Here is a 57,007-nt window from a genome sequence, read left to right as displayed (position 1 = left end):
GGCGGTCGGCGACCAGTCCTTCGGGGCGCAGCCGCATCAGGAGGATGAGTGCGATGCCGAAGAGGAAGAGCTGGTAGTCCTGCATGAACTGGAGCTTGGCCGGGATGAGGTAGAGGAGTGCGGCGCCGACGAGGGGTCCGCTGAGGGTGCCCATGCCGCCGAGGATGACGGCGGCGAGCAGGAATGCGGAGTTCGGGGGCACGGAGCCGGCGAACTGGTACTGCTCGGGCGTCACGGTGTAGTTGACGTGGGCCTGGACGGTTCCGGCGAGTCCGGCGAGGGTGGCGCCGAGGGCGAAGGCGAGCAGCTTGAGCCGGAAGGCGTTGATGCCCATGGCGGTGGCCGCGGTCTCGTCCTCGCGGATGGCGACCCAGGCGCGGCCGATGCGGGATTCTCCGGAGCGGCGGAAGACGAGCACGACGACGGCGGTGAAGACGAGCATCAGCAGGTAGTAGTTGGCGGACCTGCCGAGGTCGAAGCCGAGGATGTTGTGCTTGAGGCCGAAGTCGAAGCCGAAGAAGTTGAGGTCGGGGATGCTGGGGATGCCCTGGGAGCCGTTGGTGAGGTCGGGTCCGCTGTTGCCGTTGAGGTTGTTGACGGTGAGGCGGAAGATCTCTCCGAAGCCGAGTGTCACGATGGCGAGGTAGTCGCCGCGCAGTCGCAGGGTGGGTGCGCCGATGAGTACGCCGAAGACGAGCGAGGCTCCGGCGCCGGTGAGGACGGCGGCCCAGAAGGGGAACTCGACGCCGATGGCCGACATGGTGGAGCCGGAGACCAGGGCGGCGGCGTAGGCGCCGACGCCGAGGAAGGCGACGTATCCGAGGTCGAGGAGGCCGGCGAGGCCTACGACGACGTTGAGGCCGAGTGCGACGGTGCCGAAGATGAGGATGTTGGCGCCGATGAGCGCGTATTCCTCTTTCTGCTGGGTGAAGGGGAAGCAGACGGCTGCGACGAGGGCGGCGGCGAGGGTGATGTTGCGGTGCTTCGCGGTCAGTGCGGTGAGGCGGGAGACGAGTCCGGCTCGGTGGAGTGCGGTGAAGGCGAAGCCGACGGTGATGAGGAAGCCGATGAAGAGTTCGGTGTAGTCGGTGTCGATGCCGTAGGCGAAGACGTAGAGGCCGATGCCGAACGCGGCGACGATGACGAGGATCTCGGCCCAGTCGGGGAGGGCCTTGGGGCGGGGGGCCTGGGGGGCGCCGAGGCTGTTGCGGAAGCGTTGCCAGGCGCCTGCTCCGGTGTCGGCGAGGGGTTGGTCGCCGGGGAGGCCGAGTGCGGCGACGGTGGCGATGAGTGCGCCGATGCCGCTGACCCAGGCGCCGGGTTCGAGGTTGACGGCGCCGCCGAGTTCGTAGGAGATGGCGCCGAGGGCGTACCCGGTGGTGCCGAGGGTGCCGAGTGCGAGGAGGCGTACGGGGCTGTTGGTGCCGCCGGGGGTGAGCCAGCGCAGGCCGCGGATGCCGTATCCGGAGAGGGCGAGGAGCAGGGTGAGCGCGGCGCCGATGAGGGTGAGGACCTGGAGGCCGCCGGGGTAGCCGGTGACGGTGAGGTCGCCGGGGAATTCGCTGGTCCAGGTCCAGGCGAGGAAGGTGCCTGCGAGTGCGGCGGTGGCGCCGGCCACGGTGCCGATGCGGGCCGCGGAGGCGGGGATCGGCAGGAAGGGGGCGGGTGCGGTGGTGTGGTTGGTGGTCATCCGTATCACGCCCGATCCGCGACGCGTTCGCCGAGCAGTCCCTGGGGGCGCAGCAGCAGGACGATGATGAGGAGGACGAAGGCCCATACGTCCTTCCAGCCTCCGCCGCCGAAGAGTTCCATGCCGGGTACGTCGCTCATGTAGCCGGTGGCGAGGGATTCGGCGATGCCGAGGACGACGCCGCCGAGCATGGCGCCGTAGATGTTGCCGATTCCGCCGAGGACGGCTGCGGTGAAGGCTTTGAGGCCCATGATGAAGCCCATTTTGAAGCCGACCTGGCCGTTCTTGAGCCCGTAGGCGACGGCGGCGACGGCGGCGAACGCGGCACCGATGGCGAAGGCCATGACGATGATGCGGTCGGTGTTGATGCCCATGAGCTTGGCGGTGTCGGGGTCCTGGCTGGTTGCCTGCATGCCGCGGCCGGTGCGGGTCTTGGAGACGAAGAGTCCGAGGGCGAGCATGCAGACGGGGGCGGTGATGAGGACGAAGAGGTCGCCGCGCTGGATGTGGGTGCCGAAGATGTCGAGGGCGTCGCCCTTGAACTGGGGGAAGGGGTGGTCCTTCTTGGCGTCGGGGTACCACTTCCAGATGGCCTGCTGGAGTGCGAGGGAGAGTCCGATCGCGGTGATCAGCGGGGCCAGTCGGGGTGCGTTGCGCAGGGGCCGGTAGGCGAAGCGCTCGGCGGCGGTGCTGACGGCGACGGAGCATATGACGCCGCCGATGATCATGAGGGGGATGATTGCGAGGAGGGAGACACCGGCCGGCATCCAGAGGTACACGGTGAGAGCTCCGAAGCCTCCGATCATGAAGATCTCGCCGTGGGCGAAGTTGATGAGCTGGATGATTCCGTAGACCATCGTGTAGCCGATCGCGATGAGTCCGTACATCGCGCCGAGGATGAGTCCATTGGCCAGCTGTTGCGGCAGTTCGTGCACCGCAGGGCCTCCGTGGAGTGGTTCGGATATGGCACCGCGCGGGAGGCTGGTGGCGCTCCCGCGCGGTCTGGTGTGGGTGTCAGGCGTGGGCCCGGGAGCGGGTTACGGCTTGTAGGCCTCGCTGAGCTTGGAGGTCCACTTGCCGCCGTCGACCTGGTAGGCGGTCATCATGGTGTTGGTGGTGTCGCCGAACTCGTCGAAGGAGACGGGGCCGGTGACGCCGTCGAACTTGACCTTGGCCATGGCGGCGAGGACCTTGGCGCGGGTGTCGTCGCCGCTGGGGAGCTTGCCGCCGTTGTCGGCGACGGCGATCTTGACGGCTTCGATGATCGACCAGGTGGCGTCGTAGGTGCCGCCGCCGTAGGCCTCGTAGGCGTCCTTGTATCCGGCGGTCTTGTAGTCGGCGATGAACTTCTTGGCCGAGTCGAGTTCCTCGACGGGCTTGCCGACGGAGGTGGCGATGTCGCCCTGGGCCTTCTTGTTCAGCTTGATGAAGTCGGCGCTGTACATGCCGTCGCCGCCCATGAGCGGGATCTGGACGCTGTCCTTGAGCTGCTGGCTCAGGGGGGCGCCGGCGGGGTATTCGCCGCCGTAGTAGACGGCCTTGGCGCCGGACTTCTTGACCTTGGTGACGACGGCGTTGAAGTCGCGGTCGTCGGGGTTGACGTGGTCGGTGCCGACGATTTTTCCGCCGAGGGTGGTGAAGGTGTTCTTGAAGGACGCGGCGAGACCGGCGCCGTAGGGCTTCTGGTCGTCGATGAGGTAGACCTGCTTGACCTTCGCGTCGTTGAAGAGGTACTTCGCGGCGAAGGCGCCCTGGATCTGGTCCGTGGTGGCGGTGCGGAAGTAGGTCTTGAAGGGGCGCTTCTTGTCGCCGGTCTTCCAGTTTTCGCCCTGGGTCAGTTCGGTGCCCGTGTTGGCGGGGGAGACCTGGGTGAGGCTGGCGTCGTTGAGCGGCTTCTGCATCGACTGCGAGACGCCGGAGTTCAGGGGGCCGACCACGCCGACGACGCTGTCGTCGTCGATGAACTTCTGGGCGTTCTGCTGGCCGACGGAGGGCTGTGCCTGGTCGTCGAGGGGCTTGAGTTCGAACTTGATGCCCGGGACGGTGTTGTTCTTGTTGGCCGTGTTGACGGCGAGGTCGGCGGAGTTCTTGATGCCGAGGCCGAGGGCGGAGAGGTCGCCCGTGATGGGTGCGTCGAGGCCGATGACGACGGTCTGGGTGTCGCCGCTGCCGCTGCCGCCGTTCTTGCTGTCGTCGCGCGACCCGCAGGCGGTGAGTGTCAGTGCTCCGGTGGTGAGCACTGCGGTGAGTATGAACAACGAACGGTGTCGCACGAAAGGTCCTTTCCCTGGCGCGGCCTCCTCTGCGTGAGGTGCCGTGATGTTCGCCGGGCCGTACTGGGTGGTACAGGGCCGTGCTTGCAGACGCGCCCGGCGGCGCGGTGACTGGCCGTGACTCTAGGCGCAGGGGTGGGCGTGGGGGGTGGGTCCGCCGCAGGATGTGACTGTCTTGTTATGCCGTTGAGCAAGGCTTGAGGTGGCTGTGCGGACATGTACGTCTTTTTACTGGACGGCGAAGTGACCGCATTCTGAGAACACGCAGCTCTGCTAAGGGGCTTGAGCCGATCATGCTGCTGTCGCGCGAGGTGGTGCGGGGTGCGGGGTGCGCGGGCGTGACGAGGTGCCCGGCGGCTGCGGGGCCGGGTGCGAGGGGGTGTGCGCGGTCCGGGAGCGGTCCGGGCGGTGACTACGCAGCGTCACATTCGGGGTGTGGTGGTCGACGGGGTGTGGCATGTGCGGTGCCGAGTTGGCCATACAACGGGGCTGTTGGTCAAGGGAGTTGACGTGCTCGATGGTCAACGGTGCTGTGTGTACGGGCTGTTGTGAGTGGAAATGGCGCCGCCCGGCCGGATTGCGTTCCGGCCGGGCGGGGGCGTCGCGAGGTGTGGTGGGTTGTGGTGAGTCGTGGTGCGTTGTGTTGTGTTTCCGGTCCGTCAGTCGGAGTCGGGGCGCGGGGCGTCGCGGAGCATGCAGGTGAGGCGCGCCGTGCAGACCCGCTTGCCCGCCTCGTCGGTGATGGCGATCTCGTACGTGGCGGTGGAGCGGCCACGGTGTACGGGGGTGGCGATGCCGGTCACGAGTCCGCTGCGCACCCCGCGGTGGTGGGTGCAGTTCAGGTCGACGCCGACGGCGAGCTTGGCCGCACCGCCGTGGAGCATGGCGCCGACGGAGCCGAGGGTCTCGGCGAGGACGGCGGAGGCGCCGCCGTGGAGCAGGCCGTAGGGCTGGGTGTTGCCCTCGACGGGCATGGTGCCCACGACGCGTTCCGCGGAGGCCTCGACGACGGTGACGCCCATGCGTTCGCCGAGGTGCCCGGCGGAGAAGAGCGCGGGCAGGTCGACGCCGAGGGCGGCGTACTCGTCGATGATCTCCTGGGGGAACGTGGGTGTGGTGTGCTCGCCCATGGGCCTGCTCCGATCGTCTGCGTGGTTCACGACATCACTGCTGTGTGCGTCGTTCCTATCAGACGGCTGAGCGGACGCTTAGGGCGTGTCCCGCGGCTCCGCGGCGGTGTTCTCGAAGCGGACGACGACCGACTTGCTGGCCGGGGTGTTGCTGGTGTCCGCGGTGGAGTCGAGCGGGACCAGCACATTGGTCTCCGGGTAGTAGGCGGCGGCGCAGCCCCGGGCGGTCGGGTAGTGCACCACGCGGAATCCGGGGGCCCGGCGCTCCACGCCGTCCTTCCATTCGCCGACGAGATCGGTGTACGCGCCGTCGGGCAGGCCGAGGGCGCGGGCGTCCTCGGGGTTCACCAGGACGACGCGGCGGCCGCCCCGGATGCCGCGGTAGCGGTCGTCGAGACCGTAGATGGTGGTGTTGTACTGGTCGTGGGAGCGCAGGGTCTGCAGCAGCAGCCTGCCTTCGGGGATCTCGGGGTACTCGACGGGGGCGGCGGTGAAGTTGGCCCGGCCGGTGGCGGTGGGGAAGCGGCGTTCGTCGCGCGGGGCGTGCGGGAGGGTGAAGCCGCCGGGGCGGGCGACCCGGGCGTTGAAGTCCTCGAAGCCGGGGACGACGCGGGAGATGCGGTCGCGGATCGTGGCGTAGTCCCGCTCGAAGTCCTCCCAGGGGGTGGCTGATCCGGGGCCGAGCACGGCGCGGGCGAGCCGGGCGACGATGGCGGGCTCGGAGAGCAGGTGGGGGCCGGCCGGCGGCAGGTTGCCGCGCGAGGCGTGGACCATGCTCATGGAGTCCTCGACGGTCACGAACTGCCTTCCGCTCGCCTGGACGTCCTTGTCGGTCCGTCCCAGTGTGGGCAGGATCAGTGCGCGGGTGCCGGTCACGGCGTGCGAGCGGTTCAGTTTCGTGGAGACGTGGACGGTGAGGCGGGCGCGGCGCATGGCGGCCTCGGTGACGTCCGTGTCGGGGGTGGCCGCGACGAAGTTGCCGCCCATGGCGAAGAAGACCTTGGCGTCGCCGTCGCGCAGGGCCCGGATGGACCGGACGACGTCGTAGCCGTGGTGGCGCGGCGAGGTGATCCCGAATTCCTTGTCGAGCGCGTCGAGGAAGGCGGTGGAGGGGCGCTCGAAGATGCCCATGGTGCGGTCGCCCTGCACGTTGGAGTGGCCGCGGACGGGGCAGACCCCGGCGCCGGGGCGGCCGATGTTGCCCCGCAGCAGCAGGAAGTTGACCACTTCGCGGATGGTCTGCACGGAGTGCTTGTGCTGGGTGAGGCCCATGGCCCAGCAGACGATCGTGCGCTTCGAGGCGAGGATCATGGCCAGGGCCTGCTCGATGGTCTCGCGGTCGAGGCCGGTGGCGGTGAGGGTCTCGTCCCAGTCGGCCGCGCGGGCGGCGGCCGCGAACTCCTCGAACCCGTGGGTGTGCTCCCGTACGAAGGTCTCGTCGACCGCGCCCCCGGTCTGGAGGATCATTTTGTTGAGCAGGCGGAAGAGGGCCTGGTCGCCGCCGATCCGGATCTGGAGGAAGAGGTCGTTGAGCGCGGCGCCCCGGATCAGGCCGAGCGGGGTCTGCGGGTTCTTGAAGCGCTCCATGCCGGCCTCGGGGAGCGGGTTCACCGAGATGATCCTCGCTCCGGCGGCCTTGGCCTTCTCCAGGGCGGAGAGCATCCGGGGGTGGTTCGTGCCGGGGTTCTGCCCGGCGACGATGATCAGGTCGGCCTGGTGGAGGTCCTCCAGGGAGACGCTGCCCTTGCCGATGCCGATGGTCTCCGTCAGTGCCGAGCCGGAGGACTCGTGGCACATGTTGGAGCAGTCGGGGAGGTTGTTCGTGCCGAACTCGCGGGCGAACAGCTGGAGCAGGAACGCGGCCTCGTTGCTGGTGCGGCCCGAGGTGTAGAAGAGGGCCTCGTCAGGGGAGGCGAGCCCGGTCAGCTCCTCGGCGATGATCGCGAAGGCGCGCTCCCAGCTCACCGTCTCGTACCGGTCGGCGCCCTCGGGGAGGTACATCGGGTGGGTGATCCGGCCCTGCTGGCCCAGCCAGTACCCGCTGCGCGCGGCGAGGTCGGAGACCGGGTGCGCGGCGAAGAAGTCCGGGGTGACCCGGCGCAGTGTGGCCTCCTCGGCGACGGCCTTGGCGCCGTTCTCGCAGAACTCCGCCGTGTGCCGCTTGTCCCCCTCGGGCCAGGCGCAGCCGGGGCAGTCGAAGCCGTTCTTCTGATTGACCTTGAGCAGGGTTTGCGCGGTGCGGCGCACCCCCATCTGCTGCTCGGCGATGAGCAGGCTGTGGGCGACCGCGGGCAGTCCGGCGGCGGAGTGCTGGGCCGGTCCGACCCGCGGGGCGTCCTGGACCGGGTCACCGGTGGGCGGCTTGGTGGCCATGGCGTGTTCCCCTTCGATCCGGCTGCGGTGCGGCGCGGTGCGCGGTCCGCACCGGGGCCGTCCGTATGTCTGCTCGTTCTTCGTTCCTCCCTGCGATCCTGTCACGCGCCACCGACAGGGGCAGCGGCCCGGACGGGACAGGGCGGGACGGGCCGGGGCCGGCCGCGACGGCCCCCGGGGCCCGCCGGAGCCCGGTCGGTCGGGAATGTCAGTGGTCCGTGGCAGGATCGGGGGCGTGGCTGAGACGGCATCGAAGAACACGGCAGACAACCGACCGCGCCTGCTCCTGATGGACGGGCACTCCCTGGCGTACCGGGCGTTCTTTGCGCTGCCTGCGGAGAATTTCACGACAGGGTCGGGGCAGCCGACGAACGCGGTGTACGGCTTCGCGTCGATGCTCGCGAACACGTTGCGTGACGAGGCGCCGACGCATTTCGCGGTGGCGTTCGACGTCTCCCGCAAGACCTGGCGCTCCGAGGAGTTCCCGGAGTACAAGGCGAACCGCTCCAAGACCCCCGACGAGTTCCGGGGGCAGGTCGAGCTGATCGGTGAGCTGCTGGACGCGATGCACGTGGACCGTTTCGCGGTCGACGGCTTCGAGGCGGACGACGTCATCGCCACGCTGGCCACGCAGGCCGAGGCGGCCGGTTTCGAGGTGCTGATCGTCACCGGCGACCGGGACTCCTTCCAGCTGATCACGGACAACGTCACCGTGCTGTACCCGACCAAGGGTGTCTCGGAGCTGACCCGCTTCACCCCCGCGAAGGTCGAGGAGAAGTACGGACTGTCCCCGCGGCAGTACCCCGACTTCGCGGCGCTGCGCGGTGACCCGTCGGACAACCTGCCGGGCATCCCCGGCGTCGGTGAGAAGACGGCCGCGAAATGGATCAACCAGTTCGGTTCCTTCGACGAGCTCGTCGAGCGGGCCGAGGAGGTCAAGGGCAAGGCCGGACAGAATTTCCGGGACCACCTGGACGCGGTGCGGCTCAACCGCCGGCTGACCGAGATGGTCCGGGACGTGGAGCTGCCGAAGGCCCCGCGGGACCTGGAGCGCGCGCCCTACGACCGCACGGCCGTGGCGGGCGTCCTGGAGGTCCTGGAGATCCGCAACCCGAGCCTGCGCGAGCGGCTGCTGGCCGTCGATCCGGGCGCGGCCGAGGACGAGGCCCCGGCGCCCGCCGCGGGCGTCGAGCTGGACGGCGCGGTGCTGGGCGCGGGCGAGCTCGCCGGCTGGCTCGCCGAGCACGGCGGGCAGCCGCTGGGCGTCGCCACGGTCGACACCTGGGCCCTGGGCAGCGGCGCGGTCACCGAGATCGCGCTGGCCGCGGCGGACGGCCCGGCCGCCTGGTTCGACCCGGCCCGGCTCGACGAGGCCGACGAGCGGGCGTTCGCCGCCTGGATCGCCGACGCGGACCGGCCCAAGGTCATGCACAACGCCAAGAGCGCCATGCGGGTCTTCCCCGAGCACGGCTGGTCGGTCGACGGCGTCACGATGGACACCGCGCTCGCCGCCTATCTGGTCAAGCCCGGCCGCCGCTCCTTCGCGCTGGACGCGCTGACGGTGGAGTACCTGGGCCGTGAGCTGGCCCCCGCCGCGGCCGCCGACGGGCAGCTCGCCTTCGGCGCCGACGACCAGGCGGAGGCCGAGTCGCTGATGGCCCAGGCCCGCGCGGTGCTGGATCTGGGCGAGGCGTTCGCCACCCGGCTGGTGGAGGTCGGCGCGGACAAGCTGCTGCACGAGATGGAGCTGCCCACCTCCGCGCTGCTGGCCCGCCTGGAGCGGCACGGCATCGCCGCCGACCGGGCCCACCTGGAAGGCATGGAGCAGCAGTTCGCCGGTGCGGTGCAGCAGGCGGTGAAGGAGGCGCACGCGGCGGTCGGCCGCGAGTTCAACCTCGGCTCGCCCAAGCAGCTCCAGGAAGTCCTCTTCGGTGAGCTGGGCCTGCCCAAGACGAAGAAGACGAAGACCGGCTACACCACCGACGCCGACGCGCTGGCCTGGCTCGCCGCGCAGACCGAGCACGAGCTGCCGGTGATCATGCTGCGTCACCGTGAGCAGGCCAAGCTGCGGGTCACCGTCGAGGGCCTGATCAAGACGGTCGCGGCGGACGGCCGCATCCACACCACGTTCAACCAGACCGTGGCGGCGACGGGCCGGCTCTCCTCCACCGACCCCAACCTGCAGAACATCCCGGTCCGTACGGACGAGGGCCGGGCCATCCGCCGCGGCTTTGTCGTCGGCGACGGCTTCGAGACGCTGATGACGGCCGACTACAGCCAGATCGAGCTGCGGGTGATGGCCCACCTCTCCGAGGACGCCGGTCTGATCGAGGCGTTCACCTCCGGCGAGGACCTGCACACCACGGTCGCCTCGCAGGTCTTCGGCGTCGACAAGTCGGCCGTCGACCCGGAGATGCGCCGCAAGATCAAGGCCATGAGCTACGGGCTGGCGTACGGGCTCTCCGCGTTCGGCCTCTCCCAGCAGCTGAACATCGAGCCGGCCGAGGCGCGGGGTCTGATGGACACGTACTTCGAGCGCTTCGGCGGGGTGCGCGACTATCTGCACCGGGTGGTGGAGGAGGCCCGGGCCACGGGCTACACGGAGACGGTCTTCGGCCGCCGCCGCTACCTCCCCGACCTCAACAGCGACAACCGCCAGCGCCGCGAGATGGCCGAGCGGATGGCGCTCAACGCCCCGATCCAGGGCACGGCCGCCGACATCGTCAAGGTCGCCATGCTCCAGGTCGACCGGGCGCTGACCGAGGCGGGGCTGAAGTCCCGGATGCTGCTCCAGGTCCATGACGAAATCGTCCTGGAGATCGCCGGGGGCGAGCGGGAGCGGGTCGAGGAGATCCTCCGTCACGAGATGTCCACGGCCGTGCGGCTGCGCGCCCCGCTGGACGTGTCCGTCGGCGTCGGCGCGGACTGGGAGTCCGCGGCCCACTGACCCGTCGGCTCCACCGGACGGGCCGGGGCGTCACCCCGTGACCCGTCCGGTGGTCGCCGCGGCGGTCGTGGACGGCCGCCGCAGCCGGGCCCACGCCCCGTACGGCACCAGGCCCGCCGCCAGCCCCGCCCCGGCGCCGAAGCAGATGGTCGGGATGATGTCCAGCGGGGTGTCGACGTGCCCGAAGTACGCGTACCAGCGCGCGCAGCGGTGGACGATGCCGAGCAGCACGCAGCCGCCCAGCAGGGCCCCCGCCGCCCACCGCCCCCGACGGCCCAGCACCGGCACGGACGGCGGCACCGGAGCCGCCCCGGCCCGCCGCAGCCCCGAGGCGGTGAACCATCCCAGTACCGCCAGCGCCACCGCCGAACTGCCGTACTGCACCAGCTGGAAGACCGGGAACCCGCCGGCGCTCCCGCCGAGCACCGGCACCAGGCGCACCCCCCAGCGGCCGTGATGGGTGAAGGCGTCCCACACCACATGGGTGGCCGACCCCACGACGGCCGACAGCACGAACCATCCAACCGCCCGCACGTCCCGGGCCCCGGGCCGGCCCCGTACGAAGGCGTGCACCCGCCCCTGCCAGGACTCCGGCAGCAGCGCCACCAGGGGTTCGCGCAGCAGCAGCCAGAGCGCCACCGCGGCCGCCGTGATCAGCACGTCGACCGTGAGCACGCCCCACACCGCGTGGGTGACCTCCCCGAACTCCATGGCGCCGGGGACCGCCGTGTCCGCGAAGTACGTCAGATCGGGGGCGAAGGACCCCGCCACGAGCGCGGAGGCGTACAGCGGTCCGCGCGCCGTCCCGTCCCGTCGCATCCCCGGGAGCACGGCGGCGGCATGGCTGAGTGTGAACGGCATGGCGGCAAGTATGGGCGAGCTGTGCGGATGGCCCGGTCACCGCCGTACAACTTGCTGTCCGGAACGTGAAAAACAGGTAAGAACCGGTCGGTGCGCGGTGTCTTGACGGTACGAGTTGCCGTAGGGTCGCCTGAGTCCTGCGCTGGGGAGCGCGGACAGCCGTCGAAGGGGAGGGGCCAGAGGTTATGGCAGCGCAATTCGGTCGCCGACTTCGCAGGGGGGCGACCACCGCGGCCGTGGCCGCACTCGCCGTGGCGGCGCTCTCCGCCTCGGGCGCCCCGGGAACCACGCTGGTCACAGGGAGCGGTGATCCGCAGGCCAGTGGGTCCACCCCCGAGCCCGACGAGGGCGCGGCCACCGGCAACTCGCCGTACTACACGGACCTTCCTCCGCTGAACACCCCGAACAAGCCCGGCACGTCCACGAATCTGCCGGTCACCGGCACCGCGGAATCCGGCATCCCGGCCTCGGTCCTGGCCGCGTACAAGAAGGCCGAGCAGGCCCTTCGTACCGGTGACGCCGCCTGCCGACTGCCCTGGCAGCTGCTGGCCGCGATCGGCAAGGTCGAGTCCGGCCACGCCCGCGGCGGCCGGGTCGACGCGAGCGGCACCACGTTCTCGCCGATCCTCGGTCCGGTCCTCGACGGACGCGGCTTCGCCATGATCAAGGACACCGACAACGGGGCGTACGACGGGGACAGCACCCACGACCGCGCCGTCGGCCCGATGCAGTTCATCCCGTCCACCTGGGCCACCTGGGGCCAGGACGGCAACGGTGACGGCCGCAAGGACCCCAACAACGTCTACGACGCCGCGCTCGCCGCCGGGCACTACCTCTGCGCCGGTTCCCGTGACCTGTCGACGGCCGCCGACCTCGACCGGGCGGTCCTGAGCTACAACCACTCGGACGCCTACCTGCGTACCGTCCGCTCCTGGTTCGACTACTACAAGCGCGGCACCCACGAGGTGCCCGACGGGACCGGCGCCGTGCCGCCCGGCCTCGGCGGCGGCACGGACCCGTCCCCCTCGCCGTCCGGGACGACCCGCCCCGGCTCCAAGCCCCCGAAGCCGGGCGGCGGGTCGAAGGACCCCGGGCCGAAGCCGAAGCCGAAGCCCACGCCGCCCGGGAAGCCGGCCGGCCTTGAGAACGCCGGAACGGGCAAGCTGACCGCCACCGCGGGCGACGCCTTCGCCCAGCGGATCACCGTGCGGGCCGAGGACAAGAGCGGCGAACCGCTCGCCAAGGTGTCGGTGACCTTCACCATCACCAGCGACACCGACGCCGCTTTCGAGGGCGGGAGGAAGACCGCCGTCGTGCGCACCGCGGCCGACGGCAGGGCCACCGCCCCGGCCCTGAAGGCGGGCGAGAAGACCGGCATGTTCACCGTGCGGGCCGCGGTCACCGGCAGCTCGCTGCCGCCCGTCTCGTACACCGCGACCGTCACCGCCCGCCGGGCCGACGCGATCGCCCGCACCGGGAACAAGGCGCTGACCGCCGCCCCCGGGGCCGGCTTCGCCGACCCCGTCGAGGTCAGGGCCACCTACAAGGGCGTGGTCGCGGCCGGTGTCACCGTCACCGCCACCATGATCACCGACGCCGAGGAACCCGCCGAGAACGACAAGGGCCCCTACTTCAAGGACGCCGACGGCAAGCCCGTCCGCACCCTGACGGCGCTGCGGACCGGCGCGGACGGCACCCTGGAACTGCCGAAGATCTACGCCGACGACACCGAGGGCACCTTCAGGCTGCGCCTCACGACCGAGGGCGGCGCCACGCTCGTCGTCGAGCTGAAGGTCGAGGCCTCCGCGCCGACCACGAGCCCCTCGCCCGGCGGGAGCCCGGACGCCGGTGCCACGCCCGCGCCCACCACGAGCCCCTCGGCCACCGGAACCCCGTCCGCCACCGCGAGCACCAGGGCGTCCACCGCCTGACCCCGCCCGCCCGGCCGCACCACCCCAGCAGCCCCTTTGCCACCACCCGGCAGAGGGGCTGTTCCACGTGTTCTCATCTCGCGTCCGCGTTGCTACGGTGCCCCAACCCTGACGGCCCATCAGATCGATGTTCTCCGGGAGGACCCGCATGCGTGCTCTCGTCGCCGCCGCCATCGGACTGGCCGCGGCCCTCGCGCTCGTCCTCACCGTCAGCGCGATCGGTGCCCCGCCCGGAAAGACCTCGCCCAAACCGCTGCTGACCACCGTCCCCGGCCCCAAGAACTAGGGGGTGGCACCACCATGCGCCGCCGAGCCAGCCTCGTACTCCTGGCCTTCGCCGTCTTCTTCGCCGCCCTGTCACCGCTGCTGCGCTGGTACGCCTTCCCCCGACTGGCGAAGATCCCGCCCAGCCAGTACCAGGAGGTGGTGATGGAGGCCAAGCCCGCCACCCTCCTCGACTACAACGACGGCATGAAGGTGAAGAAGGTCCCCAAGGTCACCATCGTGCAGACCCTCAAGGGCAACGTCGAGGAGTCCGAGCGCATCGAACGCAGCGCGGGCCGCGACGTCGTCGTCTGGGACGCCCTGAGCTACGTGGTCGGGCCGGACGGCAAGATGGTCTCCGAGATCCCCGAGCGCTACATCTTCGACGCCCACAGCCAGGCCCCCGTCCACGCCACCGGGGAAATGGTCGACGGCGACCCGGTCCGGCGCGAGGGCATCGAGTTCAAATGGCCCTTCCTCACCGAGAAGCGCGACTACGAGTACTTCGACGCCCAGGCCCGCACCAGCTCGCCCATCCACTACAAGGGCATCCGCACCTTCCACGGCCTGGAGGTCTACTACTTCGAGCAGACCATCCCGTGGACCAGGGTCCCGATGCCGAAGAAGATGCCGATCCAGGGCGTCAGCCCGGAACAGATCGCCAGCACCGGCATGACCCGCTGGTACAGCACCAAGCGCATGTTCTGGGTGGACCCGGTCACCGGAGCCCCGGTCAACGGCGAGGAGATCCACAAGGAGGAGCTGCGCAACGCCAGGAAGATGGGGATGCCCGAGGACACCATGACCGTGTTCGCCGGACACGTGAAGATGCGCCCCGACTACGTCGAATCGACCGTCGACCTGGTCAGGTCCCAGCGCCTGCTAGTCCTGCTGCTCACCTCGTACCTGCCCTGGGGCTTCCTGGTCACCGGCGCCGGGCTGCTCGCCCTCGCCCTGTGGCTGGAGGCCCGCTCCCGCCGCCCGGCCGCGCCCCCGGACCCGGTACCCGCCCCCGTGCCTACTCCCGCCTGAGCCGGGCCGTGGTGAACCGGGTCGCCTCCGCCGCCGTCGGGTCCTTCGGCCACGGATGCTTCGGGTAGCGGCCGCGCAGCTCCGCCCGTACGGCCTGGTAGCCGTCCTTCCAGAACGACGCCAGGTCCGCCGTGACGGCCGCGGGGCGTCCGGCCGGCGACAGCAGGTGCACCAGCACCGGCACCCCCGCCACCCGCGGCGTCTCGCGCAGCCCGAACAGCTCCTGGAGCTTCACCGCCAGCACCGGCTGCGCCCCGCCGTACTCCACCCGCACCCGGGAACCGCTCGGCACCTCGATCCGCTCCGGCGCCAGCTCGTCCAGCCGCACCGCCTCGCCCGTCGCCCACGGAAGCAGCCGCCGCAACGCCTGCCCCGCGTCGATCCGGGCCAGGTCGGAGCGGCGCCGGGCCCGTGACAGCTCCGGCTCCAGCCACTCACCGGTACGCTCCAGCAGCGCCTGCGCCGACACCTCGGGCCACGGCTCGCCCAGCTCGCGGTGGAGGAAGGCGAGCCGCTCGCGCAACTGCTCGCTCTCCCGCGACCAGCGCAGCAGCCCGAGCCCCTCCCGCCGCAGGCCCTCGACCAGTGCCTCCCGCACCGCACCGGGCACCGGCTGTTTCAACGGGCGCACCGCCAGCTCGACGGCGCCCAGCCGCTCCACCCGGCGCGCCACCACATCACCGTCCGCCCAGCGAACCTCCTCGCCGTCCCGCAGCAGGTGCCCGGCCGCCGCCCGCGCCGTGTCCTCGTCGATCATCGCGGCCAGCCGCACCCGCGCGGACGGAGCGTGCGCCGGGCGGTCGGCCACCGCCACCGCGAGCCAGGGCGCACCACGCAGCCCCGACCCCTCCCCGGTCTGCGCCCCCGTCCCCGACGCCATCAGGAACGCCCCCTCGCCCCGGGCCCGCGCCACCCGCTCCGGGAAGGCCAGCGCGGCCACCAGCCCCACGGCCGCGTCCTCCGTCCCCGGGCGCGTGTCCGCCGCGCCGAGCGAGGCGGACAGCCGCCGCACCTCCTGCCGCCACCGCGCCGCGTAGCCGTCCCCGCCCCGTCGCGCGGTACGCAGCGCCGCCGCCAGGTCGTCGCCGTACCCCCGGGGCGGTTCCTCGCTCAGCAGTGCCACCACCTCGGCCGCCCGCCGTCCGCCCACCTCGGCCGCACCGTCCAGCAGCGCCCGGGCCAGCCGGGGGTGCAGCCCGAGCCGGGACATCCGTACGCCCCGCCCGGTCACCCGCCCGTCCGCGTCCACCGCGCCGATCACCGCGAGCACCTCGCGCGCCGCGGCCATCGCACCGGCGGGCGGCGGGTCGAGCAGCGCGAGCCCCGAGGCGTCCGGATCGCCCCAGCACGCCGCCTGGAGCGCGAACGCCGCCAGGTCCGCGACCCGGATCTCCGGCGACGGGAACCGGGCGAGCCGCCCGTCCTCCGCCTGAGCCCAGCACCGGTACACCGTCCCGGGCGCCTCCCGGCCGGCCCGGCCCGCCCGCTGCCGTCCCGCCGCCTGCGAGGCCCGCACCGTCGTCAGCGCGCCCAGCCCCCTGGCGTGGTCGGTGCGCGGCTCGCGGGCCAGCCCCGAATCGACCACGACCCGCACCCCGGGCACCGTCAGCGACGACTCCGCCACCGAGGTCGCCAGCACCACCCGCCGCCCGCCGGACGAACCGGCCAGCACCGCGTCCTGCACCGCCGCCGGAGCCCGCCCGTGCACCTGGAGCACCTCGGCGTCCACCCCGGCCAGCTGCCCGGCCACCCGTCCGATCTCGCCCACGCCCGGCAGGAAGCACAGCACGTCGCCGTCCCGCTCGGCCAGTGCCCGGCGCACCGTCGCGGCCACATGCGTCAGCAGCGCCGGATCGACCCGCATCCCGTGCGGCGGCCGGACCGGGGCCGCGGGCGGCGCCCAGACCACCTCCACCGGATGCGCGACACCCTCGGCCTCGACCACCGGGGCACCGCCCAGCAGCCGCGCCCAGCCCTCCGCGTCCGTCGTCGCGGAAGCGGCGACCAGCCGCAGCCCGGGCCGCAGGTTCTCCCGCACGTCGAGCAGGAACGCGGCGACCGTGTCCGCGTCCAGATGCCGCTCGTGGCACTCGTCGATGATCACCGTGTCGACCCCGGCCAGCTCCTGGTCGCGCTGGAGCCGCTGGAGCAGCACCCCGGTGGTCACCACCTCCACCACCGTGCCCGGCCCCACCACGCGCTCCCCGCGCACCGTGAAGCCCACCCGTTCCCCGGCCGCCTCCCCGAGGAGCCATGCCATCCGCCGCGCCGCCGCCCGCGCGGCGATCCGCCGGGGCTCGGCGACCACCACCCGGCGCACCGGGCCGCCCCCGGTCAGACCGGCCAGCACCAGCGGGACGAGCGTCGTCTTGCCGGTGCCGGGCGGCGCGCACAGCACCGCCGTCCCGCGGTCGTCGAGCGCCCGTTCCAGGGCGGGCACCGCGGTGCGTACGGGCAACTGGTCCAGGGCGTCGGTACGGATCACGCCCCCAGTCTCGTACGCCGACGGGCCCGTCCCGTACGCGGGCGGGGCGGGCGGGGGCTCAGTCCCGTACGCAGACGAAGATCGCCGTGCCCGGGATGAGGTTCCCGCGCAGCGGGGACCAGCCGCCCCACTCCTGGTGGTTCCAGGCCGGCCACTCCGGCTCGACCAGGTCCACCAGCCGGAAGCCGCCGGCCACCACGTCCCGCACCCGGTCGCCCAGCGTCCGGTGGTGCTCGACGTACACGGCCTCGCCCCGCTCGTCCTGCTCGACGTAGGGGGTGCGGTCGAAGTAGGAGGCGGCGACCGACAGGCCCTCCGGGCCCGGCTCGTCCGGGAATGCCCAGCGGACCGGGTGCGTCACCGAGAAGACCCAGCGGCCGCCCGGCCGCAGCACCCGGCGCACCTCGCGGAAGACCCGCACCGGGTCGGCGACGAACGGGACCGCGCCGTAGGCGGAGCACGCCAGGTCGAAGGAGCCGTCCCGGAACGGCAGCACCCCGGCGTCCGCCTCCACCAGCCGGACCGCCGGCGCATCGCCGCCGATCCGCAGCGCGTGCTGCAGCTGCCGGTGCGAGAGGTCCACCGCCACCGGGCGGGCCCCCTGGGCGGCGAGCCAGCGCGAGCACTGCGCGGCGCCCGCGCCGATCTCCAGGACGTCCAGCCCGCGCAGCGAGGCGGCCGGGCCCAGCAGCCCGGCCTCCGCCTCGTCGAGGCCCTCCGGCCCCCAGACGAAGCGGTCGTCGCCGAGGAAGTGGCCGTGGTCGCTCTGGTACTCGTCGGCGTTCCGGTCCCACCAGCCCCGGCTCGCCCTGCTGCTCTCGGTCTCCGACGCCGCGCGGCGGGTCGCCTCGGGTTCGGCCGCGTAGATCTCTTGGCTCATCGTGTCCGTCGTTGTAGTTTGCCTTCACCCCGCCGCATGCGGCACGCACCAGGGGGTACTTGTGGGTACAGCCCTCGTGCGAAGGAATTTCCCGGGGCGGATCCGGCCACAGGGCGCACGAGTTGTGCCTGATATGCGCCGGAGCGCCCCCGGTGTGCGCCTTCGCGCATTGACCGTGCCCGGCTGCCCCCGTATGCTACAAGTTGCGCTGCGAGCCTGCGCGCCTCAGACCTAGCAGGCCGCGCTCGCATCTGTTGTATGCCCCTCGGTTCACGAGGCGCCTCCCGCCGAGCGGGGCGGGCGCCTCCCGAGCTGTCCGGAATTCGGCAGAAGTGATACGGGCTCCCGGCGTAGCAGTACCTACGACTCACTGTCCGTACCGGAGCCCTTTCCCACATGACGAGCAGCACCGAGACCACCGCCACCACCCCGCAGGTAGCGGTCAACGACATCGGTAACGAGGAAGCCTTCCTCGCCGCGATCGACGAGACGATCAAGTACTTCAACGACGGCGACATCGTCGACGGCGTCATCGTGAAGGTCGACCGGGACGAGGTCCTGCTCGACATCGGTTACAAGACCGAAGGCGTCATCCCCTCCCGCGAGCTCTCGATCAAGCACGACGTCGACCCGAACGAGGTCGTCAAGGTCGGCGACGAGATCGAGGCCCTGGTTCTCCAGAAGGAGGACAAGGAAGGCCGCCTCATCCTGTCCAAGAAGCGCGCTCAGTACGAGCGTGCCTGGGGCACGATCGAGAAGATCAAGGAAGAGGACGGCATCGTCACCGGTACCGTCATCGAGGTCGTCAAGGGTGGTCTCATCCTCGACATCGGCCTCCGTGGCTTCCTGCCGGCCTCCCTCGTCGAGATGCGCCGTGTCCGCGACCTCCAGCCCTACGTGGGCAAGGAGCTCGAGGCCAAGATCATCGAGCTGGACAAGAACCGCAACAACGTGGTCCTGTCCCGCCGTGCCTGGCTGGAGCAGACCCAGAGCGAGGTCCGCCAGACGTTCCTCACGACCCTGCAGAAGGGCCAGGTCCGCTCCGGCGTCGTCTCCTCGATCGTCAACTTCGGTGCGTTCGTGGACCTCGGCGGCGTCGACGGTCTCGTGCACGTCTCCGAGCTGTCCTGGAAGCACATCGACCACCCCTCCGAGGTTGTCGAGGTCGGCCAGGAGGTCACCGTCGAGGTCCTCGACGTCGACATGGACCGCGAGCGCGTCTCGCTGTCGCTCAAGGCGACGCAGGAAGACCCGTGGCAGCAGTTCGCCCGCACGCACCAGATCGGGCAGGTCGTTCCCGGTAAGGTCACCAAGCTCGTTCCGTTCGGTGCGTTCGTGCGCGTCGACGAGGGCATCGAGGGTCTGGTCCACATCTCCGAGCTGGCCGAGCGCCACGTGGAGATCCCGGAGCAGGTCGTCCAGGTCAACGACGAGATCTTCGTCAAGGTCATCGACATCGACCTCGAGCGCCGTCGCATCAGCCTCTCGCTGAAGCAGGCCAACGAGTCCTTCGGTGCCGACCCGGCCTCGGTCGAGTTCGACCCGACCCTGTACGGCATGGCCGCGTCCTACGACGACCAGGGCAACTACATCTACCCCGAGGGCTTCGACCCCGAGACCAACGACTGGCTCGAGGGCTACGAGACCCAGCGCGAGGCGTGGGAGACGCAGTACGCCGAGGCGCAGCAGCGCTTCGAGCAGCACCAGGCCCAGGTCATCAAGTCCCGCGAGGCCGACGAGGCCGCTGCTGCCGAGGGCGCTGCCGCCCCGGCCGGTGGCGCCCCGGCTGCCTCCGGCGGCAACGGTGGCGGTTCGTACTCCTCGGAGTCCGCGGACAACTCCGGCGCCCTGGCGTCGGACGAGGCCCTGGCTGCCCTGCGCGAGAAGCTGGCGGGCGGCCAGAGCTGACGCTCCGTGCCCCCTCCGGTCGATGATCGACCGCAGTAGCTGAAAGTGAGGCCCGCTCCCTTCGGGGAGCGGGCCTCATGCGTGTCCGCGACCGCCCGTAGCGCTACGGGGTGACGGTGATGTTGGTCAGCCCCTTGCCGCCGGTCACCGTGTTGCTGCTGTAGACGGTGGTCGGGCAGCCGGAGCCGTAGTTGGTGACGTTGATCGCGAGGCGCTTGTCGCCGGTGGCGCCGCTCAGGTCGGAGGTGTTGCCCCGGAAGACGGTGCCGCAGCCCCAGCCGCTCTGCTGGGTGTGGGTCTCGTAGCCGGTGTTGGTGGTGCGGGTGCCCCTGTTGTTCTCGACCAGGACGTCGTTGCCCTTCACGTCGACCCAGGAGTCGTCGAAGTGGGCGCCGGTCAGCCCGCTGCCGTCGAAGGTGTTCCCGGCGATCCGGACCCCGGTGGTGCCCTCCTTGACGTCGACGTTCTCGCCGCCGACCCCGGGGCCGATCGTGTTGTCCAGGATCTGCACCCGGTCGCTGCGGTCGGAGAGGTCGTTGGCCGTGCCGACGTACACGCCCTCGCCCATGCCGCGTCCGTCGCGTCCGGTGTCGTAGATCCGGGAGTTCTTGATGACGCCGTCCTTGCTGGACGTGCGGAAGTGGACGCCCTCCATGTCGAGGCCGTGCACGGTCACCGAGTCGATGACGACGCCCGTGGCGGCGTCGGCCATGATGCCCTTCTGGCCGCCGGTGACCGTGATGCCCTTGACGGTCCAGTAGGAGGCGCCGTTGAGATGCAGCCCGTAGCCCCCGCTCGCGGTCAGGACCGCCTTGGCCGAGCCGGTGAGGGTGATCCGGGCGGCGGCCGTGGCGGGGACCGTCGCCTTGAAGTTGCCGGTGTACGTGCCGTCGGCCAGCCGGATCGTGTCGCCGGGGGAGGCGGCGGCGAGGGCGGACTTGAGCTGCGCGGCGGTGCCGACGTCGACGACCGTGGCCGTGCCGGCCGTGGCGGCGGAGGCGAGCACGAGGCAGCCGGTGGTGAGGGTGGCGGCCAGCAGGGCCGGGAGCAGCGTGCGGGTGCGCATGTGGGGTGCCTTCCCGTCGAAGGAGTCCGAGGTTCTCGTACATGAACGTGGGGCGAGTCTCTGAACTTGCTGCCCAGTGACGCTAGGGACGCGGTGCGGCCGTGTCAATGTCCGGACCAATGTGCCGCGAGGACGTCGGCTCGACGGTCCGGGCGAACGGGGGAACGCATGTGTGGTGCGGGTGGGGCGGAAGAGACGCGGAACGGCCCGCTGTCGGTGATGGTGCGCCCGTACGGCCGTCAACTCGCCCGGAACGGGGCGCTGTTCGGGTGCACGAGGCTCAACGCGGGGGCTTCCGGGCGCCGGTGCGGAACGGCTCGGGCAAGAGGCGTGCGCGTACCGTCGCCCTCGCTCCGGCGCTTCCGCCTGTCGTACGGCATGAACCGGCGGCTGAAAGGGCACAGTCCGGGAATGCATGCGCGCTGCCGGACGTTCTTCCCGACGAATACGAGGAGGAGCGGTAACCGTGCCTGATCCGCAGAGTTTGTACGAATGGGAGCCGAAGGGCCTGGCCGTCGTCGACATGGCGCTCGCCCAGGAATCGGCCGGCCTGGTCATGCTCTACCACTTCGACGGATACATCGACGCGGGCGAGACCGGCGAGCAGATCGTGGACAACCTGCTCGACTCGCTGCCGCACCAGGTCGTGGCCCGGTTCGACCACGACCGCCTCGTCGACTACCGCGCACGGCGCCCGCTGCTGACCTTCCGGCGCGACCGCTGGACGGCCTACGAGACCCCGACGCTCGACGTCCGGGTCGTGCAGGACGCCACCGGTGCGCCCTTCCTGCTGCTGTCCGGTCCCGAGCCAGACGTGGAGTGGGAGCGCTTCGCCGCCGCCGTCGAGCAGATCGTCGAGCGCCTCGGCGTCCGCCTCGCGGTGAACTTCCACGGGATCCCGATGGGCGTCCCGCACACCCGCCCCGTGGGCCTCACCCCGCACGGCAACCGCACCGACCTCATGCCCGGTCACCGCAGCCCCTTCGACGAGGCGCAGGTGCCCGGCTCCGCGGAGGCCCTGGTGGAGTACCGGCTGATGGAGGCCGGGCACGACGTCCTCGGGGTCGCCGCCCACGTCCCGCACTACGTCGCCCGCTCCGCGTACCCGGACGCCGCGCTCACCGCGCTGGAGGCGATCACGGCCGCGACCGGCCTGGTGCTGCCCGCCGTCGCCCACACCCTGCGCACGGAGGCGCACCGCACCCAGACCGAGATCGAGCGGCAGATCGGCCAGGGCGACGAGGAGCTGGTCTCGCTCGTCGAGGGTCTGGAGCACCAGTACGACGCGGTCGCCGGGTCCGAGACCCGTGGCAATCTGGTCGCCGAGCCGGTGGACCTGCCGTCCGCCGACGAGATCGGCCTCGAGTTCGAGCGTTTCCTGGCGGAGCGCGAGGGCGACGTCTGACCGCTCCCGGCGGCCGTGGGCGGGGGTACCAGGACCTTTCGTCGGGATCGGGTCGGGGAGCGGGGTCCGGTGCCGCGCCTCGCCGCGTTGTCGTCACTCGCCATGGCTCCCTCCTCCGCCTTGCGATCCACAGCACCGGACCCCGCTCCCCGACCCGGCCTGATCCGAACGAAAGGCCCTATGCTGCGGGGCATGCTGAAGGTGGGCCTGACCGGCGGGATCGGCGCCGGCAAGAGTGAAGTGTCACGGCTGCTCGTCGGATACGGGGCCGTGCTGGTCGACGCGGACCGGATCGCCCGCGAGGTCGTCGAGCCGGGGACCCCCGGGCTCGCCGCCGTGGTCGCGGAGTTCGGCGAGGACGTCCGCGCCGACGACGGCACCCTGGACCGGCCGAAGCTCGGCTCGATCGTCTTCGCCGACGCCGACCGGCTCGCCGCGCTCAACGCCCTCGTCCATCCGCTGGTCGGCGCCCGCTCCGCCGAACTGGAACGGGCCGCGGGCCCCGACGCGATCGTCGTGCACGACGTCCCCCTGCTCACCGAGAACGGCCTGGCCCCGCTCTACGACCTGGTCGTCGTCGTGGACGCGCGCCCCGAGACCCAGCTCGACCGGCTGGTGCGGCTGCGCGGCATGACCGAGCCCGAGGCCCGCGCCCGGATGGCCGCCCAGGCCACCCGCGAGCAGCGGCGCGCCGTGGCCGACCTGATCATCGACAACGACGGATCGACCGCGGAGCTGGAGTCGCAGGTCCGCGAGGTCTGGGCGGAGCTGACCCGCCGGGCCGCGGCCGGCTGACGACAGGCCCGCGGCATCGGAATACCGTTCCCTCGGCGGCTGTTGGCACACCTGGTAGGAAGTGGGCCTTGCGAGCGCGCCGGGCCGGTACGACGCGGACACGAGGCCCGCGAGGAAGGACGGGACCGTGTCCGAGAGGACCCCGGAGACCGATGTCATCGACTTCCGCGCGGCCGAACAGCTGCTGGCCGCGCGCGACCCGCGGGGCGCGGTGAAGCTGCTGGACTCGGTGATCGCGGCACATCCGGAGAACACCGCGGCCCGGCTGCTGCGCGCCCGGGCCTTCTTCGCGGCCGCCCAGCTGCGCCCCGCCGAGCTCGAATTCGAGCTGGTCCTGGAGCGCGAGCCGGACAACGCCTTCGCGCACTTCGCGCTGGCCCGCACCTTCGAGCGCGCCGGCCGCGGCGAACGGGCCGCCCGCCACTTCCGGCTGGCGGCCGCGCTGGACCCGAATCCGGAGTACCTGAGAGCGGCTCGCTTCCCGGCCCGGGACTGAACCCCCGGGCCCCGGCGCCCCGCTCAGTGGCCGTACCTCCGGTGTCCGCCGTGGTCGGGCTCGTACGGCGGGATTCCGCGGCCGGGCTGGTAGTGCGGGCCCTGATGGATGTGGTGGACGATCACCGTCAGATCCACCAGGACCAGCAGGAGCAGCAGGCCGCAGGCGACGGCCCAGCCGTCCCGGCCGGCCAGAGTGAAGGCGACCAGGCCGAAGAGTGCCCAGGCCAGGCCCCATAGACTCAGGCAGAGCCGCAGCCGCAACGGACTGCGGGCCGTCATCGGTTCATTGCCGGTACGCATGGCGATCGCCTCTCCTACCAGCATGGACCCGCGACGGCGTTCCGGCGCAGGGCAACGTCTGATCGAGGGGAACGTGCGTGAACGGCACATCGTGGGAGGACCGTGCGGGCCGCAGGGCGAGGGTCCGGGGCTGCCTGCTGGGCGGGGCGATCGGGGACGCGCTGGGCAACCCGGTGGAGTTCCTCTCCCTGGCCGGTATCCGGCGCGCGCACGGTGCATCGGGGGTGACGGGGCTCCTTCCGGACGACGAGGGCGTCGTCGGACGGGTCACGGACGATACGCAGATGACCCTGTTCACCGTCGAAGGCCTGATCAGGGCCCATGTCCTGGCGATGGCGAAGGGCGGGGGAAGCGGCGCCGGGGGCGCCACTGCCCGGACCGTGCGGAACGCCTACCTGCGCTGGCTGGACACCCAGAACCACCCCGCGCCGCCGGCCCGGGAGGGCGGCAACCCCGTACGTACCGGCCGGCTCAGGCAGCAGCCCTGGCTCTACGCGCGCCGTGCCCCCGGGAACGCCTGCCTGACCGGGCTCGCCACCGGCCACGTCCCCGAACCGGCCGACCGCCTCGGCGACCCCGGCCCCGTCAACACCGGTTCCAAGGGGTGCGGCACGGTGATGCGCTCCGCCCCCTTCGGGCTGGTGGGACAGGACCCCGAGGCGGCCTTCCGGCTCGCGTACTGGTGCGCCCAGATCACCCACGGTCACCCGACGGGGGCGTACGCGGCCGGGGCACTCGCCGCGACCGTCGCGTACCTCCTGGAGGGCGAATCGACCGAGGGTGCCGTGCTGCGGGCCATGGAGCTGCTGCGCCGCCACCCGGGCCACGAGGAGACCTCCGCGGCGCTGCGGGCCGCCCTCGACCTGGCCGCGCAGGGTGCGCCGACCGGCGAGAAGGTGGAGACGCTGGGTGCGGGCTGGGTCGCCGAGGAGGCCCTGGCCATCGCCGTGTACGCGGCGCTGGTGCTGCCCGGCGCCGGGCAGGTCGCCGAGGCCCTGCTGCTCTCGGTCAACCACTCGGGCGACAGCGACTCCACGGGGGCGATCTGCGGCAATCTGCTCGGTGCCCGCCACGGTGACGTGCACCTTCCGGCGTCCTGGCTGGTGGCCACCGAGGGCCGGGCCGTGATCGCCGAGATGGCCGACGACCTGTGCCTGGAGTTCGAGCACACGGTGGCCTGGCCGGACGACCGCTACCCGGCGTACTGACGGGCGGGGACACGGCCCGCCGGTACGCCGGACGCCGGCACCGGGTCAGTCGGTGAGGAGCTTGGCGCGCAGCTTGGCCACCGTCGCGTCGTCGATCCTCAGTCCCTTGCGCACGTAGCTGTCGAAGTCGCCGTAGATCTTGTCCACCTGGCTGAACGCGGCCCGCAGCCAGCTCAGCTCGACGGCCTTGGGGCTGCCCAGGTAGTCGTTGCTGGCGAGGAAGTCGGCCTCGACGGTCTCGCGCGGGACGCCGAGCAGGGTGAGCAGGACGGCGGTGCTCCAGCCGGTGCGGTCCTTGCCGGAGCTGCAGTGGTAGACCGTCGCGCCGGAGTCGTTGCCGGCGACGGCGGTGACCAGGTCGCGGAAGGCGTAGTCGGCGCCCACGAAGTTGACCATGAACGGGTAGCCGATGGACTGGCCGAGGTCGGACGAGCCGGAGAACAGTCCGGCCGCGATGGCCTCGGCCAGTGTCATCAGCGCGGAGTCGTGGAAGCGGATGCCGTGGTCGAGCGAGACCACGTCGGCGACCTGGTACTTCACCCCGGCGGGCAGCCGGTCCGGGTCCTGGTACCGCTCGACCGCGTTGCGCAGGTCGATGTCGAGGGTGAGGCGCTGGGAGAGCAGCAGCTGCTGCTCGGCGTCACTGAGCTTGTTGATCTTGTTGGAGCGGTAGACCAGGCCGGGGCGCACCCAGCGGCCGTCGGTGGTGCGGTAGCCGCCGATGTCCCGGAAGTTGCGGGCGGAGTCGATGCCGGCCGAGCGCTCGGCGACGACGAGCGGTGAGCCGCTGTCCGGCGCCAGGCGGAAGTACCAGCGCCCGGCCCCGGTGAGGGCCCCGGCGGGGACGGTCAGCGAGCCGGTGCCGGGGGCGGTGCCCACCGGGGTGCCGGTGGCGGCGTCGGGCGAGGTGAGGGCGGTGACCGTGACCGATCCGGCGCCGGAGGCCCAGGAGAGCGTGTATCCGCCGTCGGCGGCGCGCCTGGCGGTGGCCGCGGTGAACGGCACGGCGGCGGCGCGCGTGGTGGCCGCGGCGGTTGCCGCGGGGGCGCCGGTGGGGGCGGCGGCGGCGAGCGCGGGCGGGGCGAGGAGGGTGCCGGTGAGCAGGGTTGCCGCGACTGCTGCCCGGGTGATGCGGCGGGTGCGCATGGTGCTCCTTGTCTGCGTCCCTGTCGGGGCGCGGCGGGGGGTCAGGAGGTGGGTGCGGCGGTGCACGGTGCGGTGCCGCAGACATTGATGACACGGCCGGTGGTCAGGAAGGTGGCCTTCTGCTGACGCGCGGCCGACGAGTTGCGGGGGTCGGAGTGCGGGTCGTGGCCGTACTGCGGTCCGGCGGGCGGGGTGTTGGTGACCGGCGGGGAGGGCGTGCCGCTGTCCCACACCGTCATCGCCGAGCCGCGGTAGGGCAGTTGGTCCCGGCCGAGGGGCCTGATGCCCCAGTACGGGACGGTGTCCGGGCTGCGGCCGGGCGCGAGTGCCGGGGTGATCAGCCGGGCTCCGATGGTGCGCGCCTCCACCTCGGCCGCCGCGTTGGCGACCTGGTGGTCCCCGTACGCGATGTGCATCAGCACCTGGTGGCGGTCGGTGAGGTGGGCCGCGTACCCGTTGGTCTCGCCGCGGTCCCACACCATCTGGAACAGCTGGAGGACGATCTGCTGGCGCAGCTTGTCCGGGTAGGAGGCGTCCAGGACCTGCTGGAACGGTGCGAAGTCGACGCTGCGATCGAGGAGCAGGCCGTAGTTCATGCCGGTGACGCCGAGGACCCCGCGCCGGATGTCGGGCGAGGCGGCCAGCAGGGCGCCGCCGAGGATGCCGCCCTGGCTGTTGCCGTCGTAGCCGATGCCGTGCCGGATGTCGACGAGCGGGCGGCCGTTCCCGTCGCGGAAGGCCGGGTCGGCGGTCAGTCCGGCGGGGTGGATCAGGGCGCGGGCGAGGAAGAGGGCGTTCAGCAGGCCCTGTTCGGTGCGTTCGGGAACGGCGGGGAAGAGATTCGGGTCGGCCAGCGCGCCGGCCACCACGGGGATGTCCTCCTCGGCCATCCCGATCCAGTCCGTCGCGCAGAACGCGAAGCCGTGCTCCGCCGCCATCGCCTTGACGTTGCCCGCGCCGACCTCCGAGCGGCGGCCGAGGAGACCGTGCCCGTACAGCGCGGGGTGGGCGGGGGTCCGGAACGCGGAGCGCGGTATCTCGCAGCGGAACTCGGCGGCCCGGGTACTGCCCGGGAGCCGTCGGGGCAGCCCGTCCGGGCCGCGGTGCAGTACGGATCCGGGCGGGCCGCCGGGCTCGTCCAGATAGCCGGGCACCTCGATCCGGCCGGTCACCTCGCGGGCGATCCGGGCGTCCTGCCCGGCGGTGAAGTCGGTGACACCGGTGACGGTGAACGCGGGCGACCGGCCACCGAGCCGGCGGAACGCGTCGTCCCGTACGGCGAAGAGGTCACCGCTGAGGCTTCGGGCGCTCGCCACGGTGAAGTCCCAGGCGAGGAAGAGCCCCTCACCGCGCACCCCGGCCCGGCGCAGCGCCTTCAGCGCGGGCCGGAGCCGGTCCTGCCGGGCACGCAGCGGATGCCCGGCGGGCAGCGGCTTCCCGGCGACGGCGGTGAACGGCGCGGCCGCCGGGATCGCGCGGCCTGCCTCGTCCTTGAGGTTTCTGAGGGCGACGGCGTAGTGGTGGCCCTCGCCGAGGTTGCGGGCGGGGTGGATGAGCAGCGCGCGGCGGGCGGGGTCGGTGGCGTTGGCGTCGGCCTCGGCCCAGTACGGCCACCGCTCGCCGGTCGTGGTGTCCAGCAGGACGACGGGGGCGTCCGGGGCGAGGGAGCGGCCGATGTCGGTGAGCGGGGCCGTGCCGGTCGCCGCCGGGTCGAGGCCGGGGACGTGCGCGATCAGCGTCGAGCCGGGGGAGAAGCCGTCGGAGCGGTTCCAGGCCGTCGGGTCGACGGGCCGGCCGGAGGCGGGGGGTGGCAGCGCGGCGGTGTCGAAGGAGACCCGGCGGCCGGTGTCGGTGGCCGGATCGGGCCGGGTGTACCAGTCGTTCGGGAACGGCAGCAGGCACTCGGCGGGGGCCAGCGGGTCGCAGCCCGGCCCGGACTCCCCGGCGGCGCGGGCCGCGGGAGCGTCCGGGACGAGCAGGGCGGAGGCGCCGAGCGCCACCGCCAGCAGCCCGCGCAGCAGGAGGTGGCGCAAGGCCGGTCAGCTCCCCTGGATGTGTGCGCCGATGACGGCGGCGTAGGCGGCCTCGCCCCTCTTGTTGGGGTGCAGCGGGGCGGCGACCGCGGTCGGCACGTACCCCTCGACCCACTTGTCCGACGGGGACTGGCAGGAGTCGTGGCCCTTGCTGGGCGTGGCGAGATCGATGTACTCGGCGCCGTGCGCGGCGCTCTGCTCGGCGATCACCGCGTTCATCCGGTCGACGCTGCCCTGGAGGAAGTCGGCGTCCACCGGGAGCACCGGCTGGAGCGGCCAGCAGCCGCCGGGCTTGATGTACAGCCCGTATCCCGTGACGACCACCCGGGCGTGCGGCGAGCGCTGGTGGATCGAGTCCAGTACGACGCCGAGCTTCGGCGCGAACGCGGCGATGCGCTGCCCCACCTGGTCCACCCCGCCCTCGTTGTACTTCTCCTTGCACGGGGTGGCGTTCGGGTCGAGGGTGGAGCACTTCTGCGCGATGCCCACCAGGCCGGTGTCGTTGCCGCCGATGGTCAGCGTGACCAGGTCGGTGTCGGCGCGCAGCGCGTCGAACTGGGGCGGTGCCGAACCCATCGGGATGTCCAGCACCGACAGCGACTGCGCCTCGGTCATGTGCTTGGACGCGGCACCGCTGCAGGTGACGTCGGTCAGCGAGGCGCCGAGGCGCGAGGCCAGTTCGTGCGGGTAGTTGTGCGTGGAGCGGCCGCAGGCCAGCGGTCCCGTGAAGTCCGGGATGAGCGGACCGGAGGCCATCGAGTCGCCGAGCGCTACGTAGGAGAGGGCGTCGGCCTCGGCGGCGAAGGCCGGGACCGCACCCGCTCCCACGGCCAGACCGGCCAGGGCGAGAGCGCCCACGGCAGTGTTGACGGTCCGACAGAAACCCTTGTGCTGCGGCAGGTTCACAACATCCTCCGACGGTGGGGGCGTGGCGTGGCATGGCGTGTGACGCCGGTCATCATGCAGACTCGAGTGCCGTCGTTTAACTGGTGGGTAACGCAGACTTCCGCGGGGGAACTTGTGACGCGTGACAACCGGCCGCCCGTCGTCACGGGGGAGTCCGGCGCCGCGAAAGGGCCGAAGGAACGGCCGCTGGCCATCGCCGGGCGTCCGGTGGCCGCGCAGCTGCGGGCCCGGGTCCCCGCCCTGACCGGCCGGGTCGTGGCCCGGCTGCTGGCCGATCTGCCGGTCTACGCGGATCTGCCGCACGAGGAGATCTCCGGTGACATCGCCGACATCGTCCAGCACAATCTGCGGCTCTTCGCCGACGTCGTCGAGCACCGCCGCCCCGCCACCGACGCCGAACTCGCCCAGCAGCGCGACTCGGCGGCCCAGCGCGCCGAGGAGGGCGTTCCGCTGGACGCGATCCTCACCGCCTACCAGGTCGGCACCGCGATGTGCTGGCAGGAGGCCGCGAAGGGGGCGCTCCCCGGCGACCTGCCCACGGTGCTGGAGATCATGGACCGCATCATGGTCCTCCAGCAGCAGCTGACCTCCGCCGTCAGCGGCGCGTACCTGGAGGCCCGGCAGATCCTCGACAGTCAGGAGCACGGCGGCCGCCACGCCCTGATGGCCGCCCTGCTGACCGGCGAACCCCTGGACCGCTTCACCCACCGCACCGGACTGCGCCCGGCCGCCCGCTACCTCACGATGACGCTCGCGCTGGCCCCGCACCCCGACGAGCTGAACCAGCCGCCGGGGCCGGGCGCGCGCGTCGCCGCCCGGCGCAAGATCCGCCGTGTCCGCACGGCCCTCGATCACTTCGCCGGTACGCCGGTGCTCACCGCCCTCGACGCCTCCGGCGGCACGGTGCTGCTGCCGGCGGCCGAACCGCCGCGGTGGCGCGGGCCGGGCGGCCTGTGCGCGCTGATCGAGGAGGCGGCCCGGGCGGCCGGTGTGCCCATCACCGCCGCGGCGGAGACCGCGGAGCCGGAGGAGGTGCCGTCCGCCGTGGCCCGCAACGCCGAGATCGTCGACCTGGTCACCCGTACCGGCCGGCCGCCCGGCCTGTACCGGCTGGCCGATGTGCTGCTGGAGTACCAGCTCAGCCGCCCCAGCGAGGCCCTGCGCGGGCTCGCGCAGCTCCTGGGTCCGCTGGAGGCGAAGCCGGAGCTGCTGCGCACCCTGGAGACCCATCTCGAACTCGGCCTGGACCGGCGGGCGACGGCCGCCGCCCTGCACGTCCACCCCAACACCGTCGACTACCGGATCCGCCGCATCGACCGGCTGACCGGCCTCTCCCCGGCACGCCCGGCCGATCTCCAGCACCTCAGCGCCGCACTGGTGGCCCGTCGCGCCGTGTGAGCGGGGCCGGGTTCCAGGGTCACTCCCCCGGGGGAACCCCCGTGAACGGCCGTTCGTTCGACCGGACATGAGCGGACAACGGGTACGTGAGGGCTATTCGGGTACGGGACCCGGCGCGATCACGCCGGACGGCTGCGCCGTCGAGCTGTACCGGCGGCTGCCCGTGGGCAACGAGCCGGACGTGATCGCGGCGGCCGTGCCCGCCGGGGCGAGCATCCTGGAGCTGGGCTGCGGCGTGGGCCGGGTGACCCGTCCGCTGATCGGGCGGGGCTTCGAGGTCACCGCCGTGGACGAGTCGGCGCAGATGCTGGAGCACGTCCGGGGCGCCCGCACGGTGTGCGGCCCGATCGAGTCGCTGGACCTCGGCGCGGAGCGGTTCGACGTGGTGCTGCTGGCCTCGTTCCTGGTGCACGCGGGCGACGAGCGGGTCCGTGACGGGCTGCTGCGTACCTGCCGCAAGCATGTCAAGGACGGCGGTGCCGTGCTTTTCCAGCGCGAGGGCGCGGACTACCGCCTGGATCTGCCGAAGGAGCGGGTCCACCCGGAGGGGCACACCGTACGGATCGTCTCGGCGGAGCCCGTGGGCGACGGGGTGGACTCCATCCACGTCGAGTACGTCTTCGACGACGCGCGGTGGACCCAGACGTTCCGGTCGCGCGAGCTGTCGAAGGAGCGGTTCGAGGCGTGTCTGGAGGCGGCCGGGCTGACCGTGGACCGGTATCTCACGGACGACGGCGTCTGGGTGCGCGCCGTGCCCGTGTAGCCGCGGGAGCCTCGCTCAGTGGACCGTCCGGTAGCTGCGCCAGAGCAGGGCGGTGGGTGCCTTGACGTCGCTGAGCGACCGCCCGACGTAGGTCGTGCCGGGGCCGGTGCAGTCGCGTGTGCGGTACAGGATGAGATCGACCAGGGTGTTGTTGGTCAGTTCCTTCGCGCCCGGGGCGAGCCGGTGGCAGCCCCTCACGAGCGGGCTGTTGATCGTGACCACGGCATCCCGCTTCGTCGTGTAGATGACCGGCCCGACCGCGGTCCGGCCGAGGCCGGAGCAGCCTGCGACGGTGAGGGTCAGGAGCGCGGTCCCGGCCGCGATGCCGAGGCGGCGGCGTCGGTGGGCGATCACGGGCATGGGCGGGTCCTCGTCTGTCTCGTACGGGTGTCTCGTGCCGACGCTGGTCACCCTGCCCGCTTCCGGGGGCCTCGGCATCCGCTGCGCGGCCGGGCGGGGGACGGGACCCGGAGGAGCCATGTTCACATGAGGTCATTTCGGGCATACCGTGGTAATAGCGACTGACTCATTCGCCTGGAACACTCCAGGTGATTTCCGGCTTTCAGGGGGCCGTCATGGTCCAGGAGCTCGTGATCGCGATAGTGGTGGCGATCTCGGCCGTCGTGCTGTACGTGGCAGCGGGGGCCAAGGTCGTCAAGCAGTACGAACGGGGCGTCGTGCTGAGGCTCGGCAGGCTCCGTGACGACGTACGCGGGCCCGGCTTCACCATGGTGCTTCCCGGCATCGAACGGCTGCGCAAGGTCAACATGCAGATCGTGACGATGCCGGTCCCGGCGCAGGACGGGATCACCCGGGACAACGTGACGGTGCGGGTGGACGCGGTCATCTACTTCAAGGTGGTCGACCCGGCGAGTGCCCTGATCCAGGTCGAGGACTACCGTTTCGCGGTCTCGCAGATGGCACAGACCTCGCTGCGGTCGATCATCGGCAAGAGCGATCTGGACGATCTGCTGTCCAACCGCGAGAAGCTCAACCAGGGCCTGGAGCTGATGATCGACAGCCCTGCCGTGGGATGGGGCGTGCAGATCGACCGGGTGGAGATCAAGGACGTCTCACTGCCGGAGACGATGAAGCGCTCCATGGCCCGCCAGGCCGAGGCCGACCGTGAGCGTCGCGCCCGGGTGATCAACGCGGACGCCGAGCTCCAGGCGTCGAAGAAGCTCGCCGAGGCGGCCGGGGCGATGTCCGCCGAGCCCGCCGCGCTCCAGTTGCGCCTGCTGCAGACCGTGGTGGCGGTCGCGGCGGAGAAGAACTCCACGCTGGTGCTGCCGTTCCCGGTGGAGCTGCTCCGCTTCCTGGAGCGGGCCGCGCAGCCGGTTCAGCCCGCACAACCTGCCCAGGCCGTCCCGTCCGTACAGTCCGCGCAGCCTGTCCAGGCGCGGGTGCAGGCGGGGCCGAGGCCGGGCCCGCGGCCCACGCCGCCGCGGCAGCCGGCCCAGCAGCAGTCCGCCCAGCAGCAGTCCGGGCAGCCGCAGCCGTCGCGGCGTTCCGCGCTTCCGCCCCGTCCGAAGCCGCTCGCCAGGCACTGATTCCCGGGCCGTTCCCCAGCCCTCCGTACCGCGTCTGACCTGCTGGGACATGGCTGCCCGACCGGTTGTCGGAGCCCCCGCCTAGACTCGGCAGGAGTCATCAGGAGCACGGCGGCCACGACGGCCGGAGCGGGAGGGGAGGCGCGGCGATGAGCGCGGCACAACACCGGCGGCAGGACGTTTCCGCTGCCCGCCTGCTGAGCTGTGCCGCCGTCTTCCTGCCCGCTCCGCTGCCGAGGGACGGCAGCGTCGCCTTCTGGGATCCCGCAGGCGGCCCGCTCCCGGACCCCGCCGCTCTCCGCGGGCATCCCGCCGGCCCGGAGAGCCCCGCTCCCGGTGCGCGTGCGGCCGAGATCACCGTGGTCCGTCCGTACGGGGACGGCGTGCGCGGCTGCGCGGTCCCCGCGGTGCTGCTGCCCGTAGCCGACGCGCTGCCGCTGCTCGTGCGGGCCCGGCACCGGGAGTCGGCCCATCCCGCCACCCGGTGCTGGGGCGCCGCCGCGCTCCAGGCACTCAACCTCGTCGCTCGCGGCCGGCTGCTTCCCGGCCTGACGAGCGGGGACCACGACGCCTGGCGGGCCGGTCCGCGCGACGCCGAGGACATCGCCCACCTCAGGGCGATCGCCGCCGCCCTGCCGCCCGAGGGCAATGCGATCCCGCTGCCGGACCGCACCCCGCTCCGGTTCGCCGACCCCCAGTGGCTGATCGGCGCGTTCCTGGACGCCGTCGCCGACACCCTGCCGCGCACTCCCGCCGCGGCACACGCGATGGGCGCCCCGTTCGCCGCCCGCGAGGCCCAGCATTTGCCGGGGGCCCGGGCCTGGGCGGTCGAGGCGGCGTCCGGTCTCGACGCGGGAGTGCGCGTCTCGCTGCGCCTCGACCTGTCGGGCCACGAGCTCTTCGACACCTCCGACGCCCACGCCGACCCCGGCCCGCGGGGTGCTCCCGGCGCCCGGCACGCCGCCGCTGCCGTCACCCAGGTGCACAGCCTCGCCGACCCCACCTACGTCACCGACGCCGCCGCGCTGTGGAGCGGCGAAGCGGGCGAGCCCTTCGGCCCGCGCGCCCGGGTCGACGCCGTGCTCGCGCTGCGCCGGGCCGCCCGCGTCTGGGAGCCGCTGGAACGGCTGCTGGACCAGCCGGTGCCCGATGTGCTCGCCCTGACGGAGGACGAGCTGTACGAGCTGCTCGGCGACGCCGGAGCCCGGCTGGCCGCGGCCGGGGTGAGCGTCCACTGGCCACGGGACCTCGTCCGCTCGCTCACCGCCACCGCCGTGGTCCGGCCCGCGCCCGGCTCGGCCACCGACGGCACCTCGTTCTTCGACGCCGATCAGCTCTTCGCCTTCGACTGGCAGCTGTCCCTGGGCGAGGACCGGCTCACCGAGGCGGAGATGGACCTCCTCGCGGAGGCCCACCGGCCGGTGGTGCGCCTGCGCGACCAGTGGGTCGTCGTGGACCCCGCGCTCGTACGCAAGGCACGCAAGCGCGAGCTGGGCCTGCTCGATCCCGTCGACGCCCTCGCCGTCGCCCTGACCGGCACCGCCGAGGTCGACGGCGAGCAGGTCGAGGCCGTACCGGTCGGCGCGCTGGCCGCGCTCCGCGCCCGGATCACCGACGACCGCGCCACCGTCGCCCCGCCGCCCGGCCTCGACGCCACACTCCGCGACTACCAGCTGCGCGGCCTGGCCTGGCTGGACCGGATGACCTCCCTCGGCCTGGGCGGCTGCCTCGCCGACGACATGGGCCTGGGCAAGACGATCACCCTCATCGCCCTCCACCTCCACCGGGCCCGCGCCGAACCCACCCTGGTGATCTGCCCCGCCTCCCTCCTGGGCAACTGGCACCGCGAGATCGGCCGCTTCGCCCCCGGCGTTCCCGTGCGCCGATTCCACGGCACCGACCGCACCCTCGACGGGGCGGGCGGCGGCTTCGTCCTCACCACGTACGGCACGATGCGCTCCAGCGCCGCGCAGCTGGCCGGCCACGCCTGGGGGCTGATCGTCGCCGACGAGGCGCAGCACGTGAAGAACCCGCAGTCCTCCACCGCCAAGGCGCTGCGCACCATCCCGGCGCCGGCCAGGGTCGCCCTCACCGGCACCCCCGTGGAGAACAACCTCTCCGAGCTGTGGGCCCTGCTCGACTGGACCACACCCGGACTCCTCGGCCCCCTCAAGGCGTTCCGCGCCCGGCACGCCCGCATCGTCGAGAGCACCGGCACGGCCGCGGGCCTCGCCAACGACGAAGCGGTCGAGCGGCTCTCCCGACTGGTCAGGCCCTTCCTGCTGCGCCGCAAGAAGTCCGACCCCGGCATCGCCCCCGAACTGCCGCCCAAGACGGAGACCGACCATCCCGTCTTCCTCACCCGCGAGCAGGTCACGCTCTACGAGGCCGCGGTCCGCGAGACCATGGCGTTCATCGAGGCGTCGGAGGGCATCGCCCGGCGCGGCCTGATCATGAAGCTGCTGGCCTCGCTCAAGCAGATCTGCAACCACCCCGCGCAGTACCTGAAGGAGGAGCCGACCCGGCTCGTCGGCCGCTCCGGGAAGCTCGCCCTGCTCGACGAACTCCTCGACACGATCCTCGCCGAGGACGGCTCCGTCCTCGTCTTCACCCAGTACGTCTCCATGGCCAGGCTCCTCGCCGCGCACCTCGCCTCGCGGGCCGTTCCCACCCAGCTCCTGCACGGCGGTACGCCGGTCGCCGAGCGGCAGCGCATGGTGGACCGCTTCCAGTCCGGCGAGGTCCCGGTCTTCCTGCTCTCCCTCAAGGCGGCGGGCACCGGTCTGAACCTCACCCGGGCCGCCCATGTCATCCACTACGACCGCTGGTGGAATCCGGCCGTCGAGGAACAGGCCACCGACCGCGCCTACCGCATCGGCCAGACCCAGCCCGTGCAGGTCCACCGGCTGATCGCCGAAGGCACCGTCGAGGACCGGATCGGCGAGCTGCTGGAGGCGAAGCGGGCCCTGGCCGACACGGTCCTGGGGACGGGCGAGAGCGCCCTGACCGAGCTCAGCGACCGCGATCTGGCCGACCTCGTCTCGCTCCGGAGGCCGGCATGAGCCCCCGCCCGACCGCCGCCTCCCGCCGCCCCGCGGTGCGTTCCCGCCCCGGCCCGGACGACCTGCGCCGCACCTTCGAGGCCGTACCGCCCCGCACCTCGCAGGGCGACGAACCCTTCGCGGACAGCTGGTGGGGCCGCGCCTGGGTGGACGCCCTGGAATCCCTCTCGATGGACGACGCCCGGCTCTCCCGGGGGCGTACGTACGCCGACAGCGGCAAGGTCGCCGCGATCACCGTCACCCCGGGGCGGGTCGTCGCCTACGTCCACGGCAGCCGCCCCCGTCCCTACCGCTGCGAGCTGCGGCTGCGGGCCTTCGACGGCCCCGACTGGGAGACCTTCCTCGACGCCGTCGCGGCCCGCCCCGGCCACCTCGCCGCGCTGCTCACCAAGGAGATGCCGCACTCCCTGGTCGACACGGCGGCCGAGTCCGGCATCGGGCTGCTGCCCACCGCTGGGGACCTCGACCCCGGCTGCACCTGCCCGGACCACGGCCGCCCCTGCAAGCACGTGGCCGCGCTCTGCTACCAGACGGCCCGGCTGCTGGACGCCGACCCGTTCGTCCTGCTGCTGATGCGCGGCCGGGGCGAGCGGGAACTGCTGGAGGAGCTGGGCCGCCGCAACGCCGCCCATTCCGCCCGGGAGCGCCCCGCGGCCCCCGACATCCCCTCCGTGCCGGCCCACGAGGCGCTGGCCGCCCGCTACCTCCCGCCGCCGCCCGCCCCGCTGCCGGTGCCACCGCACCCCGCGCAGCCCCCGTCGTACCCGAGCCTGCCCGGGGCCCGCGACCCGCTCGCGCTCGACCGTCTCGCCACGGACGCGGCGGCCCGCGCGCACGCGCTCCTCACCACCGGGGACGACCCGGTCGCCGGGCTCACCACCTGGCAGGACGCGGTGCGGCTGGCCGCGTCCGGCCCCACCTCCGGGCTGACCGCCACCACCCGCGCGCTCTACCGCGAGCTGGCCCACGCCACCGGCCGTACCACCACCGACCTGGCCCGCGCGGTCGCGGCCTGGCGCCAGGGCGGCGCCGGAGGGCTCGCCGTCCTCGAAACCGGCTGGGACCCCCCGGCCGGGCCGTTCGACCGGGCCCGTCCGGCGCTCGCGGCAGCCGGCTTCCCCCGGTTCCAGCCCCGGCGCAACCACCTCACCCACCCCGGCGGCACGCTCCAGCTCCGATTCGGCCACGACGGCCGCTGGTACGGCTACGAGTCCGAGCCGGCGGCGGACGACTGGTGGCCCCGCGCGACACCCCACACCGACCCGGTCCACACGCTCATGGAACTGAGCGGCGACTGAGACGGCCGGGAGCCGCCGGCGCCGAAGCCCGTCGGCACGAGGTTCCGGGTGCGCTTGGGCCCGGCCGGTTCAGGAGTTGCCCAGCCAGACGAAGAGCGTGATCAGCAGCACGGCCACGAGCGGCAGCACGATCAGCCGTGCCTTGCGGAAACCTTCGTCCTCGCGCTGGGACAGGCCCCCGCCGGCACCGTGCGCCGACGCCAGATGCTCGGCGGCCATGTCGTCGATCCGGCGCGTGGTCAGCAGCGACGGCGACCAGTCGCAGTGCGCGCAGACGACGAAGTCGCGGTACGGGTCGTACCGGAAGTCCCGCTCGATCCGGACGGTGTACTCGCGGCCGTCAGCCGCGGTGGCCGTGAAGTGGCGTACTGGCGTGCCCATCTGGATCGTGCCCCGTTCCCTGTGCGCGGCGGGTCCCGTACCCGGCCGCCGCACAGTACCCCGGCCGGGCGTTCCCGGTACCGGCCCGGTCAGCGGGGCAGTACGGCATCGACGACATCCCGGGCGAAGTCCGGCGGCACCGGCTCGCGGCGGAGCAGCACCCGCATCCAGACGGCCCCCGCGACCAGGTCCAGCAGCAGCATCGGGTCGGCGTCCCGGGGCAGTTCGCCACGGGCGGCGGCGCGGGCGAAGACCGGCTGTTCACGGGAGAAGCGGTCGGCGAAGAAGTCGCGGGTGAGCGCGGCGAGTTCGTCGTCGGGCAGGCCGGTGCCCGAGGTCAGGGCGCGGGCGACCGGCTCCGTACGCCCGTTGGTGAGCAGGGCGACGACCTGTTCCACGAGGGCGACCAGATCGCCGCGGAGAGAGCCCGTGTCGGGGATGTCGATGTCGAGGACCCGGGCGTGGACGAGCGCCGCCCGCAGCAGGGCCGGTTTGGAGGGCCACCAGCGGTAGATGGTCGTCTTGTTCACCCCGGCGTCCTGGGCGACGGCCTCGATGGTGAGGCGGGCGTAGCCGCGCTCGGCGAGGTGGCGCAGCGTGGTGTCGAAGATCGCCTCCGCCGCGCGCGGCCCGCGCCCCGGGCGCTGCCTCGCGGTCTGGTCCGACGGTGCGGCGGGCGGGCGTGATGCAGGCATCGGCACTCCGTACGTACGAGAAATGCAACGCGACGTTGCGTTGCGTTGTAGGGTGCGGGCATCGTACAGCGGAGCAGGGGGACGGCATGGCTCGGGAGACGGTGTCCAAAGCGGTGACCTGGGGGCTGCTCGCCGCCTGGGCGGCCAACGACCTGGAGGAACTGGCCACCATGGCCCGCTGGACACGGACCGCCCGGCCCGTGCTCCAGGAGCGGTTCCTCTGGCTGCCCGGGGCGGTTCTGGAACGGATGGAGATCTCGCGGCGGGACGCCGGTGTGGCGATCGGCCTGATGGGCGGGCTCGTGGCAGCGGCTGCCGCGGACGGGGCGCGTACCGGCGGACGCAGCCCGTTCTTCCGGGCCGCGCTGGTCGGCTTCGGGGTGCACGGGGGAGTGCACATGGCGCAGTCGCTGGCGTACCGGGGCTACACGCCGGGGGTGGCCACGGCGCCGACCGTCGTCGTCCCGTACGCGGTGTGGGCGCTGCGGAGACTGCGGGCGGCCGGTATCGAGAGCGGCGGAGTCCGCGCGGGGGCGGCGGCGCTGGCGCTCCTTCCGGTGGCCGCCGGGGGCGTGCACGTGCTGGCGCGCCTGATCAACCGGCCGCGCGGGCGCGTGACCCGTCGGCGCGCGGGTCAGAAGTCGGCGGTGGTGCGCTCTTCCACACGGGCCACCGAGTCCTGGGCGAAGGCCTTCTCGTAGGCGTCGCGGATCCGCTCGATCCGGGCGTCGCGCGCCCGGGCCTCGGACGCGGGGTAGAGCAGGGTCAGTTCGTAGCTGCGCTCCCGCTCGACGACTCCGCGGGAGTCCCGCCACTGCGCACGGCCTTCCTGGATCGTCAGCCCGTTCGGGAAACGAGGTGTGACCTCCGTGTCGATGAACGCCGTGAACTGGCGGTCGGTCACAGCCGGTCCGCCGTCGGGGCGTTCGGTGCCGAAGAGGAGCCGGGTCTCGATGTAGGCCTGGCCGCGCGCGGCGGCCGGGGCGGCGGCCCGCGCGGCGACGGGGGCCTCGTCGCCGAGCGTGGCGTACGCGAAGGGCGCCCCCATGGTCAGTACGGCCAGGGCGGCGGCCGTCGTGGCGAACGCGGCGCCTCTCTTCGGACCGGCGAGGGCAGTGGGGTGGGAGAGGCCGGTGGGGCGGACAAGGCCGGTGGGGCGGGGCAGGCGGGGCACGGCGGGACCTCTCTGCGGGATCCGGGAAAGGACGGGGAGAGGGCGCGCGCCGGCGCCCGGATCTGCCGGGCCACTGTGGCAAACGGTTCCCCGGGGGCGGTGGCAGGACATGGGCGACTGCGGCGAGCGCCCACCGGAATCCACCCGTACGGCCCGGTCGCGGGTCCCCTCGCGCATCGCGCCCCGCCCGCGAACCGTTCGGCGGGGGAGACGTTTGTCCGAGTCCTTCCCCGTCATGCTCTCCGCGGTCCTGCGACGGGGCCGCCGGCCTCCGGGCCCGCTCCCGTTTCGGGCCGGGCGCCGCTCATGGCCAGGGACACCCCGCGTCCCGCGAAGAACCGCTCGAAATCGGAGAGCGAGAGCTCCGCGGCCCGCGTCCTCGCCGTCGTCCCCGACGGGTTGTGGAAGTGGACGCCGCCGCCGTCGGCCGTACGCGACGTCAGCAGCACCAGATGCCCGCCCCGCCCCGGAGCGGGCCGCTCGGGGTGCCGGATGGCGTAGTGCACCGAGGCCATGACCGCACGCCCGGCGTCCAGCAGCCCGGGGATCTCCTCCGGGGCCAGGCTGCGGTGGACCGTGGCGTCCACGCCGTGCGCCTCGCGTGCGTACGCGGCGAAGGGCGCGTAGATCAGACCGCGGATCTCGCCCCGCGCGTCCTCGGTATAGGCGCCGTGGCGAAGCGCGCCGTCGCGCAGCGCGAACAGGGGCGGGGCTCCGGCGCCGAGCGCCATGCGCAGACAGGTCATCCCGCACAGATGGCCCGACCAGCGGGCGTACTCGGCCGGGGACGCCGCTCCCGATTCGGCCCACGCCGGATCGGTGGCCGGATCGAGCCCCTCCTCCACGATCGGCCCGACGAGGGACGGCGAGGCGAACTGGGTCTGTACGGGGAATCGGCAGGCGGAACAATTCACTTGCTGTGTCCGATCGCTGGTCGTGTCCGAATCACTGGTGGCGTCCGACCACCGTCGGCGTCCGGTCACCGATGGTGTCCGAATGCCGTCGGCGTCCGGTCGCCGACAGTGCCCGAATCGCCGGCAGCGCACGAATCGCCGGCAGCGCATGAATCACTGGCGATATCCGGTCAGGAAACGGCCGATACGGCTGATCGCGGCGTCGAGATCGTCGGCGTACGGGAGGGTGAGGATACGGAAGTGGTCGGGGCGGGGCCAGTTGAAGCCCGTGCCCTGGACGACCTGGATCTTCTCCCGGAGCAGCAGGTCCAGCACGAACTTCTCGTCGTCGACGATGCGGTGCACCTTGGGGTCCAGGCGCGGGAACGCGTAGAGCGCGCCCTTCGGCTTCACGCACGACACCCCGGGGATCTCGTTCAGCTTCTCCCAGGCACGGTCGCGCTGCTCGTGCAGTCTGCCACCGGGCGCGACCAGCTCCCGGATCGACTGCCGCCCGCCGAGCGCGGCCTGGATCGCGTACTGCGCGGGCGCGTTGGGACACAGCCGCATGGAGGCGAGCATCGTCAGCCCCTCCAGATAGCTGCGCGCGTGCTGCTGCGGTCCGGACACCACCATCCAGCCCGAGCGGAAGCCCGCCACACGGTACGTCTTCGACAGCCCGCTGAAGGTGAGGCAGACCAGGTCGGGGGCGAGGACCGCCGCGCTGTGGTGCTCGGCCCCGTCGTACAGGATCTGGTCGTAGATCTCGTCCGCGAAGACCATCAGGCCGTGCCTGCGCGCCAGATCGAGGATGCCTTCGAGGACCTCGCGCGGATAGACGGCACCGGTCGGGTTGTTCGGGTTGATGATCACGACGGCCTTGGTGCGGTCGGTGATCTTCGATGCGAGGTCGGCCAGGTCCGGGTTCCAGTCCGACGACTCGTCACAGACGTAGTGCACCGGCCTGCCGCCCGCGAGCGTGACCACCGCCGTCCACAGCGGATAGTCGGGGGACGGGACGAGCACCTCGTCGCCGTCCTCCAGCAGCGCCTGGACGGCCATCGAGATCAGCTCGGAGACGCCGTTGCCGAGGAAGACGTCGTCGACCCCGACCTCCGTCAGCCCCATCGCCTGGTAGCGCTGCGCCACCGCCCGGCGGGCGGACAGGACGCCTCGCGAATCCGTGTAGCCATGGGCCTGCGGAAGCATCCGGATCATGTCCTGGACGATCTCCTCCGGCGCCTCGAAGCCGAAGAGCGCGGGGTTGCCCGTGTTGAGCCGGAGCACGCTGTGGCCGGCCTCCTCCAGGGCGTTGGCGTGCTCGATGACCGGGCCCCGGATCTCGTAACAGACCTCGTTGAGCTTGCTGGACTGCCGGAACTCCATGCGTGCCTCCCCGACCCGATTGCGATACTTGGTTTTACCAAGCCCGGACTTGGAAAGTCCAACAACATGTCTAGACTGCGTCCCATGCCACGTCAGCAACAGTCCGCCGCACGCCCGGTCCGCCGCCGGAGCTACGACCAGTTCTGTGCCACCGCGCGCGCCCTGGACGCCGTGGGCGACCGGTGGACGCTGCTGATCGTCCGTGAACTGCTGGCGGGCCCCCGCCGGTACACCGACCTCCACGCCGATCTGCCGGGCGTCAGTACGGATGTGCTCGCCTCCCGGCTGCGGGACATGGAGCAGAACGGCCTGGCCGTCCGGCGCAGACTTCCGCCGCCCGGCGCCGCCTCGGTCTACGAGCTGACCGGGCGCGGCCGGGGCCTGATGCCGGTGCTGGCCGCGCTCGCCGAATGGGGGGCACCCGAGCTGGCCGAGCGACGCCCCACCGACGCGGTGCGGGCCCACTGGTTCGCCCTGCCGCTGCTGCGTGCGCTGGACGGGCTGAGTCACGCCGGGACCGTCGAAGTCCGGTTGGACGAGGGCCGGTTCCATGTGCGTGCGGGTGACGTGGAGAGCGGTTCGCCGGTCTACGGGGACGGTCCCGCCGTCCGGGCCGATGTCTGCATAGCGCTCGATGCCGAGGTCTGCCTGGAGCTGGCGCACGGCGGGCTGAGCCTTGCCGAGGCCGTCGGCGGCGGGCGCGTCGAGGTGTCGGGCGAGGGCCCGCTCGCCACGGAACTGCGAGGCGGGTGACGCGCCGACGGCTCTCCTCCCCTCGCATGGGGCGAGGCACACCCGATCCCGAGCCCGCTCCTGCTCGTGTGTCCGCGTCCGCGCCGGAGGCGGGACGCATCAGCCCGTAAAGAGCGTGGCGGTCCCCGTGCCGAGTGGGAATACTGCGTGCGTGGCCCTGTCCCAGCAGCTCGCGCGCGTGTCCCCGCAGTACCTCGAACGGTGCCGTGAGGCGGCCAGGGTCTCGCCGGACGGAGATCCCCGGTGGGATCCGCCGGATGCCGATGTCCTCGACCTGGACCGGGCGGTCCGGGAGCTGCTGCGGCTCTGCCGCCGCATGTGGCCCGACGCGCGGCAGGTCCCCGTTCTGCGGCGTGCCGTCGACGGGGATTCCCGCAGCGTGGTTTCCTTCCTCGACCACCACGGGGTGCACGACGACCTCGACGCCCCTCCGGCCCTTCTCGCCCCGGCAGCGGTGAGCGTGGTGGCCCGGGAGCTGGCCGCCCTGGACATCGCACCACTGCCGGCGGAGGTTCCGGCGTACCGGGAGGCCGGTGGATTCTCCGGGTTCGCCGGGGACCCGTGCGCGTATCTCGAGGGCCACTTCGCGCGTCTCCGGGAGTTCTACCGCGTTGCCGAAGAGCGGGAAGATGGCGGTCGTGGCGTGGGTCGACTGAGGGGGTTCCCGGGCGGTGGCGCCGCTTTGGGGCCCGCCGTCGGCCGTCAGTTGGCGAGCGTTTCCCCGTACGCGCCGAAGCCGGAGATCACCAGGCCGTCGCGGAAGGTCAGCACCTCGCTGACCCGGCCGCCGATCTGGTTGCGGTAGTCGATCACCAGGGCGTCCACGCTCACGCGTACGTCCACCAGCTCGAACCGCAGCTCGGGGATACGCTCCAGGCCGGTCGCCCAGTACGCGCGCAGTGCCTCCTTTCCGTGCACCGTGCCGGAGGCGTCATCGGTCATCTGCAGGATCACGGGCGAGCTGAAGGTCACGTCGTCGTGATAGTGCGTCAGGATGCGGTCGAGGTCGTGGGAGTTCCAGCCGTCCAGCCACTCGTTGGCGAACGCGCGGGCGAATGCGAGGTCCATGGGGGGATCGTAGAAGGCGCAACCGCCGAGGCGCCCGGGAAGCGTCGGAATCGATGAGCGACGGAAGCGACGGAAGCGACGGATGCGGTAGAAGCGGCGGAAGCGACGAGTGGTGGGAGACAGCGGCCATGGACGAACGGACCCCTCGGGCCCGGTCCCGAGGACGTGCGGGTGGGCTCGACCCGTGCGCGGGTGGGCTCGACGCGTGCGCGGACGGATTCGAGCCGTGTGCGGAGAGGCTCGATCCGAGGTGCCGTGCCGCGTTCGCCGGGGAACTGGCCCGGACGCTCGCCGCGCACTGCCCGGGTTCGCGGGCGGAGCCGCGGGGCTCGCTCGCCCGGGGGACCGCGGACGCGTACAGCGACATCGACCTCACCTGGACCGTGCCAGGCGACCGGTTCGCCGACTGCCTCGCCGACGTGCGTGACGTGCTCGGCGCGGTCCGGCCGCTGGACTCGCTGCGCACCGATCCCGACACGCGGCGATCCGGTGCACGGCGGCTGTTCTTCGCGGCCTTCCGCGGGCTGCCGCTCTTCTGGCGGGTGGACCTGGAGGTCGTGGCGGCGCAGGGAGGCGCGGGCGGCCCCGCGGCCCCGGCCGACGACGCCTGGTCGTGGCCCGCGAGTGCGCTGGCCAACGCGGTCGCCGCGACGAAGGCCGTGCTGCGCGGCCGGCCGGAGGATGCCCGGGGGCTGCTGGAACGAGGCCTGGACCGCGTCGACGCGCCGGAGGGGCCGTCCGGGCACTGGCTCGCCGACATCCGCCGCCTCGCCGACACCGCGGCCGAACGTGAACCGGAACTGCGTCCGCTCGCCGACCGGGTGTGCGACCTCGCCGAGCGTCACCGGGCCCGACTCATCTGGTGGGCGTTGCCCGCGGCGGTGCGTACGGAGGCCGACGAACTGATCCTGGCGGGCCGGAACATCCAGGCCGTCCACGCGATGCGCGATTCCGGCATCGCGCCGCGCCCCGGGCTGCACGCCTGCATCGACGTGCTCGAGGCACGCCACCGCGCGCTGGTGGGCCGTGACCTCGACGGGCGCGCCCCGGACGGCCCCCGCGACGCGGCGCCCGGGGCCGGTGCCTGACCCGGGGCGCGGACGGTGATGATGGTGGGGTGCGATTCGAAGCGATCTCCTGGGAGCGGCTGGCCGATGCCGTCGCCGTGCGTGCCGACGCCCTCGAACCGGCCGACCGGGGTCCCTGGACGAAGCTCGCCGTCGACGGCGCACCGGCGGCCCGCACCGGGGAACTGGCGGAGCGGGTCGCGCAGGCCCTGCGGGTCCGGGGCCGTGCGGTGCTGGTGGTGTCCACCGAGGGCTTCCTGCGTCCCGCGAGCCTCCGGTACGAGTACGGCAAGGAGGACCCCGACGCGTACTACGACGGCTGGTTCGACACCGGAGCGTTGTGGCGCGAGGTCTTCGGGCCGCTGGAGCCCGGCGGCAGCGGGCAGGTGCTGCCGGACCTCTGGGACCCGGTGACCGACCGGGCCACGCGCAGCCCGTACCGCCCGCTGCCCGAGGGCGGGGTGCTGGTGGTGCACGGCCCGTTGCTGCTGGGGCACTGGTTCCCGTTCGACCTCGGCATCCATCTGCGGCTGTCGCCGGGCGCGCTGCGACGGCGCACCGAGGAGAGCGGGCGCTGGACGCTGCCCGCCTTCGCCCGGTACGAGACGGAGACCGTGCCCGGCGACCACGCGGACGCGGTCGTACGCGCCGACGATCCCGCCCACCCGGCCTGGACGGGGTGGCGCGGCCCGGAGGCCTGACGCGGAGGGCCGGTCAGGTGGGCGGGGCCACCCACCCGGTCACGGGGTGGGCGGAAGGGGCCCGGGGCGGCCGCCCACGACGGTGACCGCCTCCGCCCCGGCCCGGCAGCCCGCCTCCGTGGCCGCCACGCCGTCCGCCCCCGCCAGCCGTGCCGCGAGGAAGCCGCCGGTGAACGCGTCGCCCGCCCCGGTCGAGTCCACCGCGCCGGGAACCCGTACGGCGGGGACGTACCGGACCGCCGCACCACGCTCGGCGAGCAGCGCCCCGCCCTCGCCGAGCGTGACCACCACCCGGCCCACCCGTCGGCTCAACTCGGCGGCGGCCTCGGCAGGTTCGGACAGTCCGGTGAGCAGCCGGGCCTCGTCCGCGTTGGGCAGCAGCAGATCGGCGCCCTCCACGGCGGCCAGGAAGCGGCTGGTGCCCAGTTCGGCGAGGAATCCGGCCGAGGCGGGATCGACGCTCACCGTGATCCCCCGCCGCCGGGCCTCCCGCAGGGCGAGCAGGGCCGTCGCACGGCTCGTCGCGGCGAAGAGGAGGTAGCCGGAGAGGTGGAGATGGGCGACGCCGTCCAGCATCGGGGGCGACCAGTCGGCGGGGGAGAGCCGGAGCACGGCACCGCTGTCGGTGAGGAAGGTGCGTTCGGCGGCGGAGTCGACGAGCGCGACGACGGTGGCGGTCGGCGCCCGTTCGTCCACGGCCAGCAGGCAGCGCACCCCCGCCCGGCGCAGCGCGTCCCGGTGCCAGTCCGCGCTGTCGGCGCCGACCCTGGCCAGCAGCCGCACGTCGGAGCATCCCGAACGGGCCGCCCAGCAGGCCACGTTGGCCCCCGCCCCGCCGGGCAGCGTACGGATCCGGGCGGCGGTGTCCGTGCCGTGGACCAGTGGTGCGCCGTGCCGGGCCACCACATCCGTGACCACGTCCCCGATGACGAGCAGTCCGCCGCCGCTCACGCCCCGGCCGCCGGATCCCGCCGGTCTTCTGAGTCCGGGGGCGTGGCAGCGGCCCATGCTCCGGCGATCCGGGCGGCCAGCGCCACGTTCCCGCGTACGGCTGCCAGATTGGCCTCCAGCGAGGCGCCCCCGGTGCCCCGCGCCAGCCGTTCCAGCAGGAAGGGTGTGACCGCCTGCCCCGCGATGCCGCGCTCCTGGCACTCCGCCAGGGCCTCGGCCAGCACATGGTCGTGGAGCGCCGGGTCCAGCTGGTCCGCCACGGGCACGGGGTTGGCGACGACCAGGGCGGAACCGGCGCCGCCGAGCGCGTCCTGGGCCCGCATCACCGCCGCGACCTCCTGGGGCGTACGTACCGTCCAGTCGACCGGCTCGCCCGAACTGGCCAGGTAGAAGCCGGGGAAGTGGTCGGTTCCGTAGCCGAGCACCGTGACCCCCAGGGTCTCCAGGCGCTGGAGCGTCGCCGGGACGTCCAGGATCGACTTCACGCCCGCGCACACCACGGTGATGCCCGTACGGGCGAGGAGCCGGAGGTCGGCGGACTCGTCCTGGCTCCGGGCCCACTCCCGGTGCACGCCGCCGAGGCCGCCGGTCGCGAAGACGCGCAGTCCGGCGCGGGCGGCCAGGAAAGCCGTGGCGGACACGGTGGTCGCGCCGCTCGCGCCCGTCGCCAGGGCCGGTGCCAGGTCCCGGTGGCCCAGCTTCCGCATCGCCGGGTCCATGGCGACCCGGTCCAGCTGGGCCTTGCCCAGGCCGATCCGGGGCCTTCCGTCGAGGACGGCGATCGTCGCGGGCACCGCGCCCGCCGACCGCACGAGATCCTCCAGCTCCGCGGCGACCCGCAGATTGCGGGGGCGCGGCAGCCCGTGGGCGATGATCGTCGACTCCAGGGCCACGACGGGGCGGTGCGCGGCGAGGGCGGCCCGTACCTCGGCGGAGAGGACAGGAGCGCCGGGGCGCGCGCTGTGCGAGGCGTTGAATGACATGTCCACATCCCTGTCGCGGGTGCGGTCGCCTCAAACGTACGGCCGCGGGCCGGGCCGGTAAGCGACGGTCCGGGCATCATCCGTCGTATCGGTGCGGCCTGCTGTGGAGCTGTCCTGAAAGGGTCGCTAAGGTGACCGGCCATGAGCACTTCTGATCACTCTTCTGCCTCTTTCGTCGTGCACATTCCGGATGCCGAACTCGAACCGGAACCGCTCGACCCCGCACAGATCGTCTCCGGTGAGCCCGTGGTGACCGGCAAGGTGCTCTGGGAGTCCCCCGACGGCAAGCAGCTGCGCGGCATCTGGCAGATCACCCCCGGCGTGGTCACCGACACCGAGGCCAACGAGCTCTTCGTGGTCGTCAGCGGCCGGGCGACCGTGGTGGTCGAGGGCGGTGCGACGCTGGAGATCGGGCCGGGCGACGCCTGCGTGCTGCGCGAGGGCGACCGTACGACCTGGACGGTGCACGAGACGCTGCGCAAGGCGTACCACATCAGCCTCTGAGGCCACACCGGAGCCAAGGGGAGCCTCGGGAAACCGCGCCTGAGCCGAACCGGGGCCTGCCGCGTCGCACCGGCGTCGGCGTATCCGGACCGCCGGTCGAGGAGGGCCCGGGCGCATCATCCCGAGGGCGGTTCAGCCGCCGGGCCGGACCGAGGGCGCCAGCGCCCGGCGCAGTGCCAGCGCCGCCATCGGCAGCAGCAGACACGCCCCGACCACGTTCAGCCAGCCGTAGCTCGCCCGGGCGACGATGACCCCGGCGACGGCACCGCCGACGCCCGCCGCCGTGTTCATGGTCAGGTCCGACAGGCCCTGCACGGCGGCGCGGGCCGCCTGCGGTACGGAGTCGGTGAGCAGCGCCGAACCGGAGACCAGCCCCGCCGACCAGCCGAGGCCGAGCGTGAAGAGCCCGGCCGCCGTCTGTCCGTGGCTGGCCCCCGCGGTCCCGGCCAGCAGCGCGGCGCAGGACAGCAGCCCGACCGCCAGACCGATCACGGCGAGCCGTCCGAAGCGGTCCGACAGCCAGCCCATCACCGGTGAGAACGCGTACATCCCCGCGATGTGACCGCTGATGACCAGGCCGATCAGCTGGAGCCCGGCCCCGTGGTGTCCCAGGTCGACCGGGGTCATGACCATGATCGAGACCATCGCGGTGTGTGAGACGGCCACCGTCACCAGCGCCAGCCGCGCCATCGGCGAGGCCCGGACCGCCGCGATCCCGGCACGCAGCGAACGGCCGGCCGGGGACGACTCGTCGTGCGGCGCCAGCGCCCGTGCCGTGAGCAGCGGGTCCGGCCGCAGCAGTGCTCCGACGACCACGGCGGCCAGCAGGAAGATCCCGGCCGCGAAGACGAACGGTCCGGCCTGCTCGGAGACCGGGCTGCCGCGGAAGACCCGGCCCACCGGGGCGGCGATGTTCGGCCCGAGGACGGAGCCGATCGTGGTGGCCCAGATGACCGTGGAGATCGCCCGGCCGCGCCGCTCCGGCTCGGCCAGATCCGCCGCGGCGAACCGGGCCTGGAGATTGGCCGAGGAGCCCGCGCCGAAACCGGCCATGCCGAGCAGGAGCAGCGGGAAGCTCTCCACGAGCGTGGACAGCACCACCAGCCCCGCGCCCAACGCGCCGATCAGATACGCCAGCACGAGTCCGGGGCGCCGTCCGCGCGCGGTCATCAGCGCGGCCAGCGGCAGCGAGAGCAACGCCGTCCCGGCAACCGAAGCCGTCGGGCCCAGCCCGGACAGTGCCTCGGAGCCGCCCACCTCCGTGGCCAGCACCGGGGCCAGGGCGATACCGATGGGGACGCCGAGACCGCCGAGTATCTGGCTGCCTATGAGCACCGCCGACGTTCTGCGCCGCAGGCCGGGGAGCTCGGCCGCCGAGACCGGAGCGTCCGCAGTGGCCGGAGTGGCCGGAGTGGCCGGACCGCCGGGCCCGGTGGGGGTGTCAGGTGCGTCAAGGCTGTTTGTCACTGGCGCAGTGTGCCAGCAGGCACACGGGCGCGAAAGTGGACGGGTGCGCGCCCGCGACCGTCGCACCGGGGCGCGACGGCCCGAACACCCGGCCCCCTGGACCCCGGCGACCAGCCGTCATCGACCGGCCACCGATCACCATCCACCGGTCCCCGGCTCAGAACAGTGGCTGCGGCAGCACCCCCTCCAGGGCCAGCAGCTGCCGCTTGGTCTCAAGGCCCCCGCCGAAACCGCCGAGCCCGCCGTCGCTCTCCACCACCCGATGGCACGGCACCACCACGGGCAGCGGATTGGATGCCATCGCCACCCCGACCGCCTGCGCGGCCCCCGGCTGCCCCACCCGCCGGGCGAGGTCCCCGTACCCGACGACCGTCCCGTACGGCACGCCCGCTGCCAGCTCGCGGAGCACCTGGCGGTTGAAACCGGAGGTCAGCGACCAGTCCAGAGGGAGCGAGAATTCCCGCGCCGCACCCGCGAAATACTCCGCGAGCTGGCGTATCGGCTCCGCGAGCCGCGCGGAGCCGGGCCGCTCCACCGGCTCCGCGCCGAACCGCTCCCGCAGTCGGCCCACCGCCGCCTCCCGCACCTCGGGGCGGGCGTGGAAGACCACGCTCACCAGCCCCGTACCGGTCGCGGCGAGCAGCAGCGGGCCGATGTCGCTCCCGACGACGGCCCACTCGACGACTCCGTTGCTGTCCATGGGCACCACCGTACGACCGCCCACTGACAACGGGCTCCGCCGCTCCCCGTCGCTCCCCGTCGCGCCCCGGACCGACGGGTCAGCGCGTGGCTTCGCGGACCACGTCGGGGTTGTTGGTGATGATGCCGTCCACGCCCAGGCCCGCCACCTTCGCCGCGGTCGCCGCGTCGTTGACCGTCCAAGTGTTGACCCGGAGCTTCCTGCCGTGCGCCCCCTTCAGCGCGTGCACCGCCGCCACGTAGTCGGCCGAGACCGAGGGGTGGGAGGGGTTGATCTGGTCGGTGAACGCCGCGTACGACGGCAGGTCGGCCACCGCCGGGGTGCCGAGGAAGCCCGTCGTGATGTCCGGACGCAGCTGGTGCACCTTCTTCACGCTGTCCGCGCCGAAGCTCTGGACGACGAGCCGGTTCTTCACGTGGGCGCGGTCGAGCCACCCGTTCCGGCGCAGTACCCGAAGGGTCTCCTTCTCGATGCCCGGGTAGAGCTCGGGGCTCTTGATCTCCAGGAGGAGCTTCTGCCGGTTGCGCTCGACCCGCTTCAGGTACTGCTCGAGCGTGGGCACCTTGGCCCCGGCGAACCGCGGGCCGAACCAACTGCCCGCGTCCAGCTTCGCGATCTCCTTCGCCGTGAAGTCCTTGACCGCCCACGGAGCACGTTCCGGGAAGACCTCCTCGACGTCGGTGGTCCGCTTCAGGTCGGTGTCGTGGACGACCACCAGCACGCCGTCCCTGGTGAGCTGGACATCGTTCTCCACCCAGTCGAAGCCGAGGGCGTCGGCCTTGTCGACGGCGGCCAGGGTGTTCTCCGGCGCGTACGCCGAGGCGCCCCGGTGGGCGATGACGACGGGCGCGGTCCGCTTCGCGTCCGCCGCGGTGCCGCCCGCTGCCAGGGCTTCGGTGCCCGGCATCAGAAGGGTGCCGGTGCCGACCACGGCGGCGGCGACGAGAGCGGCGGTTGCGGTACGTGCGTACACGTGTACTCCTTGCGTCGGAAGGTGCGGGCGGGCCGAGAGTGACAGTCGTGCACCAACGAGGGACAGGCGAAGGATGGCCACAACGTGAACGTGCCCGTCGATACCGGGTAACGGGCCGGATGTGTACTCGATAAAATGCAGCTCTTCTGTTTGTTTGCCGGGACTCGCGCCTTAGGGTCACCCCGAACCCCGGGCTTCCGCGAAGGGCGTACGAGCATGCAGGGCACGATCGACGGATTCAGCTACGGAGCGGTGACGCCCGTCGTGGCCTTCCTGATGGCCTGTCTCGGCGCGGCCCTCGGCCTTCGCTGCACCAACCGCTCGCTGCGCACCGAGCAGTCCTTCAAGGCCGGCTGGCTGGCGCTCGGAGCGACGTCCATCGGCTCCGGCATCTGGACCATGCACTTCATCGCGATGACGGGCTTCTCCGTCGAGGGCGTGACCATCACCTACGACAAGCCGATCACCTTCGCCAGCCTCGCGGTCGCCGTCGGCATGGTCGGTGTCGGCATCTTCGTCGTCGGCTACCGCGGCGCCACCGCGATGGCCCTGGTGACGGGCGGCACCATCACCGGGCTCGGCATCGCCACCATGCACTACCTGGGCATGGCCGGAATACGCCTCGACGGACAGCTGGAGTACGACACGTTCACCGTGGTGCTCTCCGTCGTGATCGCGGTGGTGGCCGCCACCACCGCGCTCTGGGCCGCCGTGGCCGTCAACGGCTTCCTGCCCGGCCTCGGCGCCAGCGTGGTCATGGGCGTCGCGGTGAGCGGCATGCACTACACCGGCATGGCCGCGCTCAGCGTCCACCTGCACCCCGGCGCGATCCCCGACACCGGGACGGCCGGCACGGTGAACGCCCCGCTCGTGCCCCTGCTGATCGGCCCCGGCTGCTTCCTCGTCCTCGCCGCGGTCGTCGTGATGTTCGACCCGCTGATGGTGATGGGCACTCCGGACTGGAACGACCCCGGGCTCGCGGACGGCATCGGACGGCCCGCCGGGATCCCGGCCCAGCGGCAGGTGCCGAGCTTCGGCACGCACGCCGATCCGGCGTCCTTCCACTCCCGGCCGCGCGACCCCGCACCCCCCGGGGAGTGGTGAACCGCGCCCGTGGATCCGGCCGGTCCGGCCCGGTTGTCAGTGGCGGGTCGTACGGTGGTCACATGCGGCCCGTTTCGAAGATCGAACGTTCGGTGGCGCCTTTCGAGGTCGTCAGTTCCTACCAGCCCAGCGGCGACCAGCCCGCGGCCATCGCCGAGCTGGAGCGACGTATCCGCGCGGGTGAGAAGGACGTCGTCCTGCTCGGCGCGACCGGCACCGGCAAATCCGCGACCACCGCGTGGATGATCGAGAAACTGCAGCGCCCCACGCTCGTGATGGCGCCGAACAAGACGCTCGCCGCCCAGCTGGCGAACGAGTTCCGCGAGCTGCTCCCCAACAACGCCGTCGAGTACTTCGTCTCGTACTACGACTACTACCAGCCCGAGGCGTACGTCCCGCAGTCGGACACCTACATCGAGAAGGACTCCTCGATCAACGAGGAGGTCGAGCGGCTGCGCCACTCCGCGACGAACTCGCTGCTCACCCGGCGCGACGTCGTCGTGGTCGCCTCCGTCTCCTGCATCTACGGCCTCGGCACGCCCCAGGAGTACGTGGACCGCATGGTCCACCTCGAGGTCGGCGACGAGATCGACCGCGACCAGCTGCTGCGCCGCTTCGTCGAGATCCAGTACACCCGCAACGACCTCGCCTTCACCCGCGGCACCTTCCGGGTCCGCGGCGACACCATCGAGATCTTCCCGGTCTACGAGGAGCTCGCCGTCCGCATCGAGATGTTCGGCGACGAGATCGAGGCGCTCTCCACCCTCCACCCGCTCACCGGCGAGGTGATCAGCGAGGACCAGTCCCTCCACGTCTTCCCCGCCAGCCACTACGTCGCCGGTCCGGAGCGCATGGAGAAGGCGGTCAACGGCATCGAGCAGGAGCTGGAGCAGCGCCTCGCCGAGCTGGAGAAGCAGGGCAAGATGCTGGAGGCCCAGCGGCTGCGGATGCGCACCACGTACGACATCGAGATGCTCCGCCAGATCGGCACCTGCTCCGGCGTCGAGAACTACTCGATGCACTTCGACGGCCGCTCGCCCGGCACCGCCCCCCACACCCTCCTCGACTACTTCCCCGAGGACTTCCTGCTCGTCCTCGACGAGTCGCACGTCACCGTCCCGCAGATCGGCGCCATGTACGAGGGCGACGCCTCCCGCAAGCGCACCCTCGTCGACCACGGCTTCCGGCTGCCCTCCGCGCTGGACAACCGCCCGCTGAAGTGGGAAGAGTTCCTGACCCGGATCGGCCAGACCGTCTACCTCTCCGCCACCCCGGGGACGTACGAGCTGTCCCGGGGCGACGGCTTCGTCGAGCAGATCATCCGTCCCACCGGACTCGTCGACCCCGAAGTGGTCGTCAAGCCCACCGAGGGCCAGATCGACGACCTGGTGCACGAGATCCGCACCCGCGCCGAGAAGGACGAGCGGGTCCTGGTCACCACCCTCACCAAGAAGATGGCCGAGGACCTCACCGACTACTTCCAGGAGCTCGGCATCCAGGTCCGCTATCTGCACAGCGACGTCGACACGCTGCGCCGCATCGAGCTGCTGCGCGAGCTGCGCTCCGGGGAGTACGACGTACTCGTCGGCATCAACCTCCTGCGTGAGGGCCTCGACCTGCCCGAGGTGTCGCTCGTCGCCATCCTCGACGCGGACAAGCAGGGCTTCCTGCGCTCGGGGACGTCCCTGATCCAGACCATCGGCCGCGCCGCCCGGAACGTCTCCGGGCAGGTCCACATGTACGCCGACACGATCACCCCGGCGATGGCGCACGCCATCGACGAGACCAACCGCCGCCGCGAGAAGCAGGTCGCCTACAACACCGAGCGCGGCATCGACCCGCAGCCGCTGCGGAAGAAGATCAACGACATCGTCGCGACGATCGCCCGCGAGGAGATCGACACCGAGCAGCTGCTCGACAGCGGCTACCGCCGCACCAAGGACGCCAAGGGGGCCAAGGCCCCGGTTCCGGCACTGGGCGGCAAGCGGACCGGAGCCGGCCGGGCCAAGGGCGGCGAGACGGTCACTGACCGGCCTGCCACCGAACTCGCCGGGATCATCGAGGAGATGACGGACCGGATGCGGGCGGCCGCCGCGGACCTCCAGTTCGAGGTGGCGGCGCGGCTGCGCGACGAGGTCGGCGAGCTGAAGAAGGAGCTGCGCCAGATGCGCGAAGCGGGCCTCGCCTGAGCCCACTTCACTCATGGGGCGTCCGGTGTGTTGCAGGACCGACACAATACGGCCCGACGTGCGCGCCGCACCGGCGCGACTGCGTAGGGTTCTGGGAAACCGCGCACGGATGGTTGCGGGGAAATGCGGAGAGGGGACAGCGCGTGACGGTCAACATGACCAAGGGTCAGGCCATCAGCCTGCAGAAGAGCGACGGGGGAACCCTGACCGCGGTACGGATGGGGCTCGGCTGGCAGGCAGCGCCGCGCCGGGGTCTGTTCGGATCGCGTACCCGGGAGATCGACCTCGATGCGTCGGCGGTGCTCTTCGCCGACAAGCAGCCGGTCGACGTGGTCTTCTTCCGCCACCTCGTCAGTGACGACGGTTCGGTCAAGCACACCGGGGACAACCTGGTCGGCGGCGCCGGTTCCGGCGGCGACGACGAGGCCATCCTGGTCGACCTGCAGCGGGTGCCGGTCCACATCGACCAGATCGTCTTCACGGTGAACTCCTTCACCGGCCAGACGTTCCAGGAGGTGCAGAACGCCTTCTGCCGCATCGTCGACGAGACCAACGGCCAGGAGCTCGCCCGCTACACGCTGGACGGCGGCGGCCAGTACACCGCCCAGATCATGGCCAAGGTGCACCGCTCGGGCAACGGCTGGCAGATGACGGCCCTCGGCAACCCGGCCAACGGCCGCACCTTCCAGGACCTGATGCCGGCGATCCTGCCGCACCTGTAGCCAGGGCCCGGCCAGGCCGGTACGCATCAGTACCCGCAGCTCCCGGAGGCATCGGCCGCCGGGAGCTGCAACACATCGCGCGGCCCCGCACGGGGCGCGCAGCACAGCAGCGCATCGTCGAGGGGACAGGGCAATGACGGCCGAGCTGGCCCGGGGGCAGAACCACACACTGCCGCAGACCCGACTGGAGATCCGGGTGTCGGCCGGCACCCCGGTGGTGGCCGGCGCCACGCTCGGCGACGAGAACGGCACGGTACGCGGCACCGAGTGGATCGCCCACCCGGGGTCGCCCCAGCTCCCCGGACTCGAAGTGTCCAAGCAGGCCGCGGCGGACCACCGGCTCGCCGTGGACCTCGACGCCCTGCCCCCCTCGGTGCACCGGGTCACCGTCCTGCTGGCCCTGCCGACCGGGTCCGGCGGCCCGTCGAGGTTCGGCGCCGTCGCCGCCCCGTTCGTCGCCGTCACCGGCCTCGACGGCGGCGAGATCGCCACCTTCACCCTCACCGGTCTGGACACCGAGTCCGCCGTCGCGGCCCTGGAGCTCTACCGCCGGCAGGGAGCCTGGAAGGTGCGCGCCGTCGGCCAGGGGTACGCCGGCGGCCTCGACGCCATGCTCGCCGACCAGGGCCTGCCCGGCGCCGCCGAGCTGGCCCGCTCCATCCAGGAGGCCGTCACCCGGGCGATGGCCCGCTCGGTCGCCCCGCCCCCGCCGCGCACCCCGGACACCGGCCGGGGAGGACCGGGCAGCGGTCCCGTACCGGCCCAGGGCGGGCAGCGGCCCCCCGCCCAGCCGCCCGAGCCGCTCACGGAGCCCGCCACCCCGCCCGGCGGCACCATCAGCTACGCGCACCCGCGCCGCCAGACCTCCGCGCCCCCGCCGCCGCCTCCCACCGCACCGCCCGCCGAGCCGGGCAGCCCGGCCCGGCCCGTCGCCGGTGACGCGACCGGCTGGTCCATGGACGAGCGCCTCTACAACCAGATCTGGGGCATGTTCGAGGACCTGGCCCGCACCACCGCCGCGTACCGCAGCGCCGTCGACTTCGCCGAGTCCCGCATGGAGCAGGAGCTGGACCGCACGCTGTCCGACCCGCGCAGCCGGATCGGCGGCGCGGGCGACCGGGCCCGTGCCGAGGCCCGCGCCAGGCACGACGAGCTGACCGCCCGCGCCCGCGAGGCACTCGACCGCGACCTCGCCCAGCTCACCGCCGAGTCCGACGTGGTGGAGCCCGCGCTGCCCGCCGCGTTCGCCCGCTGGGACAACCCCGTCTGGCACGCCTACCGCGTCCCGATGGAGATCCCCATGGCGCTGCGGATCGGCGACCTCCACCTGCCCGAGAAGCCCGATCTGAACATCCCGCTGCTGGTCCGGCTGCCGCTGGAGCGCGGGCTCTGGATCGACAGCGGCCGTACGTCCTCCGAGGCCGCCGCCCTGCTCGACAGCGACCGGCTGCGCGGCCTGGCCATGGAGAACGCGGTCCTGATCGCGGCCCGGCTGCTGGCCGTCTACCCGGCCGACGAGTTCTCCGTCCATGTCATCGACCCGGCGGGCACGGCGGCCGGGACACTCGCGCCCCTGGTGCGGTCCGGGGCGCTCGCCGGGCCGCCCGCGGCCGGGGCCGCCGGTGTGTCCTCGGTCCTGGCCCACCTCACCCGCCGCGTCGACCTGGTGCAGATGGCGATCCGGGCCCGTGCCGCCGACTCGCTGCCCCCGGACGTGGACCCGGGCGAGCAGCTGCTGATCGTCAACGACTTCCCGCACGGCTTCGACGACCGGGCCGTCACCCAGCTGCGCTACCTCGCCGACGAGGGCCCCGCGGTCGGCGTCCACCTGATGATGGTCGCCGACCGGGAGGACGCCGCCGGATACGGGCCGGTGCTCGACCCGCTGTGGCGCTCGCTGCTGCGGATCACCCCGGTCCCCGACGACCACCTGGCCGACCCCTGGGTGGGGCACGCCTGGACGTACGAGCCGCCGCGGATCCCGCCGGGCAGCCGGGTCCTGGAGCAGGTGCTCGCGCAGGTGGCCGCGGCCCGCCGCCCCCGGCGCTGAACGACCGGCGCCGAACGACCGGCGCCGAACGACCGGCGCCGGGC

Annotated in this window: 48 protein-coding genes (1 of these 48 cut by a window edge); 23 read left to right on the top strand and 25 right to left on the bottom strand. The window is 72.6% G+C overall.

Annotation, left to right across the window (positions count from 1 at the left end; translation table 11 throughout):
- The 5 genes from ACFCV8_RS04640 to ACFCV8_RS04620 form a co-directional block, all read right to left on the bottom strand.
- Positions 1-1,690, bottom strand: partial view of a branched-chain amino acid ABC transporter permease gene (locus ACFCV8_RS04640; RefSeq protein ID WP_376683771.1) — the 5' portion only. 98 nt of this gene lie to the left of the window's left edge; 1,690 of the gene's 1,788 nt are visible here — the first part of the coding sequence; it begins with the start codon at positions 1,688-1,690; its stop codon lies beyond the left edge, outside the window.
- Between the two features lie 5 nt (positions 1,691-1,695).
- Positions 1,696-2,625, bottom strand: a complete 930-nt coding sequence (locus ACFCV8_RS04635) for a branched-chain amino acid ABC transporter permease (RefSeq protein ID WP_376683770.1) — start codon at positions 2,623-2,625, stop codon at positions 1,696-1,698.
- 102 nt (positions 2,626-2,727) lie between these two features.
- Positions 2,728-3,948 carry a branched-chain amino acid ABC transporter substrate-binding protein gene (locus ACFCV8_RS04630; RefSeq protein ID WP_376683790.1) on the bottom strand — a complete coding sequence of 407 codons (1,221 nt, stop codon included), beginning with the start codon at positions 3,946-3,948 and terminating at the stop codon, positions 2,728-2,730.
- A gap of 674 nt (positions 3,949-4,622) precedes the next feature.
- Complete coding sequence (locus tag ACFCV8_RS04625; protein WP_376683769.1) at positions 4,623-5,093, bottom strand: PaaI family thioesterase; 471 nt, start codon at positions 5,091-5,093, stop codon at positions 4,623-4,625.
- A gap of 78 nt (positions 5,094-5,171) precedes the next feature.
- On the bottom strand, positions 5,172-7,466 hold the full coding sequence (locus ACFCV8_RS04620) for an FdhF/YdeP family oxidoreductase (protein WP_376683768.1): 2,295 nt from the start codon (positions 7,464-7,466) through the stop codon (positions 5,172-5,174).
- A gap of 235 nt (positions 7,467-7,701) precedes the next feature.
- On the opposite strand from ACFCV8_RS04620, the gene polA reads away from it, so the two are divergent.
- Positions 7,702-10,413 (top strand): DNA polymerase I, encoded by a 2,712-nt coding sequence (gene polA / locus ACFCV8_RS04615; RefSeq protein ID WP_376683767.1) that lies wholly within the window; start codon positions 7,702-7,704, stop codon positions 10,411-10,413.
- A 30-nt stretch (positions 10,414-10,443) separates the two neighbouring features.
- On the opposite strand, the gene ACFCV8_RS04610 is transcribed toward polA, so the two are convergent.
- A complete protein-coding gene (locus ACFCV8_RS04610) occupies positions 10,444-11,274 on the bottom strand; it encodes a DUF4184 family protein (RefSeq protein ID WP_376683766.1) in 831 nt (276 codons plus the stop codon).
- Between the two features lie 185 nt (positions 11,275-11,459).
- Between ACFCV8_RS04610 and ACFCV8_RS04605 the strand changes: the two genes are divergently transcribed.
- The 3 genes from ACFCV8_RS04605 to ACFCV8_RS04595 all read left to right on the top strand — a co-directional run bounded on the left by ACFCV8_RS04605 (position 11,460) and on the right by ACFCV8_RS04595 (position 14,501).
- The gene (locus ACFCV8_RS04605; RefSeq protein WP_376683765.1) at positions 11,460-13,205 is read left to right on the top strand and encodes a lytic murein transglycosylase; all 1,746 of its coding nucleotides are present in this window, start codon (positions 11,460-11,462) and stop codon (positions 13,203-13,205) included.
- Between the two features lie 148 nt (positions 13,206-13,353).
- Positions 13,354-13,491 carry an SPW_0924 family protein gene (locus ACFCV8_RS04600; protein ID WP_376683764.1) on the top strand — a complete coding sequence of 46 codons (138 nt, stop codon included), beginning with the start codon at positions 13,354-13,356 and terminating at the stop codon, positions 13,489-13,491.
- Positions 13,492-13,505: 14 nt separating this feature from the next.
- Positions 13,506-14,501, top strand: coding sequence for a DUF3068 domain-containing protein (locus ACFCV8_RS04595; RefSeq protein WP_376683763.1), 996 nt, complete (start codon positions 13,506-13,508; stop codon positions 14,499-14,501).
- Here the strand turns inward: ACFCV8_RS04595 and hrpB are convergent.
- Positions 14,488-16,986, bottom strand: a complete 2,499-nt coding sequence (hrpB, locus tag ACFCV8_RS04590) for an ATP-dependent helicase HrpB (RefSeq protein WP_376683762.1) — start codon at positions 16,984-16,986, stop codon at positions 14,488-14,490. The genes ACFCV8_RS04595 and hrpB overlap by 14 nt on opposite strands.
- Before the next feature lie 58 nt (positions 16,987-17,044).
- Positions 17,045-17,866 (bottom strand): class I SAM-dependent methyltransferase, encoded by an 822-nt coding sequence (locus tag ACFCV8_RS04585; RefSeq protein WP_376683761.1) that lies wholly within the window; start codon positions 17,864-17,866, stop codon positions 17,045-17,047.
- A gap of 396 nt (positions 17,867-18,262) precedes the next feature.
- Here ACFCV8_RS04585 and rpsA point away from each other — a divergent pair, with 396 nt between their 5' ends.
- On the top strand, positions 18,263-19,774 hold the full coding sequence (gene rpsA / locus ACFCV8_RS04580) for a 30S ribosomal protein S1 (protein WP_351782312.1): 1,512 nt from the start codon (positions 18,263-18,265) through the stop codon (positions 19,772-19,774).
- A 103-nt stretch (positions 19,775-19,877) separates the two neighbouring features.
- Here rpsA and ACFCV8_RS04575 read toward each other — a convergent pair whose 3' ends face one another.
- On the bottom strand, positions 19,878-20,840 hold the full coding sequence (locus tag ACFCV8_RS04575) for a right-handed parallel beta-helix repeat-containing protein (RefSeq protein WP_376683760.1): 963 nt from the start codon (positions 20,838-20,840) through the stop codon (positions 19,878-19,880).
- A gap of 466 nt (positions 20,841-21,306) precedes the next feature.
- On the opposite strand from ACFCV8_RS04575, the gene ACFCV8_RS04570 reads away from it, so the two are divergent.
- The 3 genes from ACFCV8_RS04570 to ACFCV8_RS04560 all read left to right on the top strand — a co-directional run bounded on the left by ACFCV8_RS04570 (position 21,307) and on the right by ACFCV8_RS04560 (position 23,536).
- A complete protein-coding gene (locus ACFCV8_RS04570) occupies positions 21,307-22,245 on the top strand; it encodes a PAC2 family protein (RefSeq protein WP_376683759.1) in 939 nt (312 codons plus the stop codon).
- A 192-nt stretch (positions 22,246-22,437) separates the two neighbouring features.
- A complete protein-coding gene (coaE, locus tag ACFCV8_RS04565; RefSeq protein ID WP_376683758.1) occupies positions 22,438-23,040 on the top strand; it encodes a dephospho-CoA kinase in 603 nt (200 codons plus the stop codon).
- Between the two features lie 127 nt (positions 23,041-23,167).
- Positions 23,168-23,536 carry a tetratricopeptide repeat protein gene (locus tag ACFCV8_RS04560; RefSeq protein WP_376683757.1) on the top strand — a complete coding sequence of 123 codons (369 nt, stop codon included), beginning with the start codon at positions 23,168-23,170 and terminating at the stop codon, positions 23,534-23,536.
- A gap of 23 nt (positions 23,537-23,559) precedes the next feature.
- Here ACFCV8_RS04560 and ACFCV8_RS04555 read toward each other — a convergent pair whose 3' ends face one another.
- The gene (locus tag ACFCV8_RS04555; RefSeq protein WP_376683756.1) at positions 23,560-23,838 is read right to left on the bottom strand and encodes a DUF6343 family protein; all 279 of its coding nucleotides are present in this window, start codon (positions 23,836-23,838) and stop codon (positions 23,560-23,562) included.
- A 77-nt stretch (positions 23,839-23,915) separates the two neighbouring features.
- Here ACFCV8_RS04555 and ACFCV8_RS04550 point away from each other — a divergent pair, with 77 nt between their 5' ends.
- Positions 23,916-25,046 carry an ADP-ribosylglycohydrolase family protein gene (locus ACFCV8_RS04550; RefSeq protein ID WP_376683755.1) on the top strand — a complete coding sequence of 377 codons (1,131 nt, stop codon included), beginning with the start codon at positions 23,916-23,918 and terminating at the stop codon, positions 25,044-25,046.
- A gap of 45 nt (positions 25,047-25,091) precedes the next feature.
- Here ACFCV8_RS04550 and ACFCV8_RS04545 read toward each other — a convergent pair whose 3' ends face one another.
- From ACFCV8_RS04545 to ACFCV8_RS04535, 3 genes are read right to left on the bottom strand one after another with little or no spacing between them, the layout of a single operon-like run.
- Positions 25,092-26,192 carry a tyrosine-protein phosphatase gene (locus ACFCV8_RS04545; RefSeq protein ID WP_376683754.1) on the bottom strand — a complete coding sequence of 367 codons (1,101 nt, stop codon included), beginning with the start codon at positions 26,190-26,192 and terminating at the stop codon, positions 25,092-25,094.
- A 41-nt stretch (positions 26,193-26,233) separates the two neighbouring features.
- A complete protein-coding gene (locus ACFCV8_RS04540) occupies positions 26,234-28,225 on the bottom strand; it encodes a hypothetical protein (RefSeq protein ID WP_376683753.1) in 1,992 nt (663 codons plus the stop codon).
- A gap of 6 nt (positions 28,226-28,231) precedes the next feature.
- Positions 28,232-29,083 (bottom strand): SGNH/GDSL hydrolase family protein, encoded by an 852-nt coding sequence (locus tag ACFCV8_RS04535; RefSeq protein WP_376683752.1) that lies wholly within the window; start codon positions 29,081-29,083, stop codon positions 28,232-28,234.
- Between the two features lie 234 nt (positions 29,084-29,317).
- Here ACFCV8_RS04535 and ACFCV8_RS04530 point away from each other — a divergent pair, with 234 nt between their 5' ends.
- Together ACFCV8_RS04530 and ACFCV8_RS04525 are read left to right on the top strand one after the other, a co-directional pair.
- Positions 29,318-30,529 carry a PucR family transcriptional regulator gene (locus tag ACFCV8_RS04530; RefSeq protein ID WP_376683789.1) on the top strand — a complete coding sequence of 404 codons (1,212 nt, stop codon included), beginning with the start codon at positions 29,318-29,320 and terminating at the stop codon, positions 30,527-30,529.
- Between the two features lie 67 nt (positions 30,530-30,596).
- Complete coding sequence (locus ACFCV8_RS04525; RefSeq protein WP_376683751.1) at positions 30,597-31,292, top strand: class I SAM-dependent methyltransferase; 696 nt, start codon at positions 30,597-30,599, stop codon at positions 31,290-31,292.
- 15 nt (positions 31,293-31,307) lie between these two features.
- Here the strand turns inward: ACFCV8_RS04525 and ACFCV8_RS04520 are convergent, their stop codons facing one another.
- Complete coding sequence (locus ACFCV8_RS04520) at positions 31,308-31,652, bottom strand: hypothetical protein (protein ID WP_376683750.1); 345 nt, start codon at positions 31,650-31,652, stop codon at positions 31,308-31,310.
- Positions 31,653-31,867: 215 nt separating this feature from the next.
- Here ACFCV8_RS04520 and ACFCV8_RS04515 point away from each other — a divergent pair, with 215 nt between their 5' ends.
- From ACFCV8_RS04515 to ACFCV8_RS04505, 3 genes are all read left to right on the top strand, one after another.
- Positions 31,868-32,842, top strand: a complete 975-nt coding sequence (locus ACFCV8_RS04515; protein ID WP_376683749.1) for a slipin family protein — start codon at positions 31,868-31,870, stop codon at positions 32,840-32,842.
- A 149-nt stretch (positions 32,843-32,991) separates the two neighbouring features.
- Entirely contained in the window at positions 32,992-35,904 is a 2,913-nt protein-coding gene (locus ACFCV8_RS04510; protein WP_376683748.1) for a DEAD/DEAH box helicase, read from the top strand.
- Entirely contained in the window at positions 35,901-37,202 is a 1,302-nt protein-coding gene (locus ACFCV8_RS04505) for an SWIM zinc finger family protein (protein WP_376683747.1), read from the top strand. The genes ACFCV8_RS04510 and ACFCV8_RS04505 overlap by 4 nt, the downstream gene beginning before the upstream one ends.
- Before the next feature lie 69 nt (positions 37,203-37,271).
- Here the strand turns inward: ACFCV8_RS04505 and ACFCV8_RS04500 are convergent, their stop codons facing one another.
- On the bottom strand, positions 37,272-37,583 hold the full coding sequence (locus ACFCV8_RS04500; RefSeq protein WP_376683746.1) for a hypothetical protein: 312 nt from the start codon (positions 37,581-37,583) through the stop codon (positions 37,272-37,274).
- An 89-nt stretch (positions 37,584-37,672) separates the two neighbouring features.
- Positions 37,673-38,278, bottom strand: coding sequence for a TetR/AcrR family transcriptional regulator (locus tag ACFCV8_RS04495; RefSeq protein WP_376683745.1), 606 nt, complete (start codon positions 38,276-38,278; stop codon positions 37,673-37,675).
- 86 nt (positions 38,279-38,364) lie between these two features.
- On the opposite strand from ACFCV8_RS04495, the gene ACFCV8_RS04490 reads away from it, so the two are divergent.
- Entirely contained in the window at positions 38,365-38,979 is a 615-nt protein-coding gene (locus tag ACFCV8_RS04490) for an HXXEE domain-containing protein (protein ID WP_376683744.1), read from the top strand.
- On the opposite strand, the gene ACFCV8_RS04485 is transcribed toward ACFCV8_RS04490, so the two are convergent.
- From ACFCV8_RS04485 to ACFCV8_RS04475, 3 genes are all read right to left on the bottom strand, one after another.
- Positions 38,913-39,326: a DUF3574 domain-containing protein gene (locus tag ACFCV8_RS04485; protein WP_376683788.1), complete on the bottom strand. Its 414-nt coding sequence runs from the start codon at positions 39,324-39,326 to the stop codon at positions 38,913-38,915. The genes ACFCV8_RS04490 and ACFCV8_RS04485 overlap by 67 nt on opposite strands.
- A gap of 359 nt (positions 39,327-39,685) precedes the next feature.
- The gene (locus ACFCV8_RS04480) at positions 39,686-40,366 is read right to left on the bottom strand and encodes a peptidase (protein WP_376683743.1); all 681 of its coding nucleotides are present in this window, start codon (positions 40,364-40,366) and stop codon (positions 39,686-39,688) included.
- A gap of 153 nt (positions 40,367-40,519) precedes the next feature.
- A complete protein-coding gene (locus ACFCV8_RS04475; protein ID WP_376683742.1) occupies positions 40,520-41,731 on the bottom strand; it encodes a pyridoxal phosphate-dependent aminotransferase in 1,212 nt (403 codons plus the stop codon).
- Between the two features lie 84 nt (positions 41,732-41,815).
- Between ACFCV8_RS04475 and ACFCV8_RS04470 the strand changes: the two genes are divergently transcribed.
- Positions 41,816-42,484, top strand: a complete 669-nt coding sequence (locus ACFCV8_RS04470; RefSeq protein WP_376683741.1) for a winged helix-turn-helix transcriptional regulator — start codon at positions 41,816-41,818, stop codon at positions 42,482-42,484.
- A 702-nt stretch (positions 42,485-43,186) separates the two neighbouring features.
- Here ACFCV8_RS04470 and ACFCV8_RS04465 read toward each other — a convergent pair.
- Positions 43,187-43,552, bottom strand: a complete 366-nt coding sequence (locus ACFCV8_RS04465; protein WP_376683740.1) for a nuclear transport factor 2 family protein — start codon at positions 43,550-43,552, stop codon at positions 43,187-43,189.
- Between the two features lie 128 nt (positions 43,553-43,680).
- Between ACFCV8_RS04465 and ACFCV8_RS04460 the strand changes: the two genes are divergently transcribed.
- Both ACFCV8_RS04460 and ACFCV8_RS04455 read left to right on the top strand, forming a co-directional pair.
- On the top strand, positions 43,681-44,640 hold the full coding sequence (locus ACFCV8_RS04460; protein ID WP_376683739.1) for a hypothetical protein: 960 nt from the start codon (positions 43,681-43,683) through the stop codon (positions 44,638-44,640).
- Between the two features lie 29 nt (positions 44,641-44,669).
- Entirely contained in the window at positions 44,670-45,320 is a 651-nt protein-coding gene (locus tag ACFCV8_RS04455; RefSeq protein ID WP_376683738.1) for a uridine kinase, read from the top strand.
- 39 nt (positions 45,321-45,359) lie between these two features.
- Here the strand turns inward: ACFCV8_RS04455 and ACFCV8_RS04450 are convergent, their stop codons facing one another.
- On the bottom strand, positions 45,360-46,328 hold the full coding sequence (locus ACFCV8_RS04450; RefSeq protein ID WP_376683737.1) for a carbohydrate kinase family protein: 969 nt from the start codon (positions 46,326-46,328) through the stop codon (positions 45,360-45,362).
- On the bottom strand, positions 46,268-47,254 hold the full coding sequence (locus tag ACFCV8_RS04445; protein ID WP_376683736.1) for a pseudouridine-5'-phosphate glycosidase: 987 nt from the start codon (positions 47,252-47,254) through the stop codon (positions 46,268-46,270). Before ACFCV8_RS04445 ends, ACFCV8_RS04450 begins: the two co-directional genes overlap by 61 nt.
- A gap of 141 nt (positions 47,255-47,395) precedes the next feature.
- Between ACFCV8_RS04445 and ACFCV8_RS04440 the strand changes: the two genes are divergently transcribed.
- Positions 47,396-47,758: a cupin domain-containing protein gene (locus tag ACFCV8_RS04440; protein WP_376683735.1), complete on the top strand. Its 363-nt coding sequence runs from the start codon at positions 47,396-47,398 to the stop codon at positions 47,756-47,758.
- 132 nt (positions 47,759-47,890) lie between these two features.
- Here the strand turns inward: ACFCV8_RS04440 and ACFCV8_RS04435 are convergent, their stop codons facing one another.
- From ACFCV8_RS04435 to ACFCV8_RS04425, 3 genes are all read right to left on the bottom strand, one after another.
- Entirely contained in the window at positions 47,891-49,114 is a 1,224-nt protein-coding gene (locus tag ACFCV8_RS04435; RefSeq protein ID WP_376683787.1) for an MFS transporter, read from the bottom strand.
- Between the two features lie 268 nt (positions 49,115-49,382).
- A complete protein-coding gene (locus tag ACFCV8_RS04430; RefSeq protein ID WP_376683734.1) occupies positions 49,383-49,925 on the bottom strand; it encodes a methylated-DNA--[protein]-cysteine S-methyltransferase in 543 nt (180 codons plus the stop codon).
- Between the two features lie 79 nt (positions 49,926-50,004).
- On the bottom strand, positions 50,005-50,898 hold the full coding sequence (locus tag ACFCV8_RS04425) for a glycerophosphodiester phosphodiesterase (protein WP_376683733.1): 894 nt from the start codon (positions 50,896-50,898) through the stop codon (positions 50,005-50,007).
- A 216-nt stretch (positions 50,899-51,114) separates the two neighbouring features.
- Here ACFCV8_RS04425 and ACFCV8_RS04420 point away from each other — a divergent pair, with 216 nt between their 5' ends.
- The 4 genes from ACFCV8_RS04420 (at position 51,115) to ACFCV8_RS04405 (ending at position 56,963) form a co-directional block, all read left to right on the top strand.
- Complete coding sequence (locus tag ACFCV8_RS04420) at positions 51,115-52,002, top strand: MHYT domain-containing protein (protein WP_376683732.1); 888 nt, start codon at positions 51,115-51,117, stop codon at positions 52,000-52,002.
- 62 nt (positions 52,003-52,064) lie between these two features.
- Positions 52,065-54,191: an excinuclease ABC subunit UvrB gene (gene uvrB, locus ACFCV8_RS04415; protein WP_376683731.1), complete on the top strand. Its 2,127-nt coding sequence runs from the start codon at positions 52,065-52,067 to the stop codon at positions 54,189-54,191.
- Between the two features lie 143 nt (positions 54,192-54,334).
- Positions 54,335-54,913, top strand: coding sequence for a TerD family protein (locus ACFCV8_RS04410; RefSeq protein WP_073747806.1), 579 nt, complete (start codon positions 54,335-54,337; stop codon positions 54,911-54,913).
- Between the two features lie 133 nt (positions 54,914-55,046).
- Complete coding sequence (locus ACFCV8_RS04405; protein ID WP_376683730.1) at positions 55,047-56,963, top strand: TerD family protein; 1,917 nt, start codon at positions 55,047-55,049, stop codon at positions 56,961-56,963.
- The last annotated feature ends 44 nt before the right edge of the window (positions 56,964-57,007 follow it).

Origin of the sequence: Streptomyces sp. NPDC056347 (genome assembly GCF_042262625.1) — a bacterium.
Lineage (GTDB): Bacteria > Actinomycetota > Actinomycetes > Streptomycetales > Streptomycetaceae > Streptomyces.
This window is presented reverse-complemented; position numbering and strand designations above follow the sequence as displayed.

Excerpts from the sequence above, each read along its gene's own strand:
- ACFCV8_RS04625 (WP_376683769.1), bottom strand. The coding sequence starts at position 5,093 with ATGGGCGAGCACACCACACCCACGTTCCCCCAGGAGATCATCGACGAG.
- ACFCV8_RS04515 (WP_376683749.1), top strand. The coding sequence starts at position 31,868 with ATGGTCCAGGAGCTCGTGATCGCGATAGTGGTGGCGATCTCGGCCGTC.
- ACFCV8_RS04495 (WP_376683745.1), bottom strand. The coding sequence starts at position 38,278 with ATGCCTGCATCACGCCCGCCCGCCGCACCGTCGGACCAGACCGCGAGG.
- rpsA (WP_351782312.1), top strand. The coding sequence starts at position 18,263 with ATGACGAGCAGCACCGAGACCACCGCCACCACCCCGCAGGTAGCGGTC.
- ACFCV8_RS04610 (WP_376683766.1), bottom strand. The coding sequence starts at position 11,274 with ATGCCGTTCACACTCAGCCATGCCGCCGCCGTGCTCCCGGGGATGCGA.
- ACFCV8_RS04460 (WP_376683739.1), top strand. The coding sequence starts at position 43,681 with ATGGACGAACGGACCCCTCGGGCCCGGTCCCGAGGACGTGCGGGTGGG.
- ACFCV8_RS04475 (WP_376683742.1), bottom strand. The coding sequence starts at position 41,731 with ATGGAGTTCCGGCAGTCCAGCAAGCTCAACGAGGTCTGTTACGAGATC.
- ACFCV8_RS04405 (WP_376683730.1), top strand. The coding sequence starts at position 55,047 with ATGACGGCCGAGCTGGCCCGGGGGCAGAACCACACACTGCCGCAGACC.
- ACFCV8_RS04490 (WP_376683744.1), top strand. The coding sequence starts at position 38,365 with ATGGCTCGGGAGACGGTGTCCAAAGCGGTGACCTGGGGGCTGCTCGCC.
- ACFCV8_RS04605 (WP_376683765.1), top strand. The coding sequence starts at position 11,460 with ATGGCAGCGCAATTCGGTCGCCGACTTCGCAGGGGGGCGACCACCGCG.
- ACFCV8_RS04600 (WP_376683764.1), top strand. The coding sequence starts at position 13,354 with ATGCGTGCTCTCGTCGCCGCCGCCATCGGACTGGCCGCGGCCCTCGCG.
- ACFCV8_RS04505 (WP_376683747.1), top strand. The coding sequence starts at position 35,901 with ATGAGCCCCCGCCCGACCGCCGCCTCCCGCCGCCCCGCGGTGCGTTCC.
- ACFCV8_RS04595 (WP_376683763.1), top strand. The coding sequence starts at position 13,506 with ATGCGCCGCCGAGCCAGCCTCGTACTCCTGGCCTTCGCCGTCTTCTTC.
- ACFCV8_RS04445 (WP_376683736.1), bottom strand. The coding sequence starts at position 47,254 with ATGTCATTCAACGCCTCGCACAGCGCGCGCCCCGGCGCTCCTGTCCTC.
- ACFCV8_RS04470 (WP_376683741.1), top strand. The coding sequence starts at position 41,816 with ATGCCACGTCAGCAACAGTCCGCCGCACGCCCGGTCCGCCGCCGGAGC.
- ACFCV8_RS04420 (WP_376683732.1), top strand. The coding sequence starts at position 51,115 with ATGCAGGGCACGATCGACGGATTCAGCTACGGAGCGGTGACGCCCGTC.
- ACFCV8_RS04545 (WP_376683754.1), bottom strand. The coding sequence starts at position 26,192 with ATGCGCACCCGCCGCATCACCCGGGCAGCAGTCGCGGCAACCCTGCTC.
- ACFCV8_RS04555 (WP_376683756.1), bottom strand. The coding sequence starts at position 23,838 with ATGCGTACCGGCAATGAACCGATGACGGCCCGCAGTCCGTTGCGGCTG.
- uvrB (WP_376683731.1), top strand. The coding sequence starts at position 52,065 with ATGCGGCCCGTTTCGAAGATCGAACGTTCGGTGGCGCCTTTCGAGGTC.
- ACFCV8_RS04440 (WP_376683735.1), top strand. The coding sequence starts at position 47,396 with ATGAGCACTTCTGATCACTCTTCTGCCTCTTTCGTCGTGCACATTCCG.
- ACFCV8_RS04575 (WP_376683760.1), bottom strand. The coding sequence starts at position 20,840 with ATGCGCACCCGCACGCTGCTCCCGGCCCTGCTGGCCGCCACCCTCACC.
- ACFCV8_RS04500 (WP_376683746.1), bottom strand. The coding sequence starts at position 37,583 with ATGGGCACGCCAGTACGCCACTTCACGGCCACCGCGGCTGACGGCCGC.
- ACFCV8_RS04620 (WP_376683768.1), bottom strand. The coding sequence starts at position 7,466 with ATGGCCACCAAGCCGCCCACCGGTGACCCGGTCCAGGACGCCCCGCGG.
- ACFCV8_RS04520 (WP_376683750.1), bottom strand. The coding sequence starts at position 31,652 with ATGCCCGTGATCGCCCACCGACGCCGCCGCCTCGGCATCGCGGCCGGG.
- ACFCV8_RS04525 (WP_376683751.1), top strand. The coding sequence starts at position 30,597 with ATGAGCGGACAACGGGTACGTGAGGGCTATTCGGGTACGGGACCCGGC.
- coaE (WP_376683758.1), top strand. The coding sequence starts at position 22,438 with ATGCTGAAGGTGGGCCTGACCGGCGGGATCGGCGCCGGCAAGAGTGAA.
- ACFCV8_RS04585 (WP_376683761.1), bottom strand. The coding sequence starts at position 17,866 with ATGAGCCAAGAGATCTACGCGGCCGAACCCGAGGCGACCCGCCGCGCG.
- ACFCV8_RS04450 (WP_376683737.1), bottom strand. The coding sequence starts at position 46,328 with ATGGGCCGCTGCCACGCCCCCGGACTCAGAAGACCGGCGGGATCCGGC.
- ACFCV8_RS04430 (WP_376683734.1), bottom strand. The coding sequence starts at position 49,925 with ATGGACAGCAACGGAGTCGTCGAGTGGGCCGTCGTCGGGAGCGACATC.
- ACFCV8_RS04465 (WP_376683740.1), bottom strand. The coding sequence starts at position 43,552 with ATGGACCTCGCATTCGCCCGCGCGTTCGCCAACGAGTGGCTGGACGGC.
- ACFCV8_RS04485 (WP_376683788.1), bottom strand. The coding sequence starts at position 39,326 with ATGGGGGCGCCCTTCGCGTACGCCACGCTCGGCGACGAGGCCCCCGTC.
- ACFCV8_RS04510 (WP_376683748.1), top strand. The coding sequence starts at position 32,992 with ATGAGCGCGGCACAACACCGGCGGCAGGACGTTTCCGCTGCCCGCCTG.